This is a genomic window from Streptomyces sp. NPDC033165 (assembly GCF_055577965.1).
In genome coordinates this window covers 434,641-490,737 of sequence record NZ_JBVIPK010000001.1, presented here as the reverse complement: position 1 = coordinate 490,737, position 56,097 = coordinate 434,641, and the positions used below count along the sequence as shown (strand labels likewise).

The window sequence follows — 56,097 nt, the reverse complement described above, 5'->3', positions numbered from 1 at the left end:
ACTGGGCCCCACGTCGGCCCCTGCGCCGAATCCTTGGCCCGACACATCGGCGTCGGGCTCGGGCGTCGCTCCAGGCTTGCGGGCAGCCATGCCCGCATCCTCCCGCGATCGGCGCGGTTCCGCCCCTCGGCCCGCCCCGGGCCCCGTGGATCGCGACCGGCTTCACGGGGCCCGGCACGGCGTCGATAAAGTGAAGGAATGATATTCGGTAAGACCGGCTTCGGGGGCGCGGTCGCGGACTTCGAGGCCGCCGCGGTGGCCCGGGACGCGAAACGGTCCGGCAAAGCGTTCGTCCGGTTGCAGGAGACCTTCGGGCAGGCCAAGGAGGCGGACCTGCTGGACGGCGGGCCGCGGCTCGCCGGTGTACTGGAGCAGGTTCCGCCCGGGCCCCGCGCTGTCGTCGCCGTCCTCGTCGGGGCCTGCGTCGAACGTGGTGCGGATGCCGGGCGCTGCGCGCCGGGGGTGCTGTCCGGGCTGCGGGAGGCGCTGGAGCAGGCCGTGGCGTTCGCCGACGCGTGGGCAGCGACCGGGGGCGGGGCGTTCCCGGCGGCGGACGGCGACGCGCCCGGTGACGACATCGTCGAGCGGGTGGGCGCGGACGCGGCTGTCGGCTGGTGGACGCTGCACCAGTGGGAGACGGCCGCCGTCGCGATGCTGAACCACCCGGTGGTGCGGGTCGACGCGGCCGGTGCCCGGGGTGAGCTGCTGCGGCTGCTCACCTCGGTGGAGCGGGCCTCCGGGGCGGAGTTCAAGTGCCTCGCCTACGCGCTCCTGGTGCTGGACGACGAACCGCTCGTCGCCCTCCACCGGGCGAGCGGTACCGGCTATCTGCTCCGGTTCTCCGGTGTCGGGGACAACTTCCAGCTGCACACCCTGCTCGCCGACGCGCTCATAGGCGGCGGCCACGTGGAGGGCCGCGCGCCCTCGTCGCAGGAGGCCGCCGTCTGCCGGGAGACCCCGGGGCAGGTGGACACCGTGGGTTCCTTCGACCTGACCGCGCCGGACGGCGCCCGGCTCTGGAACGAGGGCGCTCCGGCGGACATCCCCGTCGTCGACGGCGTACGCCTGCTGGTGCTCGACGAGCCGTCGTACCGGCGGCAGTGGCCCGCGGGCCGCTTCTTCCCCGGCATGCGCGGAGACGTCCTGCTGGAGCGCACCCTCGAACCGGAGGAGACCGAGCGCTGGTTCGCCCATGTCTCCCCGGCCAAGGACGCCACCGGCTGAACCCGGGGCCCGCCCCCCGTCGCGCGGATCAGCCGATCCGGGTGCCCGTTCCGCTCACCCGGATGCGGGTGTCGCCCGTCCGCAGCTCGACGGTGAGGGCGCCGGGGCGGCCCATGTCAGCCCCCTGGTGCAGGGTCAGTACGGCCGCCTCCGGTACAAGGTCCAGCTCGCGCGCGTACGCGCCGAAGGCGGCCGCCGCCGCGCCCGTCGCCGGGTCCTCCACCACCCCGCCCACCGGGAACGGGTCCCGGACGTGGAAGACGTCCGGCCCCTCGCGCCAGACCAGTTGCAGGGTCGTCAGGTCGAGCCGGTGCATCAGCGCTTCGAGCCGCGCGAAGTCGTAGTCCAGGTCCGCGAGCCGCTCGCGGGTCCCGGCGGCCAGCACCAGATGCCGGGCCCCCGCGTAGGCGATCCGGGGCGGCAGGGCCGGGTCGAGGTCGGCGGCCGCCCAGCCCAGCGCTGCCAGCGCCTCCGCCAGGTCCGCCGCGTCGATCCGCGTGACATGGGGGGCCACGCTGGTCAGGGTGGCGCGCAGCTCACCGCCGTCCCGGACGACGGTGACCGGCACCGTACCGGCGGCCGTGGCGAACTCCAGCGCGCCCGGACCGTCCCGTTCCGCCAGGGCGATGGCGGTGGCGACCGTGGCGTGGCCGCAGAAGGGGACCTCGGCCTTGGGGCTGAAGTAGCGGATCGTGTAAGCGCCTTCGCCGGTCCGCTCCGTGAGGAACGCCGACTCGCTGTAGCCCAGTTCGGCCGCGACGGCGAGCATCCGTCCCTCGTCGAGACCTGAGGCGTCCAGAACGACGCCTGCGGGGTTTCCGCCCTCCGGGTCGGCGGAGAAGGCGGTGTAGCGCAGGATCTCGGGGGTGGAGGCGGAATCACGTGTCATGCACCACTCCAACTCCGCTGCCGCCCCCGGAATTCCCTGTACGCCGCCGCCCCGGCATCGGGGCTCAGGCCGGGCTCAGCCCCGTCCGACGTACGGCATGTTCGTCGCCAGGACCGTCACGAACGGGATGTTGGCCTCCAGGGGCAGTCCCGCCATGTGCAGCACCGTCCGTGCCACATCGGCCGCCGCCATCACCGGCTCCGTCGCCAGTTCCCCGTTGGCCTGGAGGATGCCGGCCTGCATCCGCTCGGTCATCTCCGTCGCCGCGTTGCCGATGTCGATCTGTCCGCAGGCGATCCGGTACGGACGGCCGTCCAGCGACAGCGACTTCGTCAGACCGGTCATCGCGTGCTTGGTCGCGGTGTACGCGATCGAGTGCGGGCGCGGTGCGTGCGCGGAGATCGAGCCGTTGTTGATGATCCGGCCGCCCTGCGGGTCCTGCTCCTTCATCAGCCGGTACGCCGCCTGTGCGCACAGGAACGCGCCCGTCAGGTTCACGTCGACCACCGCCCGCCAGTCCTCGGCGGCGAGGTCCTCCACCGGGACGCCGCCGGGGCCGAAGGTGCCCGCGTTGTTGAACAGCAGGTCCAGTCGGCCGAACCGTTCCCGTACGGCGGCGAAGAGGGCGCCGACCTCGTCGGCGTCGGTGACGTCCGTGGTGACGCACAGGGCCTCGGGGGCCCCCGCCGCGGCCGCCGTCTCCGCCAGCGGCTCCGCCCGCCGGCCGGCCAGTGCGAGCGACCAGCCCGCACCCGCGAGGGCGAGTGCGACGGCCCGGCCGATCCCCGAACCCGCACCCGTGACGACAGCGACCCTCTGTTCCGTCTGCTCAGTGTTCATGGCCCGGGAGCGTACGGGAGAGGTCGGTGCACGGGGCACGCGGTGCTCATCGACCCGCCATATGGATGTTGTGCACGCGACAACGGCGCGTCGTCGCGCCGGGCTGCCATGGGCTGACAGCATCCGGGTACAGGAGGGGCATATGTCACCCGCACAGACCAGCATGGCGCCCGACCGTCACCACCGGACCGCCGACCCCCATGGCCATTCCGCCGAACTCCGCGCTGCCGCCGCCGCGTTACCCCGGGCAGGCCTGGGCCGTCGGCGCTTCCTCACCGCCACCGGAGCCGCCGCCGCGCTCGCCTTCGCGGTGAACCTCCCCGCCGCCGGTACCGCGAGCGCCGCCGAGCTCGATGCCCGCCGCATCGCCGAGGACCCGTTCACCCTCGGCGTCGCCTCCGGCGATCCGCACCCCACGTCCGTCCTGATCTGGACCCGGCTGGCTCCCCGCCCGTACGAACCCGGCGGCGGCCTGCCCCGCGGCCGGGTCGAGGTGCGCTGGGAGCTGGCCCGCGACGAGCGCTTCCGCCGGATCGTGCGGCGCGGAACGCTCACCGCCCACCCCGAGTTCGCCCACAGCGTCCGCGCCGACGTCCGGGGCCTGGCCTCCGGCCGCGTCTACTACTACCGCTTCCGCGTCGGCGGCTGGACCAGCCCCACCGGCCGCACCCGCACCGCCCCCGCCACCGGGTCCCGCAACACCTCCCTGACCCTGGCCGCCGTCTCCTGCCAGGCCTACCACCACGGGTACTTCACCGCCCACCGCCACCTCGCCGCCGAGGACGTCGACGTCGTGTTCCACCTCGGCGACTACCTCTACGAGTACGCCGTCGACGCCACCGGCGGCGCCCGCGGCTACACCGACCGCCGCCTCCCCGACCACTACAACCGCGAGACGGCCACACTGGAGGACTACCGGCTGCGCTACGCCCTCTACAAGTCCGACCCGGACCTGCGCGCCGCCCACGCCGCCCACCCCTTCGTCGTCACCTGGGACGACCACGAGACCGAGAACAACTACGCGGGCGAGATCCCCGAGAACGACGTACCGCCCGAGGAGTTCCTGATCCGGCGGGCCGCCGCGTACCGCGCGTACTGGGAGAACCAGCCGCTGCGCCCGCCGCAGCGCCCCACCGGCCCCGACATGACGCTCTACCGCCGCCTCCGCTTCGGACGGCTCGCCCAGTTCGACATCCTCGACACCCGCCAGTACCGCGACGACCAGGCCTACGGCGACGGGTGGCGCACCCCGGGCCCCGAGTCCGAGGACCCCGCGCGCACGATGACCGGGGCCGCCCAGGAACGCTGGCTGACCGACGGCTGGCGCGCCTCGCACGCCACCTGGAACGTCGTCCCGCAGCAGGTCACCTTCGCCCGGCGGCGCAACGTTCCCACCGACGCCTACAAGCTCTCGATGGACTCCTGGGACGGCTACCCGGCCTCCCGGCAGCGGGTGCTGGCCGGCGCCGAGGCCGCCGGGGTCGACAATCTCATGGTCCTCACCGGGGACGTCCATGTCTCCTACGCCTTCGACCTGAAGAAGGACTTCGACGACCCGGCGTCGCGCACCGTCGGCACGGAGATCGTCACGACCTCGATCTCCAGCGGCATGGATGGCACGGACCGGCCCGCCAACTGGGACAACCAGACCCGCGCCAACCCGCACATGAAGCACTACAACGGGCGGCGCGGCTACGCGCTGGTCACGCTCACGGAGCAGGAGGCGCGCGCCGACTTCCGTACGGTGGCGGCCGTCACCACCCCCGGAGCGCCGCTCGCCACGGCGGCCTCCTTCGTCACCGAGGCGGGGAACCCGGGGCTCACGCCCGTGTAGCGCGGCGCAGGCGTCAGCGGTCCGCCGGGTAGCGGACGCCGATGCGGTCCCGTACCGCGTCGAGCGTCCGCATCACCGCGAGCGAACCCTCCAGCGGTACGAGCGGGGACTCGCTCTCGCCCGCCCGCACCGCGCGCATCACCTCGGCCGCCTCGTACTGCATGCCGGACAGGCCCTGCGGGCCCGGCCCCGAGGTGACCGTCTCCGCCTCCCGGCCCGGCCGGTGCAGCACGAAGTGGTCCGGGTGGAAGAAGTCGCGCGGAACGTCGATCCGGCCGGCCGTGCCGATGACGGTGGCCGCCGTCGGGTGGTGGCCGACGATCGAGCAGGAGAGCAGCGCGGTCGCGCCCGAATCCCAGCCCAGCAGCATCCCCGTGTTCAGGTCGACGCCCTCGGGCGAGAGCAGCGCGTCGGCCCGCACCCGGTCCGGCTCGCCCAGCAACAGGTGCGCGAAGGAGACCGGGTAGACCCCGAGGTCCAGCAGCGCCCCGCCGCCGAGGTCCGGGTCGCGCAGCCGGTGGCCCGGGGCGAAGCCGCCCGCGAAGCCGAAGTCCGCCTGTACGGTACGGATCTCGCCGATCGCCCCGTCCCGGACCAGCTCGGTCAGCCGGCGGACCACCGGGTTGAGGTAGGTCCACATGGCCTCCATCAGGAAGAGACCGCGCTCCCGGGCGAGCGCGACCAGCTCCTTCGCCTCCCGGCTGTTGAGCGTGAACGCCTTCTCGCACAGCACGTGCTTTCCCGCCCTCAGCGCGAGCGAGGCAGCCGCGTGGTGCGCCGAGTGCGGGGTGGCCACGTACACCACGTCCACCGTGTCGTCGGCGACCAGCTCCGCCCAGCTGCCGTAGGCCCGCCCGATCCCGTGGCGCTCGGCGAACGCCCGCGCCGAGGCCTCCGTACGCGAGGCGACCGCCACCACCTCGGCGCCCGGCAGCGCCTGCACGTCCGCCGTGAACGTCGCCGCTATGCCGCCCGTCGCCAGCACGCCCCAGCGCACCGTCCCGCTCATGTCCACGTTCATGTCCGCGCTCATGCCCGTCCCCACCGCCGCGACGAAAAGGTATCGACCACTCCGGCCGAGCTGAGAGCATAGATGCGGATTCAACGATGTGGAGACGAGAATGCCGGACAGCGGCGGCAGCCGGGCCCAGCGAGAACACATACCCACCCCCCGGAGCGAACAGGCCGGCGCAGGCGCCCCGCCCGTCTCTCCGAAGCAGACGAAGGCCGCCCGGCGCACCGGGCTCCTGGTCACCCTGGTCCTCGGCGGGCTCACGGCGCTGCCGCCGCTCTCCATGGACATGTACCTCCCGGCGCTCCCCGCCGTCACCGACTCGCTGAACGCCCCCGCCGCCACCATCCAGCTCACCCTGACCGCGTGCCTGGCGGGCATGGCGCTCGGGCAGCTCGTCGTCGGCCCGATGAGCGACCGGTGGGGCCGCCGCAGACCGCTGCTCCTCGGCATGGTCGTCTACGTCATCGCCACCGCGATCTGCGCGCTGGCGCCCACCGCCGGACTCCTCGTCGGCTTCCGGCTGCTCCAGGGCCTCGCGGGCGCCGCCGGGATCGTGATCGCCCGGGCGGTGGTGCGCGACCTCTACGAGGGCGTGGAGATGGCCCGGTTCTTCTCCACCCTGATGCTGATCTCCGGCGCCGCCCCGATCATCGCCCCGCTGATCGGCGGGCAGGTCCTGCGGGTCACCGACTGGCGCGGCGTCTTCGTCGTGCTCACCGGCGTCGGCGTCGTGCTCACCCTCGTCGTCTGGAAGTGGCTCCACGAGACACTGCCGCCCGGCAGCCGCCACACCGGCGGGGTCGGCGAGGCCCTGCGCACCATGCGCGGGCTGCTCGCGGACCGGGTCTTCACCGGCTACATGATCGCGGGCGGACTCGCCTTCGCCGTCCTGTTCGCCTACATCTCCGCCTCCCCGTTCGTCGTGCAGGAGATCTACGGGGCGTCCCCGCAGACCTTCAGCCTGCTGTTCGGGCTCAACTCGATCGGGCTCATCGCCGTCGGGCAGATCAACGGCAAGCTGCTGGTGGGCCGGTTCCGCCTGGACAAGGTCCTCGGGCTCGGTCTCGCGGTCATCGTGCTGGCCGCCGTCGCCCTGCTGCTCATGACGACCGGCGTCTTCGGCGAGGTGGGGCTCGCGCCGGTCGCGGCCGGGCTGTTCGTGCTGATGTCGGCGATGGGCCTCGCGATGCCGAACACCAACGCCCAGGCCCTGATGCGGACCAAGCACGCGGCGGGCTCCGCCTCCGCGCTGCTCGGCGCGTCCTCGTTCCTGATCGGCGCGATCGCCTCCCCGCTGGTGGGCATCGCGGGGGAGGACACGGCCGTCCCGATGGCCCTCGTGCAGGTGGTCTGCGCCCTCGCCGCGGTCGGCTGCTTCCTGGGGCTGTGCCGCCCGTGGCAGCGTACGGACCGCGAGGCCGGGGGACTGTAGGGGATCACCGGGGGACTGCTGGGGATCAGTCGGTGCGCGGGTAGCCGATCAGGTGCGTGCGCTCCTGCCGGTCCGTCCAGCGGAACACCCCGACCCCCGTCGTCTCGATGCCCGGCAGCCGCACGTTGCGGGCCAGCCGGTCCGTCGTCCAGGTCGCGAAGTCCATCGACACCGGGAGCCCGCCACCCGCCAGCGCCTCCGACGCGTCGCGCGCGTACTCGGCCCCGTAGGCGATGCCGTCGTCCGTCACCGTGGCCAGCGTCAGATGGCCGACGCCGCCCTCGTCCTCGAAGCAGCGGGCCCGCTGCGCCGCCAGGTCGAAGGCCAGGTTCCCGGCGATCAGATAGTCGCCCGAGGGGGAGAGCACCGCCTGCGGATGGCGCCCCGGCTGTATGGCGGGCCGGTGGCACTCCACCGAGGCCACCGCCTCGCCGGTCGCCGCGTCGTGCACCGCCCACAGCTCGTGGGTCGCCGCCCGCTTCGCCTTCTTCGCCAGGGCCCACTTCGCCAGCACCAGGTTCGAGGTCACCGAGGTCGGGACGCCGCTGGTCCGGTCGGTGCCCTTGGGCGCCACGTTCCTGCTGAACCAGCCGCCGTGCACCCAGAACTCCCGGGCCCCGCCGACCAGCAGCCCCCCGATGGTCTGCCCGTGCACCTCGGTCAGCTGCTTGCAGGCCGGGCAGCCCTTCGGGTACTTCAGTTCGTCCGCGCTCAGCTCCGACACCGTGCCGGTCACCGGGTCGACCAGCACACTGTTGGCCTTCCCGTCGCTGATCACGATGTCGGGCCCGCTCGTGCTGACATCCGGGGCGCCCTGCCACGGCACCTCCACACGCTGCCGGGACCCGTTCGTGACGTCGTACAGATCGAGCGAGAGGAAGGTGCTCGACGGTGACACTCCGTCGCCGACCTTGCCGTACGACCAGGTCACGAAGAACTGCCGGTCGCCCCGGGTGACGGTGGCGATCCTCGGGTAGTGCAGCGGGTCCGGCTGCCGCCAGGCCTGACCGCGCCAGCCCAGCCTGCCGGTCGCCGTGTCGACCGTGCGCAGCCGGTAGCGGTTCCCGGCGGAGCGCTCCAGGTAGGCCACCAGGCCCGTCGTGTGGGAGACCGCGATCTCGGGGGAGGAGCCGACGATCTCCCAGCCCCGGTCCGTCGTGTACTGCGGCGGAACGGTGAGCCGGGTCACCGGACCGGCACTCGCCGACGCGGGCCCCGCCGTGCCGGTGGCCGCGCCGCCCGCCCTGCCCTTCCCTTCGCCGGGGCTCCCGCCGCAGGTCGCGAGCAGCAGGAGCAGGGCGAGGAGGACCACCCCGCCGACCAGGGCCAGCCGTACGATCTTCTGTCTCATGGCTTCCCGGCTCCCCCGCTGAACAAGGCCGCTTGGACAAGGTCCTCCGGCCATGGCCGCATGGGCATGGCCGCCTCGATATGGCCGCTGGGGCCAGGCCGATCTCGCGCCGGTCAGCGTAGCAACAGGCCCAACGCGAAGAGGAGTTCACTTCCCGCCCTGTTCTGCGGCTGTTCCAGGGCTGTGCCGCGGCTGTTGCGGAGCCGCCGGGCCCGAATACGCCCGGCGCTCTCCCCGCGCCTACAATTCGGCGGTGAACGTCACCCTCCCCACCGCTCAGTCCCTGCGGGCGGCGCTGTCCGGACTGCTCGACGGGCTGCCGCCCAAGCAGGCCGCGCAGGCCGTCGACCGGCTGATCGCCAGCTACCGCGGGGAGACCCCGACCAGCGCCCCGATCCTGCGGGACCGCTCCGACGTCCTCGCGTACGCCGCGTACCGGATGCCCGCCACCTTCGAAGCCGTACGCTCCGCCCTCGACGCCCTCGTCGAGGCCGCGCCCGACTGGGCGCCCGCCACCCACACCGACGTCGGCGGCGGCACGGGCGCGGCGAGCTGGGCGGTGGCCGGGGCCTGGGACGGCCCGGCCACCACCGTCCTGGACTGGGCCGAGCCCGCCCTCGCGCTCGGCCGCGAACTGGCCGAGGCGTCCGGAGTGCCGGGGCTGCGGGCGGCCCGGTGGGAGCGGGCCAGGATCGGTGCGGCGCTGGAGCTGGCACCCGTGGACCTGGTCACCGTCAGCTACGTACTCAAGGAGCTGACCGCCCAGGCCAGGACCGAGCTGGTCGACGCGGCCGCCGCGGCCGGCCAGGCCGTCGTCATCGTGGAGCCGGGCACCCCCGACGGTTACGCCCGGATCATCGAGGCCCGCGACCGGCTGATCGCCGCCGGGCTGCGCATCGCGGCCCCCTGCCCGCACAGCGACGCCTGCCCGATCGCACCCGGCACCGACTGGTGCCACTTCTCTGCCCGGGTCAGCCGCTCCTCGCTGCACCGGCAGGTCAAGGGCGGCTCCCTGAGCCACGAGGACGAGAAGTTCAGCTACGTCGTCGCCACCCGCTTCCCCGCCGCCCCGGCCCCCGCCCGGGTCACCCGAAAGCCGCAGATCCGCAAGGGCCAGGTCCTGCTGGAGCTGTGCACCCGGGACGAGGGCCTGGCCCGCTCCACGGTCACCAAGCGCCACGGCGAGCTGTACCGGGCGGCCAGGGACATCGCCTGGGGCGCCCCCTGGCCGCCGCCGGACACTCCCTAGCCCGTCCCTAGCCCCGCAGCTCCTGCGTACAGCACTTCACGCTGCCGCCGCCCTTCAGCAGCTCGCCCAGGTCCATCGGAATCGGCTCGAAGCCCCTCTCCCGCAGCGGGTCGAGCAGCCCCGTCGCACCCTGCGGCAGCAGCACGTGACGGCCGTCGCTGACCGCGTTGAGGCCGAAGGCGGCCGCGTCCGCCTCCCGGGCGAGCAGCGCGTCCGGGAAGAGCCGGCGCAGCACGGCCCGGCTGCCGGGGGAGAACGCGTCCGGGTAGTACATGATCTCGTCGGCCGCCGCGTCCAGGACGCACAGTGCGGTGTCCAGGTGGTAGTAGCGCGGGTCCACCAGATCCAGCCCGATCACCGGCAGCCCGAAGAACTCCTGCGCCTCGGCGTGCGAGAGCGGGCTGGAGCGGAAGCCGCGCCCGGCCAGCAGATACGAGTCCGTGACGGCGAAGTCGCCCTCGCCCTCGTTGACGTGTTCCGGCTCGTGGACGTCGCTGAAGCCGTGCGCCCGGAACCAGTCCCGGTGGGCCCCGGCCTCCTCGAACCGCTCCCGGTAGGCGAACAGGGCGCCGAGCACCCGCCCGCCGATCACCGTGGCGCCGTTGGCGGCGAAGACCATGTCCGGCAGGTCGGGGCGGGGTGTGAGCAGCTCGACGGTGTGGCCGAGACCGCGGTAGCGGTCGCGCAGGTCCTCCCACTGGGTCTGGGCCAGCGGCAGGTCGACGGGTTTCGACGGGTCCATCCACGGGTTGATGGAGTAGGTGACCCGGAAGTGCGTGGGCGCGCACATCAGGTAGCGACGAGGGGTGGCGTCACGGTTCAACTGGGGCTCCTCGCGAACGGCGGCCGGGGCCGCGGAACGGTGGGATGCGCGCGGTCCGCGCGTGAGCCCATGGTGCGCCGTGCGCGCCCGATCCGCAGTGAACCGATCGGGTGGTTCACCGGACCGCCCGGCCGCGGTGGCCTCCCGGCCATCCAGCGGGACCGTGAACGCAACAAGACGATACGTATCGGCTCGTCGGCGGTAGATTGGCCGCATGGCACCCACCAGGTCTCCCGACTCCAGCCGCCGCAGCGACCGCTCCCGCCGTGCGATCTACGACGCCGCCCTCGCCCTCGTCGGCGAGGTGGGGTATCCCCGTACGACGGTCGAGGGTATCGCCGCCCGCGCCGGGGTCGGGAAGCAGACCATCTACCGCTGGTGGCCCTCCAAGGCGGCCGTCCTGATGGAAGCCTTCCTGGACCTGGCCGACCGGGCCGCCGAGGAGGCCGCTGCCCAGCCCGGCGGCGTCGCGCGGGGCCTCCCCGACACCGGCGACCTGGCCGCAGACCTCAAGCTGGTCCTGCGGGCCACCGTCGACGAGCTGAACGACCCGGCGCTGGACGGTCCCACCCGCGCGCTGACCGCCGAAGGCATCGTGGACGCGAAGCTGGGCGCCGAATTCATCGGGAAGCTGCTCGACCCGCAGCTCGCGCTGTACGTCACACGGCTCCGGGCCGCCCAGGAGGCCGGACAGCTCCGTGCCGACGCCGATCCGCGGATCGCCCTGGAGCTGCTCATCGGCCCGCTCTTCCACCGCTGGCTGCTCAGGACCCTGCCGCTCACCCACGCCTACGCCGACGAGGTCGTCGACTACGCCCTCGGCGGGCTGGGGGTGGCCCGCTGACCCGGCGCCCGTGATCCATATCCGTTATGTGGTGACATCGGGCGTGATGGTGCTCACTCGGCGCAGTGGTACGGGGCCCCGTAGGTGAACTCTGGCCACCCGAAGCGCAGGATGGTGCGACCATGGAGGGGCAACGCTGAGGTGAGGGGATAGATGGGCGCCGATTCCGGCCGCTGTCGCGGCACAGAGAGCAGGATCTCCCAGTGGTTGCGGCGACGCTCCAAACCACAGGGAGCCGAGGCCGCCGACACGGCCAGAGTGCAGCTGCTCCTGGCCGTCGCCGACGCGGGCATGCCCATCGCCCCCGCCGCCCATCCCCAGGGCTACCGATGTTCGTGCGAACGCATCGGATGCCCCACCCCCGCCCGGCACCCCATCTCCTTCGCCTGGCAGACGCAGTCGACCACCGACCGTGCCCAGATCGAGCGCTGGGCCGGCAGCCAGCCCCTGGCCAACTTCATCACCGCGACCGGCATGATCCACGACGTGCTGGACGTCCCGCTCACCGCCGGCCGCAGCGCCCTGGAGCGCCTTCTCGCCGCGGGCATCGACGTCGGCCCGGTCGCCCAGTCCGGCGACGACCGGATGCTCTTCTTCACCGCCACCCGCGGTACCCCCGAGGACGAGGACGAGTGGTGGCCCTGCGAGCTGGACTGCCACCCCGAGACCATGGACGCCCATCCGGGCCTGCGCTGGCACTGCCGGGGGAGCTACGTCCTCCTGCCGCCCGCCCGGCTCCCCGGTGAGCTCGATGTCCACTGGGTGCGCGGCCCCGAGCACGAGCTGCCCGACCCGCTGACGCTGCTGGAGACGCTCACCGACGCCTGCGCACGGTATGCGGGCAGTGCCGAGCAGAGCGAGCTGGACCACGACTCGATCGCCTGGCCGATGAGCCGCTGAGCCGCTGAGTTGCTGGGCTGACGGAGCCCGGCGGAGGGGCCCGGCGACCACCGGGGCCACGCCGACCCGCCGCTACTCGCCCTTCGCCGCGACCAGGCCCGGCAGCCGGTTCAGTATCCGCACCTCGCCGCCGCCGTCGGCGCCGCGTGCGGGCACGTGCGCCAGCTGGCTGGAGACCCGCTCCTTGGTGAGGCTGCTCTTCACCTCACCGGTGAGCAGCGCCTCCACATCCGCGTTGACCTCCGGCTTGAGCCCCTTCGCCGCGGTCTGCCGCTCGAAGTGCTTGCTGCTGAAGAAGACCAGCGCCCCGCCGTCCTCGGTGCGCAGCCCGAGCGGTGCGAACGTCGTCGCCGTCATCGGCTGGTCGATGTACTGATACGAGAACCCCGCCCGCCGCGTGGTGCGGCGCGCCTCGCGCCAGCCCGAGGTCGACGTGCCGGGTGCGAACACGTCCGGTGCGCCGTCCTTGAGATACGTGGTGTAGGTGCTGCTCAAGTCGGCCGGGGGGACGGCCAGTCCACCGTCGCGCGGCTCGACCGGTGTGGCCAGCCCGTCCCCGTCCAGAGTGAACTCCGGCACCTGGGACACCGGGACGACCCCGAGATAGGCCGCCTTCCACACCGCGTCGGGGGCCGTCCGTACGAACACCACCAGCCAGCGGGTGTCCAGCTTCCCGCCGTCCTGGTCCCGGTTGGAGTCGGTGTCCGCCAGGAACCAGCGCGGCCAGCCCGCCTTCTTCGGTACGACGTACGTCGCGTCGTCGAGGACCAGCGGCTTGTGCGCCTTGTTGCCGTCGGGGTTGTACGTCTGCCGCGCCTTCAGCCCGGCCTGGTTGATCGCGCCGAGCGAACCCGTCACCCGGTCCGCGTCCAGCGCCGGATCGAACGCCTTGTCCGCCGCGTTGTAGGCGGTGAGGAAGTCCGACAGCGCCTGCGCGGCCTCGGACTCCGTCGCCCCGGGCAGCACCGCCAGCTCCCCGTGCACCGTCATACAGCCGCTCGCCGTCATACACAGCACCGTCGCCGTGGCGAGCCCCGCCGTCAGTCGACCCAGCCTTGTCATCCGTTGCTTCTGCGCCTTCTGATCCGTCGCCCGCACTGACCGTCGAAACCCTACCGGGCGGCGAACGGCGCGCGGGCCGGGACCGGATACAGCGCCCACACCGTGACCTGACGGACCGGGCCCGCCCGCCGCTAGCGCGTGTCGCGCACCGGCACGACCAGCGGTGTGCCCGTGCGCGGATGCGGGAAGACCTCCACCGGCTGCCGGTACACCTCGCCGAGGAGTTCGCCGCTGAAGACCTGCTCCGGCGGGCCCAGTTCCGCGATCCGCCCGGCGTGCAGCACGGCGGCACGGTCCGCGTACGCGGCGGCGAGCCCCAGATCGTGGAGTACGACCACCACGGCGTCCCCGGCGGCGGCCCGCTCCCGGCAGATCCGCAGCACCAGCTCCTGGTGGCGCAGGTCCAGGGCGGCGGTCGGCTCGTCGAGCAGCACCAGCGGGGCCCGCTGCGCCAGCACCCGGGCGAGCGCCACCCGGGCCTTCTCACCCCCCGACAGCGCTTCGAAGGGGCGGGCGGCGAACCGGGTCACCTCGGTGGCCGCCATCGCCGCCGCCACCGCCGCGTCGTCCTCGTCCTCCCGCTCCGTACCGGACCAGGGCGCCCGTCCCATCCGTACGACGTCCTCCACCGGGAACGGGAAGGACAGCGCGGCGGACTGCGGCAGCACCGAGCGGCGCAGGGCCAGATCGGGCGCGGACCACTCGGCGGCCGGGCGCCCGCCGATCCTCACCTCGCCGCTCCCGGCGGGCAGATCGGCGGCCAGCGCCGCCAGCAGGGTCGACTTGCCCGCGCCGTTCGGCCCCACCAGGGCGACCACCTCGCCCGCGTGGGCGGTCAGGTCGACGGAGTCCAGCACCTGACGCTGCCCCAGCCGGACCGACACAGCGGCGGCCTCGACGGCGGGGGAGCCGGGGGCGAGAGGCGAGGGCAGCTCCCGGGTGCGTACCGCGAACAGATCTCTCAGCGTCCTCATGCCCAACCACCTTGCCTACGACGGGTCCTGCGCAGCAGCCAGAAGAAGAACGGGCTGCCGAAGAGCGCGGTCAGTACCCCGAGCGGCAGTTCGGCTGGAGCCGCCACGGTCCGGGCCGCGAGGTCGCCCGCCACCAGGACCAGCGCGCCGCCGAGCGCGCTGCCCGGGACGAGGAAGCGGTGACCCGGGCCGTTCGCCATCCGCAGCAGATGCGGGACGAGGAGACCGACGAAGGAGATGATCCCGGCGACGGCGACCGCGGCGGCCGTCAGCAGCGCCACGACCAGGACCAGGACGATCCGCAGCCGCTCCACGTCCACGCCCAGGTGGCGGGCGGGCCGCTCACCCAGGGCCAGCAGGTCCAGCTTGCGGGAGTAGAAGGGGGCCATGACGAGCCCGGCCAGCGCGCACGGCAGGACGGCGAGCACCTTGGGCCAGGTGGCCTGGGAGAGCGAGCCGAGCTGCCAGAAGGTGATCTGGGTGATCTGTGCGTTGTCCGCGAAGAAGATGAACAGACCGATCAGCGCGCCCGCGAAGGCGTTGACGGCGATGCCGGTGAGGATCAGCGTCACCACTTCGGTGCGGCCGCCGGACCGCGAGAGCGCGTAGACGAGCAGGACGGTCCCCAGTCCGGCGATGAACGCGAAGACGGTGATGGTCCAGTTGCCGAAGAAGCTCAGCCCGAGCGCGATCGAGGCGACCGCGCCGACCGCCGCACCCGCCGAGATCCCGATGACGCCGGGCTCGGCGAGCGGGTTGCCGAACACGCCCTGCATCAGGGCGCCCGCACAGCCGAGGGACGCGCCGACGAGCAGCGCCAGGGCGACCCGGGGGAACCGCACGTTCCACAGGACGCTCTCGCCGACCCGGTCCAGCTCATGGCCGCCGAGCCCCATCCGGTGCTGCACGGAGGACAGGACATCCCCGAGCGGGATGGAGTACGCGCCGATCGCGGCGGACAGCAGCGCACCGGCGAGCAGGGCGAGGGAGAGCCCCAGGGTGAGCACGAACGTCTTGCTCCGGGGGGACTCGGTGGCGGCGGCGGCCGCCTCGGTGGCGGATGCGGGTGCCTTCTCGGGGACCGGCGCGTCCTCGCCCGTACGTTCCTCGTACGAGGTCGTCACTTGTCCGTGCCGCCCTTCGCGTACAGCTGCTCGACGATGTCCGTGAGCACCTGGTCGGTGCGCGGGCCGTAGTTCAGCAGCACGCCGTCGTCGACCGTGACGACCCGGCGGTCCATTCCGGCCGGGGTCTCCGCGATGCCGGGGATCTTCACCAGGCCGTCCATGCCGCCGACCGACTCGAACCCCTTGGTCATCAGGAGGATCGCGTCCGGCGCGGCCTTGGCGAGGGCCTCGCTGGTGATGGCGGTGAAGTCCTTGTTCAGGCCGGACTCCTTCCCGGCGTCGACCGCGCCCGCCGCCTCCAGCAGCGAACTCGCCCCCGACTGCGCGCCGCCCAGCAGATAGACGGAGGCCGAACCGCGCAGATAGAGGAAGGCCACCCGGGGCTTCTCGCCGTCGGCGGGGTCCGGGACGGACTTCTGGACGGCGGCGATCCGGTCCTCGGTGCGCTTCTTCAGCTCGGTCCCGGCGGACGGTACGCCGAGCGTCTCGGCGACCGTGTCGATGCGGCGGCCGACGTCGCCGAGTCCCTTGGCGGGCTCGACGACGACCAGCGGGATGCCCGCGTCGCGGATCTGGTCGATCGCCTCGCTCGGGCCGGTGGTGGTGTCCGCGAGGACGACGGTCGGCTTCAGCGAGAGCACACTCTCCGCCGAGACGTCGTGAGCACGGGTCACCACCGGGAGCTTCTCGGCCTGTTCGAAGGTGGCGGTGATGTCGCGGGCCACGACCTGCTTGCCGAAGCCGAGGGTGAAGACGATCTCGCTCAGCGATCCGGTCAGCGGCACGATCCGGTCGGTGGAGTCGACCGTGACCTTCTCGCCGTCCGCCGAGTCCACCGTCACCGGCAGCTTCGGGGCGGGCGCGGCAGCCAGCGGCTCCACCCGGTCCGGGGCGGCGGCGCCCCTGGCGGACCCGGGCGCGGGCTCGTCCCCTCCGCCGCAGCCGGTCAGGACCAGGGCGAAGGCCACCGCGGCGGTGAGGGCGGCGGCCGCCCTGCCCCGGGCCGGGCGACGGCGGTCCGTTCGCCCGGCGTCCGGGCCCTCGGGCTCAGGGCCTCTCGGGGCGAAGTCCTGCGAGATGCGCACGGGGCACCGTCCTGTCGTTCTGCGGTCCGCGGTGGGTGGTTCGGATGTTGCGGGAGGGCGGAGGCGCCGGCGGGGTTCCGACACCGGATGGGAATACCTTAGGTTAGCCTTACCTACGTATCCAGTCCCTGGAGGGTCCCTCATGCCGTCGTCCACATCCGCCCGCGCGCTCGCCGTCGCGCTCCTCGCGGTGCTGCTGGCGGCCCTGCTCCCCGCCGCCACCGCGCAAGCGGCAAGCCGTACGGTGCAGGGCGGCCGGCTGGACTGGGGCATCAAGTCCTCCTTCCAGAGCTACGTCACCGGGCCCATCGCGAACGGCAGCTGGAGCCTGACCGGCGGTGCCGCAACGGTCGGCGGCAGCCAGTTCCGCTTCCACTCCGCGACCGGCTCCTACGACCCGGACACCGGGGCGTTCAGCTCCGGCTTCTCCGGCGGGGTGCACTTCACCGGCCACCGGAAGGCCGACGGCGGCAACGAGCTCGACCTCAGGATCAGCCGTCCCACGGTCCGGATCAACGGCGGCAGCGGCACGCTCCACGCGGACATGGTCAGCAAGGAGCGGGGGACCGGCAAGGTCTCCAACCGCTCGCAGGTCCCGCTCGCCGCGCTCAACCTGTCCGGGATCAGCATGAAGGGCGGTTCCACCCCCGTCGCCCTCAGCAACATCCCGGCGACGCTGACCGCCCAGGGCGCCTCCGCCTTCGCGGGCTACTACACCGCGGGCACCCCGCTCGACCCGATCAGCCTCTCCGTCGACACCAAGGGCGCGGCCGAACCGAAGCCGTCCCCCTCGGAGAAGAATGACGACGCGGACGCCGAGCAGGACGAGAAGAAGGACAAGGCCGGCAAGGAGAAGGCGGGCCGCTTCGAGGACGCCGCCGTCGACTGGGGAGTGCGCCGCACCTTCCGCGAGTACGTCACCGGCTCCATCGGCCAGGGCAAGTGGACGCTCGCCGACGGTGCCCAGGACGGCGGGGCCCTGTTCCGCTTCCCGCAGGGCAAGGGCACGTACGACGCGAAGAAGCAGACCCTGGACGCGGACTTCAGCGGCAGCCTCCGCTTCACCGGCGCCCACGAGCTCGACCTGAAGTTCGCCGCAGTCACCGTCGCCGTCGCCAAGGGCGAGGGGACCCTGTCGGCGGACGTCACCAGCGAGGGCAAGACCACCAAGAGCGTGCCGCTCATCACCTTCGCCGCCAAGGACTTCGCGCCGAAGGAGGGCCTGGCCGTCCTCACCGAGGTCCCGGCGACCCTCACCGCCGACGGCGCCGAGGCGTTCGGCTCCATGTACAAGGCGGGCACCGCGATGGACCCGGTCTCGCTCGCCGTGGCCGTGGACGAGAAGGCCCAGCTGCCCGCGCTGCCCGACCTCGGCAGCGAGCCGACGGCGGCCGCCGAGCCCACGAAGAAGCCCTCGGCCGAGCCCTCCGCCCAACCGGCGGCAGCCGTCTCGGACTCGGGCGCCGGCACCGGCACGTACGCCGCGATCGGCGGCGGAGTGCTGCTGCTCGTCGCGGCCGGAGCGGCGTTCTTCGTCCTGCGTCGACGCTCCGCGCAGGCGGCCCCCGAGTCCCCTGACTCCCCCCGGACTTCCTGACCTCCCCCCCCAGGCGCGCCTTATGGACCATCGCGCCGCCCCCCCCGCTTCTCTTCCGCCTCTGTCCCCATAGGAGACCCACCGACATGGCAGCAACTCGCCGCCCGATAGCCCTCGCCGCAGCCGTCGCCACGGCGGCCGCCCTGGGCGCGACCTTCGCCCTCCCGGCCCTCGCGGCCGACGGCCCCTCCCCGAAGGGCGCCGCCGCCGGCGCCCCTTCGGTGACCTACCAGCTGGAGTCGGGCACCTTCGACTGGGGTCTCAAGGAGTCCTTCCGCGCCATGATCGACCGGTTCGGCGGCACCGCCACGCTGGCCGACGGAGCCACGCGGAACGAGGACGGCTCGTACAAGTTCCCCCTGGACAAGGGCGAGTACGCACTCGGCACCCACGCCGTGACGTCCTCCTTCAAGGGCAGCGTCCACTACGAGGCGCACGGCGGCGTCCTGGACATCAAGCTGTCCGACGTCAAGGTCCTCACGGTCGGCAAGAGCGGCAGGATCACCGTCGACGTGACCACCAAGTCCCCGGGCAAGGACGCCGTCGTCACCGACGACCTGGCGATGGCCGATCTCGACCTCACCGACGTCAAGGCCTCGAACGGCGCGGACGGCATGAAGTTCGCGAACATCCCCGTCACCTTCACCAAGGAAGGCGCGGCGGTCTTCGGTCCGTCCTACGAGGAGGGCGAGCCGATCGACCCGGCCACCCTGACGGTCAAGCCCCTCGCCACGACGCCGACCGAGCAGCCCACCGGCAAGCCGACCGAGCAGCCCACGGGCGAGCCGACGGGTCAGCCGACCGGCAAGCCGACGGGTCAGCCCACGGGACGGCCGACGACTGAGCCGAGCACCGACCCCACCCCGTCCGCCTCCGAGACCGCCGAGCCCACCAGCGGCCCGGTCGTCGACGGCACCCTGGACTGGGGTGTCAAGGAGTCCTTCCGCTCCTACGTCGTCGGCCCGATCGCGCACGGCAAGGTCGAGACGAGCGGCGGCGCCGCCACCGTCACCGACGGCTACCGCTTCAGCAAGGCCACCGGGCACCTCGACGCCGACAAGAACACGCTCAACGCCGCGTTCAAGGGCAAGGTGCGCTTCCTGGGCCACGAGACGAACGGCGAGTACGTCCTCGACCTCTCCCTCAGCAACCTGAAGGTCGACATCGAGGGCACCTCCGGCAAGCTCCTGGCCGACGTCTCCGCCAAGAACCGCGGCACCGGCAAGGTCGCCGAGCACACCGGCCTGGCTCTCGCGGACCTGAAGGTGCCCGCGGGCGCGCTCGCCGCCAAGGACGGCATCGTGTACCTCAAGGGCATCCCGGCGACCCTCACCGAGGCCGGTTCGCAGGCGTTCGAGGGCATGTACAAGAAGGGCGACGAGCTCGACGCCCTGAACGTGGCGGTCTCCCTCGACGAGGACGCGCAGCTTCCGGGCGGTTCGACGGGCTACGAGAACTGCGCCGCGGCCGAGGCGGCCGGAGCGGCTCCCATCAAGAAGGGCGAGGCGGGCTACTCGACCGACCTCGACGCGGACGGTGACGGCATCGCCTGCGAGTCCGGCGAATCCACCGGCGGTTCCACCGCGGGCGGTTCGACCACCGGCGGCGGCACGGTCGGCGGCTCCACCACCGGCGGTTCGGTCGGCGGCTCCGGCGCGCTGGCCGCCACCGGCTCCGACGTCCCGACCGGCGCCCTGATCGCCGCCTCGGGCGTCGTCGTGGCGGCCGGTGCCGGTGTCGTGATCGCGGCGCGCCGTCGCCGTAACGCCACCGCCTGACCGACCGGCACCCCCGCACCACCTGATCGACCCGCAGGGCCGTACCGGCAGCAGCAGTGCTCCCGGCGCGGCCCTGCGGCCGTAACCACTCGGTTCCCGTGCCGCCGTCCGGCAGTGCTTGAATGCCCCCGTGAACGACTACGACGTACCCCCGGGCATCGACGTCCTGCGGGTGTTCTGCGGGCCCGACGGACGCCACGGCAATGCCCTCGGGGTCGTACGCGACGGAAGCAGCCACCCCGACGAGCCCTCCCGGCAGCGGCTCGCCCGGCAACTCGGCTTCAGTGAGACCGTGTTCGTCGACGACCCGGAGCGCGGGCGGGTGGACATCCACACGCCGGGGCTGCGGCTGCCGTTCGCCGGGCACCCGCTGGTCGGCACCGCGTGGCTGCTGGACCTGGAGATCCTGGAGCTGGACGTCGGGGAGGTGTTCGCGCGCCAGGACGGGGAGTTCACCTGGATCACCGCCCGCCCCGAGTGGGCCCCGCCGCGCACGCTCCAGCAGTACGCGACGGCGGAAGTGGTGGAGGCGCTGCCCGGGCCGCCGCCCGGCGAGGGCTGGCTCTACGCCTGGGCCTGGGAGGACGAGGCGGCCGGGCGGGTGCGTGCGCGGGCCTTTCCCCGGCGCGGCGGGGGCATCGTCGAGGACGAGGCGACCGGGGCGGCGGCCATGCTGCTGAGCGCGCACCTCGGCCGGGCCCTGAACATCAGACAGGGACGCGGCTCCCAGATCCTCACCGCTCCCGCGCCGGACGGCACGGTGGAGGTCGGGGGCCGCGTCCTGATGGCCGCCCGGGGCTGAACCCCGGACGGCCGTTGTTCCGGCGTCGGTCAGTGACCGCCTACTGGATCGCGCTGCCGAACGCCTCGCCGGCGGCCGGGAGACCGCCCTTGCCCGGCTCGTAGCTGGTCACGGGCTGGACCGGGCCGCCGGTGACGTTGGACCACGGCATCAGATGCGCGGCGCCACGGGCACCCGGACCGTCGGGCATGCCGATGTACAGGTGCGTCGGGGTGGCCGTGATGCTGCTGCCGACGAACTGGTTGGTGCCGGGGGTGCCCGGCAGACCGGGAGCGCCGCCCGGGGAGATCCAGCGGTCCGCGGTGCCGGGGGCGCCGAGCAGCGAGAACTTCTGGATGGCGCCGGAGTCCACGACCGCGCCCTCGTTCTCGCCCGGAATGCCGACGGCCAGCAGCATCGTCGCGGTCGTACCGACGTTCCTGGGACGGGTGTTGACGACGGAGACCTGCTCGCCGAACCGGTCGCCCGCCTCGGCGGCCCCGGTGACGTCCGCCTTCTCCTGGTGGATGTCCTGGAGCTCGCTGACCGTGCCGCCCGCCGTGATGCGCAGGGTGACCACCCGGCCCGCGTTCGTCTTGTTCACGTCCGAGACCTTGAGGCCCTCGCCCGGGGAGCCGACGGCGAGGATCGAGTCGCTGTCGGTGGCGGCCCCTTCCGGCCGGTACGAGGTCATCGACAGGGCCTTGCCGAACAGGTCGTTCGCCTCGCTCACGCCGCTGATGCCCGCGGTGTCCTGGTGGAGCGCCTTGACCGGGGTGGGGATCTTGTTGGCGCTGAGGTCGTGCTTCAGGATCTGGATGGCGCCGGTCTTCGCGATGGTGCCGATGGCCTCGTTGGGGACGCCGATCGCCAGGTGGTTCGGCGAGCCCGCGACGGAGTAGCCGAACTGGTCGCCCTTCTCCGCGGCCCCCGGGACGGACGAGTTGTTCTGGTTGATCGCGACGTTCGTGTCGCCCCGCAGGTAGATCGCGCTGCCCGCGTCGGCGACGCTGCCCAGGTCCTCACCGGGCACGCCGATCAGGATGTACGGCTCACCTGCCGCGGTCTTCCCGGCGGCGACGGAGAAGCCCATGTGGTCCTTGGTCTCGGAGGCCGAGCCGAGGAGCGCTCCGGCTCCCCTGCCCTGCTCGAACCAGGTCCCGGCGCGGCCCTTGCCGAGCCCCGCGGGCGAACCGTAGACGATCTGGACCGCCCCGGCGTCGGCGACCTTGCCGATGTCCTCCTTGGGCACGCCGACCACCAGGTCGGTGTAGCCGTCGGCGTTGTAGTCCACCGTGGCCAGCGCGGTACCGAAGCCGTCGCCCGCCTCGGGTCCGCCGTTGACGCCGGGAGCGCCCTGGACCAGCTCGGAGACGCCCGCGCCGTTGCCGTACACCACGCGGACCAGTCCGGCACCGGCCGCGCCGGCCACCGCGGCCTTCGGGTCGGCGACGGCCACGTCGCGGTGGCCGTCCCCGTTGAAGTCGACGAACGGGGCGGCCGTCACGGTCTCGGTGACCCATGCGTGCAGATCGTCGACCCGGCTCTCCACCGCGCCGGTACGGGTCTCCTCCTCCGCAGTGCCGAAGCAACCACCCTGCCAGGAGCGGCTGTTGACGGCGACGAGCTCGACGTTCCCGCCCTGCTCGCGCAGCATCGGGCCACCGGTGTCACCGGCGCACACGGCGGCGCCGTCCAGGCCGGTGACGTTCACGCTGGTCGCGTCGGCCTGGTCGACCGAGAAGCGGCCCTGGTGCATCTTCACCGGGGCCCACTCGTCCGCGGTCCGGCCGAAGCCGGTCCCGGTGAGGGTCTCGCCCGGGGCGGGCGGCGTCGCGGTGAGAGCCGCCGGGGCGATGGTGGTGACCGGCCTGGCCAGCCGGGCGAGCACCAGGTCCCGGTCGGCGCGGGGTACCAGCTCGACCACCGTGCGGACCTGGCCCGCGGTGGTGGTGGTGTCGGTGCGGCCGATGACGGCCGTGGTGGCGTCCTTCGGCGCTCCCGGCGGGAGCTGGAGGGCCCCGGCCGGGTTGTCCACGAAGCAACTGGCCGCCGTCAGGATCCAGTCGCGGTCGACCAGCGTGCCGGAGCACGCGCGCTTGCCGTCGCCTATGTCCAGACGGGCGGTGAACGCGTACGCGTTGTTCGCGGACGGGGTTCCCACGATGGCATGGGCCGCGGGGGCGAGGAGGGTACCGGAGACGAGAGCCGCTGCCAGCAGGCCGCTCGTCACAGCCGCACGGGGGCGGAGGTGGGGCACGGTGGTATTTCCTGTCGGTAGGTGTGGTCGGTACGGGAAACACCCCGGAAGCCCGAAGCCCGAAAAGGAGCGATCGGGCCCGGGTGGTGGTGTCGCCCGCGCTGGACATGACCCGGCGGCGGAATACCCCTTTCAGGCATGGCACCCACGCATAAGAAGGCCCCCCGCCCGGATGTCATGTGAAAGTGAAGTGAAGACGGTGTCGGAATCTACCCGCAGGTCGATGGGGCGTCAAACCTCTGGCGGCAACACTGTATTGCTCTTTTAGGAGGGCGAAAAAAGGGAAAATGGGGAAAAGAGGGAAAGGGGACGGCTCCACCGGAACCTCCGGTGGAGCCGTACGTTTCACGCCGTATGGATTTACGCGCCGGTGCTCAAGTGCCGTTCCCTCACGCGATATTCACGCGCTGCGCGGGAAGGCCTCGCCTAGCTCGCGGAAGACCGCGGTGTTCAGCGCGAAGGCCCGCTTGCACTCCTCGATGATGCGCTGCTTCTCCAGGTCGTCCGCGTTCACCGCGTCCAGCAGTTCGCGGTAACTCCGCTTGAAGGCGGCCGGGTTGGTGATCTGTTCGAAGACGTAGAAGCGCACGCCGTCGCCCTTGCGCTCGAAGCCCCAGGTCTTCTCCGCCTTGTCGCGGATGATCTGACCGCCCGAGAGGTCCCCGAGGTAGCGGGTGTAGTGGTGGGCGATGTATCCGGCGGGCCAGGTGCGCGCGCACTCGGCGACCCGGGCGGCGTACGCGGCGGTGGCGGGCAGCGCCTCCAGGCCCTCGCGCCAGTTCTCTCCGCGCAGGTGCGCCAGGTCGCGTTCCAGCTGGGTGGAGCGCATCAGCTCGGGCTGTATGAACGGGCCCGCGACCGGGTCGTCGCGCAGGGCCTCCGCGCCCTCCTCCAGTGCCCGGTACACGAACCACAGCTGCTCGGTGTAGCGCGTGTACGCGTCCACTCCCAGCCGCCCGCCCAGCAGGTCACCCATGAAGGTCGAGGTCTCGGCCTCGGTGTGCTGCTCGTGCGACGCGGTGCGGATGAGCGTCGAGAAGGGAGTGACGGTGGCGGTTGCGTCCAAGGCGGGCCTCCGGGGACCGAGGGGGACGGGAAGTCCAGAAAGAGACGGAAATATCGGCAGGCGACCGCCGCGACGGTGCGGCGGTGCGGCCGATACGCCCGATCCTCCTACTTAGGCTTACCTAAGTCAACTGGTTCCCGACTGCTTGTCGGTAAAAAACTACGCCCCGAAGGTCGGAAATGGGTGCTTAAAGGTTTTTTTGGGTGATTACGGGAGGGTGAGGATCTCCGCTCCGGTCTCCGTGACGACCAGCGTGTGCTCGAACTGGGCCGTCCGCTTCCGGTCCTTCGTCACCACGGTCCAGCCGTCCTCCCACATGTCGTACTCGTGGGTGCCCAGCGTCAGCATCGGCTCGATGGTGAACGTCATCCCGGGCTGCATCACCGTGGTCGCGTGCGGGCTGTCGTAGTGCGGGATGATCAGACCGGAGTGGAACGAGGAGTTGATCCCGTGCCCGGTGAAGTCGCGCACCACTCCGTACCCGAACCGCTTCGCGTACGACTCGATGACCCGGCCGATGACGTTGATCTGCCGCCCCGGCCTGACCGCCTTGATGGCCCGGTTGAGCGACTCCCGGGTGCGCTCGACGAGCAGCCGGGACTCCTCGTCGACCTCGCCGCAGAGGTAGGTGGCGTTGTTGTCGCCGTGCACCCCGTTGATGTACGCGGTGACGTCCAGGTTCACGATGTCCCCGTCGCGCAGCACGGTGGAGTCGGGGATGCCGTGGCAGATGACCTCGTTGAGGGAGCTGCACAGCGACTTCGGGAAGCCCCGGTAGCCGAGCGTCGAGGGGTACGCGCCATGATCGATCATGAACTGGTGCGCGACCCGGTCGAGCTCGTCCGTGGCGACGCCCGGGGCGATGTGCTTGGCGGCCTCCTCCATGGCCTGCGCGGCGATACGGCCCGCGACGCGCATCCGCTCCACGGTATCGGCGTCCTGGATCTCCGGGCCGGTGTACGGCGTCGGGGCCGGCTTCCCCACGTACTCGGGGCGCCGGATGTTTCCGGGTACGGAACGGACGGGAGTGATCTCCCCTGGTACGAGAAGCGACTGGCCAGACATGCCAGCGAGTCTAACCAGCGGCTCCGGGGCACCATGGCGATAAGGAAAGGAGCCGTCGATGGCCCTGTTCAAGAAGCGCACGGTCGGCAAGCCGGGCGAGTGGTACTACTGCCTCCAGCACAAGAAGGTCGAGGAAGGCCCGGAGTGCCCGGCGCTGAACCGGTTCGGCCCCTACACCTCCCGCGAGGCGGCCCAGCACGCGATGGACACGGCGCGCGAACGGAACCTCCAGTGGGAGACGGACCCGAAGTGGCACGACGAGGACAAGGGCACATCAGGCCCGTCCGGCGAGAACCCCAGCACGTCCGGCGACTGAGGAGCGGGGTGCGGAGCCCCGGGTCACCCCTCCACCCGGGCCTCCCGCCTCCGTATGGCGTCCTCGTCCGTCTCCGAGTCGTACCGCACCAGCTTCGGCAGCGCGGCGGTCAGCAGCGCCACCGACGCCACGCACGCCACCCCGCCCGTCCAGATCGCCGACCGGGTCCCGGTCCAGCCCGCCATCGCCCCGGCCCGCACCTGCCCCAGCTGCGGGCCGATGCTGTACGAGAGCACCTCGATGCCCGCGAGACGGCCCCGCAGCTCCTCCGGGATCGTCTGGTTCCAGATCGTCGCGCGCCCCAGCCCGCTCAGCATGTCGCCCGCCCCCGCCACCGTGAGGCACAGCAGCACCACCCACACGCTGGAGAACCAGCCCGCCGCCGCGATCGCCAGCCCCCACGCCGCCGCCCCGAACACCACGAACAGCCCGTGCCTGCGCACCCGGGACGTCCAGCCGCTGGTCAGCCCCAGCGCCAGCGAGCCGACCGAGCCCGCCGCGTACATCAGGCCCAGCGACCACTCGGCGTCCAGCTCGTCGGCCAGGAACGGGAAGATCGTGTTCGGGAAGGCGAAGAACATCGCCGCCAGGTCGATCGCGTACGTCCCCAGCAGCACCGGCCGGCTCCAGGCGTACCGCGCCCCCTCCACGATCCCGCGCAGCGACGGCTTCGCCGCGTCGCCGGCGGGCGGCGCCGGGGCCAGGCGCAGACAGAGCACGACCGAGACGGCGAACGTGCCCACCGTCACCGCGTACGCCGTGCCGTGACCGGCGTACGCCACCACCAGACCGGCCAGCGCCGGGCCCGCGATCGCCCCGATCTGCCAGCGCAGCGAGTTCAGCGCGGCCGCCGCCGTCTGCTGGGCGTGCGGCACGATCCGGGCCATCAGCGAGTCCAGCGCGGGCCGCTGGAGCCCGGCCAGCGCCGACACCCCGCCCGCCACCACGTACAGCGGCCACAGCAACGGCTCCGGCAGCAGGGCGTTCACCAGCAGGACCACCGCGAGCACACCGAGTCCTGCCTCGGTCAGCAGGATCACCCGGCGCCGGTCCACCGAGTCCGCGAGCGCCCCGCCGTACAGCCCGAAGACCACCAGCGGCACCAGTTCCACCGCGCCCATCGCCCCGACCGCGAGCGGCGAGCCGGTGAGGTCCTTGATCTGGAGCGGCAGCGCGATCAGCGCCATGAAGCTGCCGAAGTACGTGATCAGCCCCTGGACCCACAGCAGCCGGAAGTCCGCCGAGGACCGCCACGGCGAGAGGTCCGGCAGCAGCGCGCGGAGCCGCGCCGACGGCGGCGAAGAGGCGGAGTCCGGCGAGGAGGGGGAAGGCGGTGCTGAGGTCACGAGGGGCCATGCTCGGTACTGCTGGGTGCCCAAAGCAACCGGATTTCGGGGCGAGCGGCCCGACCGCCCCGGAATCCGGGCAGCCGCGGCGCGCGCTACCAGCCGGCGGGCGGCGGCTGGGTCAGCTGGTCGGCGAGCCGGGCGAGCCGGTCCCGGAAGGTGCGGCGGCCGCGCGCCGGAGGCGCCCCGTTCTCCCCGGCGGCCGCGCTGACCAGGTGCTGCACGAGGTCCAGGTCCACATCGTCGGTCCCGCCGACCGCCAGCGACTCGTGCGCCAGGGAGCCGACCTCCGGATCGCCGCCGTCCAGGGTGAGCACCCGCGCCCCCGCCCGCCGCGCGTCGTGCACCCGCTCCAGCAGCCCGCTCTCCGGCCGTTCCGGCGCGACCAGCAACAGCGTCTCGCGCCGGCCCGCCGCCTCGATCCGGCCGAGGCCCACGGCCAGATGCGCCGGATCGCCGGGCGCCACCCGGTGCCGTACGAGCGTGGGCACCAGTTCCGGCAGCCCCGACCACGCGGACTCGTCGGTCAGATGGGCCGCCAGATGCCACGGCTCGTACCGCTCCGTCCCCACCAGGAGCAGCCCGCCGCCCTGCGGGAGGACGGACGCGCGCAGGGCCAGCGCGAACCGGCGGGCGGAGTCCGGCCACCCGGTCCCGGCCAGTACGTCACGGAGCAGGGCGACACGTACGGCATCCATGGCCCGGCATCCTGCCCCGCGCCCAGCCCCGGCCGGGCCCGTCGCCCTCCCCCTCACCCGAACGGGGGACCGGGCGGTGAGCGGGACCGCGTGCCCGGGGGCGGCCGCACGGCCGCTACCTGGCAGTAGGGTCGGCCCCATGACTACACAGGACAGCGGCAGCGCGCCCAAGCCCCCCGTCAAGGACCCCTGGGACCTTCCCGACGTCTCCGGCCTGAGCGTCGGCGTGCTCGGCGGGACCGGCCCGCAGGGACGCGGTCTCGCCTACCGGCTCGCCCGCGCCGGACAGCGGGTCACCCTCGGCTCCCGGGACGCGGCGCGGGCCGAACAGGCGGCGGCCGAGCTGGGCTTCGGCGTCGAGGGCGCGGACAACGCGGAGTGCGCCCGGCGCAGCGACATCGTGATCGTCGCGGTGCCGTGGGACGGTCACGCCAAGACGCTGGAGTCCCTGCGCGGGGAGCTCGCGGGCAAGCTCGTGATCGACTGCGTCAACCCCCTCGGCTTCGACAAGAAGGGCGCCTACGCCCTCAAGCCGGAGGAGGGCAGCGCCGCCGAGCAGGCCGCCGCCCTGCTGCCGGACTCCCGGGTCACCGCGGCCTTCCACCACCTCTCCGCGGTGCTGCTCCAGGACGAGTCCATCGAGGAGATCGACACCGACGTGCTGGTCCTGGGCGAGGCGCGTGCCGACACGGACATCGTGCAGGCGCTGGCGGGCCGCATCCCCGGGATGCGCGGCATCTTCGCGGGCCGGCTGCGCAACGCCCACCAGGTCGAGTCGCTGGTGGCCAACCTGATCTCGGTCAACCGCCGCTACAAGGCGCACGCCGGGCTCCGCACCACCGACGTCTGACGTCACCCGCACCCCGGCATCCGGAGGCCCGGGCCCGAGGCGGGGCACAACGGGGCATGGGGGACACTGGACGGGACCGCGACCGTTCCCGACAGGAGCCGCCCCCATGCCCCGTCTCGCTCTCCTCGCCCTCGCCGTCTGCGTCCTCGCCGTCGCAGCGGCCGTGATCTCCTTCGTCCAGGGCAGCCTGCTCGGGATCATCTGGGTGCTGATCGCGGGGCTGTCGTCGAACATGGTCTGGTTCTACGTGCGCAAGCACCGCATGACCGCTTCCGAAGCCGCTCGCTGACCCGTCACCCCACCGCGCAGGCCGGGTCCTGCTCGTCGAAGAACGCCTTCCAGAATCGGTAGGTGTCCAGGCCGCAGTAGCGCTGGACCTCGTCGACCCCCAGGGCCCGCAGCAACGCGTCGATCCCGTCGAAGAACGCGATGTTCACGCCGGGAATCCACAGGACGGCGAACACCGCGATCAGCCCGAACGGCGCGATCGGCTCCACCTGGCGGCGGATCCGGTACGAGAGCCAGGGCTCGATCACCCCGTAGCCGTCCAGCCCCGGGATCGGCAGGAAATTCAGGATCGCCGCCGTCACCTGGAGCATGGCCAGGAACGCCAGCGCGTACTGGAAGGCGAGCGGCACCCCGTCGAGCGCGTCCAGCCAGAACGGGGCGGTGCACACGATCGCGAACGCCACGTTCGTCAGCGGACCCGCCGCCGAGATCAGGCTGTGCCTCCACCGGCCGCGGATGCGGGCCCGCTCGATGTAGACCGCGCCGCCCGGCAGCCCGATCCCACCCATGATCACGAAGAGGACGGGCAGCACGATGCTGAGCAGCGCGTGCGTGTACGTGAGCGGGTTGAGCGTCAGATAGCCCTTCGACCCGACCGAGAGATCCCCGCTGTGCAGCGCGGTGCGGGCGTGCGCGTACTCGTGCAGGCAGAGCGAGACGATCCAGGCTCCGGTGACGAACAGGAAGACCGCGAAGCCCGTGGCGTCCGCGAAACCCGTCCACACCGCCCAGCCCGCGACGGCGGTGACGGCGACGATGCCGAGGAAGACCGGGCTGATCCTCCGGTCGCCACGGGTGGCTGCGGTGGTCATCGGCACACACTCCTGGAACGGGGGACTGGAGGGCTGGGGCTGGGCGGCGACGGCGGCCACGGCAGTGGCCGACAGGGCGGGAACGTCGGGAACCGGTGCCGGAGTTCCACCCTGTCAACGCCGCGCCGCGGTTGGTCACGGACAATGGGCCCGTGCGCTACTGCATCCTCGGCACCACCCGGGCACTCCGCGACGACGGTACGGCCGTCGCCCTCGGCGGGGCGCGGCTGCGCGCCCTGCTGACCGTCCTCGCGCTGCGCCCCGGGCGTGCCGTCCCCGCCGGGGTCCTGGTCGACGAGGTGTGGGACGGCGACCCGCCCGCCGATGCGACCGGCGCCCTCCAGGCCCTGGTCGGGCGGCTCAGGCGGGTGCTCGGCCGGAGCGCCGTCGAGTCCGTGGAGAGCGGATACCGGCTCGCCGCCGAGCCGGACGCTGTGGACCTGCACCGCTTCGAGCGGCTGGCGGGGGAGGGGAGCCGGGCGCTGGAGCAGGGCGACCCGGCCAAGGCCGTCACCGTCCTCGACCAGGCTCTCGCGCTCTGGGCCGGGCCCCCGCTCGCCGACCTGCCCGACCGTACGGCGCCCGCCTCCCGCCTGGAGTCCCGCAGGCTCGGCGCCCGTCGGGCCCGGCTGGAGGCGCTGCGCGTGCTCGGGCGGGCGGACGAGGCCCTGTGGGAGCTGACCGCGCTCTGCGCCGCCCACCCGCTCGACGAACCGCTCCAGGCACAGCGCGTCAGGGCCCTGCGGGACGCCGGACGCACGGCCGAGGCGCTGGCGGCGTACGACGAGGTGCGCACCGCGATCGCCGAGCGCCTCGGCACCGACCCCGGGCCCGAACTGCGCGGCCTGTACGGAGAACTCCTCCACCAGGGACCGGCCGCGCCCGCCCCGGAGCCCGCGTCGGCCTCCGGGGGGACGCCCGAGGCCGGGCAACGGCCCGCCCCCGCGAGCCCGTCGCCCCCGCATGGGAACCTCCGCGCCCGGCTCACCAGCTTCGTCGGGCGCGCCCCCGACATCGCCGCCCTCCGTGAGGACCTCACCCGTACCCGGCTCGTCACCCTCCTCGGCCCCGGCGGCGCGGGCAAGACCCGGCTGTCCCAGGAGACCGCGGAGGCGGCCGCCGAGGCCTGGCCCGACGGTGTCTGGCTCGCGGAGCTGGCCCCCGTGGACGATCCGGACGCCGTGCCCGAGGCCGTACTCGGTGCGCTCGGGGCCCGCGAGACCGTGCTGCGCGGGGCCGGGGCCGGGGAGTTGCGCGCCGTCGACCGAACCGGCGACGACCCCCTCGTACGCCTCACCGAGCACTGCGCTCCGCGCCGGATGCTGCTGCTCCTGGACAACTGTGAGCACGTCATCGGCGCGGCGGCCGCCCTCGCCGACCATCTGCTGGCCCACTGCCCCCGGCTCACCGTCCTCGCGACCAGCCGCGAACCCCTCGGCGTACCGGGCGAGTTCGTGCGCCCCGTGGAACCGCTGCCCGACCCGATGGCGCTGCGCCTGCTCGCCGAGCGCGGGGCCGCCGCCCGCCCCGGCTTCCGCACCGACGCGGACGAGGCGACCGCGGCCGCCTGCGCCGAGATCTGCCGGCGGCTCGACGGGCTGCCGCTCGCCATCGAACTGGCCGCGGCCCGCCTGCGGATGCTCACCCCGCGCCAGATCGCCGACCGGCTGGACGACCGCTTCCGCCTCCTCACCAACGGCAGCCGGACCGTGCTGCCCCGCCAGCAGACCCTGCGCGCGGTCGTCGACTGGTCCTGGGAGCTGCTGGACGGGGCCGAACGGGCCGTCCTGCGCCGCCTCGCCGTCTTCGCGGGCGGCTGCTCGCTCGCCGCCGCCGAGGAGGTCTGCTCCCTGCCCGCCCCGGACGACGGTGTCGCCGTCGACTCCCTCGACGTCGCCGCCCTGCTCGGCTCCCTGGTCGACAAGTCCCTCGTCGTCGCCGCGCCCGGCCAGGACGCGGAGATGCGCTACCGGCTGCTGGAGACCGTCGGGGAGTACGCCGCCGAGCGGCTGGCGGAGGCGGGCGAGCGGGACGCCGTCGAGCGGCGCCACCTGGTCCACTACCGGGAGTTCGCCCGCACCACCGGGCCGAAGCTGCGCGGCGCCGGCCAGCGGGAGGCCACCGGGCTCTTCCGTCGCGAGTACGAGAACCTGCGCACCGCCCTCCGGCACGCGGTCGCGGCCCGTGAGGAGGAGGAAGGACTCTGCATCGTCCTCTCGATGGCCTGGTACTGGCTGATGCACGAACTGAACGCCGACGCCCGTCAGTGGTCCGGGGCGGTGACCGCTCTCGGCCCTGACCCGTTCGCCCCGCCCGGCGTCCAGGCCCCCTCCCTGCTGGAGCGGACCACCGACCGGCCGCCGCCCTGGGAGCCGGAGCAGGTCGAGGAGGCTCGGCGCGGGGCGGGGCTGATCCGGATGGTCAGCATGGACCGCGCGATGGACGAGTGGCTCACCCCGCAGGGCCAGGAGCGGATGCGGATCATCGCCCGCACCTACCGGGCCGGGCAGCCCCAGGCCTGCCGTACACCCGGTGCGCTCTGGATGTTCGCGGTCCTGCTCACCGGCGAGGCCGACGAGATGCGGGAGGTGATGGACGAGACGGTCCGGTCCTCCCGGGAGTTCGCCCACGAATGGGAGCTGGGCGCCGCGCTGGACATCCGCGCCAAGGTACTGGCCAACCGCCCCGACTGGGCGGGCGAGGCGCTGGCCGACGCCGAAGAGAGCCTGGAGATCTTCGTCCGGCTCGGCGACGACTGGGGTGCGGCCGAATCGCTGTCCTCCCGGGGGGAGGCGAACGAGGGCAAGGGCCGGTTCGCCGAGGCCGCCGCCGACTATCTGGCCGCGATCGACTACGCACGGGCGCTCGGCGCCCACGCCCAGGTGGCCGTGTTGCGAGCCCGGTACGCCGGGGCCCTCACCGAACTCGACCGCTTCGACGAGGCCGAGGCCGTCCTGCGCGATGTCGTCGACGGCGGCCGGTTCGCCGGGCACCAGGCGATGCCGACCGCCCGGCTGCATCTGGGGTTCCTGTACGGCCGCGTGGGCCGGGTGGCCGAGGCACGGGAGCAGATCGTCCTGCTGCGTGATGAGTTCAGCTCCCGCACGATCGGGGTCTTCGACGGGTACGTGCTCGGGGTGCTGGCCTGGCTGGACAACCTGGTGGGTGATCATGCCTCCGCACTCGCCACCGGGCTGGACGCGCTGGCCCGCGCCCAGGACCGGCTCGCCAGGATGATGGCCCCGCAGATGGCGTCCAGACAGCTGATGACCATCGCCCGCGCCATCGCCGGACTCGACGCCCCCGGCGCCCCGGCCGCCGCGGCCCGGCTGCTCGGCCTCCAGGCGACCCTGGTGCCGGCCGGGCACGTGCCGACCGCCCTGGAGCGCCAGGGCCTCATCGAGGCCGAGGAAGCCGTGCGGGCCCGGCTCGACGACGACGCCTACACGGTGGCGTACGAGCAGGGCGGTGGCCTCACGATCGAGGAGGCCACCGCCCTGGCGGAGACGTACCGGAGGGACCCGCCGGCGTAGCCCCGGCCAGGGGCGCGGGTGCCCTGCCGGCGGCGAGCCCGCCCCTGCTTCAGGCCTTCCTGCGGAACCTGGCCACCGCCAGCGGCGCCATCACCACCGTGATCCCGGCGGCCCAGGCGAGCGTCCACCAGACCGAGTTCCCCGTCGGGCCGCCCAGCATGAGCCCGCGCGCCGCGTCCGCGAGGTTGGACAGCGGGTTGTAGTCGGTGAACGCCTGGAGCCAGCCCGGCATGGTCTGCGTCGGTGCGAAGATCGAGGAACCGAACTGAAGTGGCATCAGCACCAGCATTCCCATCCCCTGGACGGCCTGGGGCGTCTTCACGCTCAGCCCGAGCAGGATGAAGATCCACATGATGGCGGCGCCGAACGCCCCGGTCAGCGCGACCGCTCCGAGGAGTCCGTACACCGAGCCCTTCAGCTCCATGCCGAGGGCGAAGCCCATGGCGAGCAGGATGAGGATGGCGACCATCATCCGGCCCAGCTCGACCACGATCTTGGCGATGAGCACCGAGGAGCGCGCGATCGGCATCGTCCGGAACCGGTCCATGACGCCCTTGCGGAAGTCGTCGTTGACGCCGGTGCCGACGGCCATGGCGATGTTCACGCCCATCATCGCCATCAGTCCCGGGACCAGGTAGTTCAGATAGTCCTGCCTGTCCCCGCCGAGGCTGGCGCCGACCGAGCCGCCGAAGACGTACACGAACAGCAGCGTGAAGACGACCGGCATCAGAAGGACGTCGAACATCGACTCCGGGTCCTTCTTGATCTGGAGGAGATTGCGCCGGACCAGGGCGCCGACGTGCCGCAGGTTGGCCCTCAGCCCGATCCGGCCCTCCCCGGCCACCGCCGCCTTCGACGGTGCGGGGCCCGCGGGCCCCGCGGGCGCGGGGGTCAGGGTCGTGGTGGTGCTGCTCATGCGGCGACCTCCTGGGGAGCGGCGTCGGAGAAGGTGGATGCCTTGTCGCCGGTGATCGCGAGGAACACCTCGTCCAGGCTGGGCAAGGCGGTCGCGACATGGGCGAGGGGGAAGCCCCGGGCGCCCAGCAGCCCGATCACGGCGGTCAGCTGCTCGTCGCTGAGGATGGGCACGTACAGCAGCCCCTCGTCCGGTACGGCCTGCGCACCGGCGATCCCGTCGAGGCCGGCCTCCCGGATCGCCTGGGCCATCGCGGGCAGCTCCGCCGGGTCCGAGGGCCGGATGTGCAGTGTGCGGCCGCCGACCCTCGCCTTCAGCTCGTCCACCCCGCCCCGGGCGATGATCTTCCCCTTGTCGATGACCGTCAGCTCCTCGGCGAGCTGCTCGGCCTCTTCCATGTACTGGGTCGTCAGCAGTACGGTCGCGCCTTCGGCGACCATCCGCCGCACCTCGTCCCAGACCTCGTTGCGGGTCCGGGGGTCGAGCCCGGTCGTCGGTTCGTCCAGGTAGAGCACGGCGGGGCTGCCGATCATCGAGGCGGCCAGGTCGAGCCGCCGCCGCATGCCGCCGCTGTACTCCATACAGGCTCGCCTGGCGGCCTCGGTGAGCGAGAACCGCTCAAGGAGCTCGTCGGCCCGGGCCCGCGCCTGCTTGCGGGGCAGATCGAGCAGCCGCCCGATCATGTAGAGGTTCTCCCAGCCGGACAGCTTCTCGTCGACCGAGGCGTACTGCCCGGTCAGACCGATGGCGCGGCGCAGCCGGCGGGGCTGCTTGACCACGTCGAAGCCCGCGACGAGGGCGTGACCGGCGTCGGGGGTGACCAGCGTGGACAGGCAGCGTACGAGGGTGGTCTTGCCCGCGCCGTTGGGGCCGAGCACACCGAGCACGGTGCCCGCGCGGACATCGAGGTCCACACCGTCCAGTGCCTTGGTCTCGCCGTAGTGCTTGACCAGCCCCCGTACCTCGACGGCGTTCCGGCCGCGCTCGGGGTTCTTGTCGATTCGTTCCATGCCCACCATGGGACCAGGGCTCACCGACAGTTCACCGACAGGCCGCCGACAGGGGGCGGCCGGGCCGGAGAACGCGCGACAGCCCGCCGATGGGGGATGTCGGCGGGCTGTCGGTGGTGCGGGAAATGGTTCAGCGCGGGCCGGCGGGGCGGGCCTGCCCGTCAGCGGGAGGCGTGCCCGAGCGCGCCGGGCACCTCACCACCTCAGTGGAAGGTGTGCTCCGGCGCCGGGAACGTGCCGCCGACGACCTCGTCGGCGAACTCCTTCGCCGCGTCCCCGAGGACCTGGCGCAGATTGGCGTACTGCTTGGTGAAGCGCGGCACCTTGCCGCCGGTCAGCCCGACCATGTCGGTGTAGACCAGCACCTGCGCGTCGGTCCCGGAGCCGGCGCCGATGCCGACGGTCGGGATGTGCAGCGTACGGGTGACCTCGGCGGCCAGCTCGGCGGGTACGAGCTCCAGCACGACGGCGAACGCGCCCGCGTCCTGGACCGCCTTCGCGTCGCGCAGCAGCTGCTGGGCGGCCTCCTCGCCGCGGCCCTGGACCCGGTAGCCCATCGCGTTGACCGACTGCGGGGTCAGGCCGATGTGGCCCATGACCGGGATGCCCGCCTCGACCAGCAGGCGGATCTGCTCGTGGGACCGCTCGCCGCCCTCCAGCTTGACCGCGCCGACGCCCGACTCCTTGATCAGCCGGGTGGCGTTGCGCAGCGCCTGGACGGGGCCCTCCTGATACGAGCCGAAGGGCAGGTCGCCGACGATGAGGGCGCGCTTGGTGCCCCGTACGACGGCGGCGGACAGCATGGCGATCTCGTCCATCGTGACGGGCACGGTGGTCTCGTAGCCGAGGTGGCAGTTGCCCATGGAGTCCCCGACGAGCATGACCGGGATTCCGGCCTCGTCGAAGACGGACGCGGTCATCGCGTCGTAGGCGGTGAGCATGGGCCACTTCTCGCCGCGCTCGGTGGCGGCGGCGATGTCGTGGACGGTGATGCGGCGGGTGGACTTTCCTCCGTACAGCGCCTTGCTGCTGTCGGGGGAAGCACCTGCGCGGGAGGGCTGATTCTGCGCAGCCTGAAGCGACATGGCCAACGGCTCCTTCGTCATCTCGAGGCGCCCTGACGGCGTCCCCGGATCCCTTCCATGGTGGCATCCCGCCCGGGCGGACGGGAAGTGGGCCCGCACACGTCCGTCCGACGGCCGTTCGGCAAAGATTTAACAATACGAGACGGTCTCGTATCGAAATGAGGTTAGGCTCGTCCGCATGTCCCAACCGTCTCCCTCCTCCTCGCTGCCTCCCGCCGCGCCCCGCATACCCGAGGCGATCCACCGCCGCCGCTGGTGGATCCTCACCGTCCTCATGTTCAGCCTGCTCATCGTGGTGCTGGACAACTCGATCCTGAACGTCGCGGTCAAGACGATCGCGAGCCCCGCACCCACCGGCATCGGCGCCACCCAGAGCGAGCTGGAGTGGGCGATCAACTCCTACACGCTGGTCTTCGCCGGGCTCCTGTTCACCGCGGGCCTGCTCGGCGACCGCATCGGCCGCAAGAAGGTCCTCCTCGCGGGCATCCTGGTCTTCGGCATCGGCTCCGCGCTGGCCGCGCTCTCCGCCTCGCCCGGCGAACTCATCACCTGGCGCGCCCTGATGGGCTTCGGCGCGGCCTTCGTGATGCCCGCCACCCTCGCCGTCCTGATGAACGTCTTCGAACGCGACGAACAGCCCAAGGCCATCGGCATCTGGGCGGGCAGCGTGGGCCTCGGCATCGCCATCGGCCCGATCACCGGGGGGCTGCTCCTGGAGCACTTCTGGTGGGGCTCGATCTTCCTGGTGAACGTCCCCGTGGTGGTGATCGCCCTCGTCGCGATGGCGGTCCTGGTCCCCGACTCCCGCGACCCGGCCCCCGGCAAGGTCGACCCGCTGGGCGTCGTGCTCTCCATCGTCGGCCTGGTCCTGCTGGTGTACGGGATCATCCGGGGCGGCGAGCTGGCCGACTTCACCGACGCCACAGCGCTCCTCGCGATCGTCGGCGGGCTGCTGGTTCTGGCCGGATTCATCTGGCACGAGAAGCGCAGCAGCCACCCGGCCATCGACATCACGTACTTCCGCGAGCCCGCGTTCTCCGCCGCGGTCGCCGCCATAGCGCTGGTCTTCTTCGCGCTGATGGGCGTGACCTTCTTCTCGGCGTTCTACCTCCAGAGCGTGCGCGGCTACAGCGCCCTCCAGTCGGGCCTGCTGATCGTTCCGCTCGCGGCCGCACAGATGATCTTCGCGCCCCGGGCCCGGCTGGTCGTCGACCGCTTCGGCGCCCGTGCCGTCTGCACGGCGGGCATGCTGCTCGTCGCCGCCGGACTCGCGTCGTTCGCCCTGTTCGACGCCGGTACGCCGGTGTGGGTGCTGTGCCTCGTCTTCTTCGTCCAGGGCGCCGGGATGGCGCACATCATGCCGCCCGTCACCGTGGCCGTGATGCAGGCGCTGCCCCGCGAGAAGGCCGGTTCCGGTTCGGCCGTCAACAACACCTTCCGCCAGGTCGGCGGAGCCCTCGGCATCGCCGTCCTGGGCTCGGTGCTCTCCACCGTCTACCGGGGCGACATCGAGGGCCACCTCGGCGCGGTCCCGGCCGGGGCCAGGGAGCTGGCCGGCGAGTCCATCGAGGCCACGCTCGGGGTCGCCGAGAAGCTCGGCCCGGTGGCCGGAAAGCCTCTGGTCGCCGCCGCCCACGACGCGTTCATCAGCGCCATGCAGGTGACCGCGCTCGGCTCGGCGGCCGTCGCCCTGATCGGCGCGGTGGTCGTCGGCCTGTACCTGCCGGGGCGGACCCCCGCGGCCCCGGCGGAGCCGGCGCCCCGCGCCGCGGAGGAACCGGTGGGCCGCTGACCGCCGGGCAGATCCGCCGTGCCGCGCGCGGGTCGTCATCCACCGCCTTCCCGGTCGGCGAGAATCGGGCCGAAGGGCGGAGCCGTACGGCGGCGCCGGAGGGCGTACGCGTACGACAGCACGGAGAGAGGCGGCTTCAGGTGCGGGACCAGGACGACGGGCAGGACCGGGGCACGCCGCGGGACGGGGGCGAGCCGCCGGCCGGGGCGGCCGACCCGGAACCCCGCCGCGGCCGCCCCCGCTCCGCCGCGGCGGAACGCGCGATCCTGGACGCCGTCATCGCCCTCCTGGAGGCGGGCGAACCCCTGGCGGGCCTCTCCATCGAGCGCATCGCCCGTACGGCGGGCGTCGGCAAGGCCACCATCTACCGGCGCTGGTCCGGCAAGGAGGAGCTCTTCGTCGACGTCGTACGGGACATGGAACCCGACGACCCGCCCGTCTCCGGCACCGCAGGCCTCGCCGACCTGCGCGTCATGCTGGAATCCCTGCGCACCCGGGGTCTCGCCCAGCGCTCCTCGGTGCTGCTGCACAACATGTTCGCCCAGATGAAGAGCCACCCGAAGCTGTGGGACGAGTACTTCGGCACGGTGATCGCCCCCCGGCGCGTCGCGATGCTGGCGGCGGTGCGGCGCGCGGTCGCGGCGGGGGAGCTGCGCGACGACCTCGACGTGGAGCTGATCGACGACCTCTTCGTCGGCCCCATGCTCGTGCGCACGGTGCACCGCCCCTACGCGCCGCTCCCCGACGACCTCGCGGACCGCATCATCTCCGCCCTGCTCCAGGGCCTGGCGCCGGCGGGCGCCCGCGGCTGACACCCCGGCACTCCTCCGCCGCCCCCGCCCCGCCCCCGCTCCGGGCGAGTGTGATCGTTCTGTCACAGGCCCGTCCGCCCGGCCCGGACCGGGAACCCGCCGTCGCCGGTTCGTCGTCCTGCTCTCCGTACGGTCGCCGGTCGCCCGGGACGTCGGCGGCGGGAAAGACGCCGCCCATCACCTAGGGTCGAGAGCGCGGCGATGTGTAGGGCAAGGCAGTGAGGACAGCGCGATGGTGCAGGCGTACGGAGCGGACACGGGCAACGGCAGCGCGGAGCAGCCGCAGGCCGGGGAATCCCGCTTCGGGGGCCTGTGGACCAGACTGAAGCAGGACCGCGGCGTCTGGCGGCGCGGGATCGTCCTGGCCCTCTGCTCGGTGCTGCTGACCCTGCCGATGGTCGTCCACGCGCGGATCCCGAACCGCTTCGGCAACCTCGGCAGCCTCACCGAGACCTTCCTGCCGTGGATCGCCCTCTTCATCCCCCTCCTGCTGGTCCTGGCCCTGCTGCGGCGCTCCGCCACCGCGATCGTCGCGCTGCTGCTGCCCGCCGTGGTCTGGCTCAACGTGTTCGGCGGCCTCCTCACCGACAAGTCCGGCGCGGGCGGCGACCTCACCGTCGCCACCCACAACGTCAACGCCGACAACCCCGACCCCGGCGGCACCGCCGAGCAGGTCGCCGGTTCCGGGGCGGACGTCGTGGCCCTCCAGGAGCTCCCGGGCGGGCAGGTCTCCACGTACGAGAAGTCACTGGCCGACCGCTACCCGCACCACTCGGTCCAGGGCACCGTCGGGCTGTGGAGCAAGTACCCCCTCGCCGACACCAGGCCGGTCGACATCAAGATGGGCTGGACCCGGGCCATGCGCTCCACGGTCAAGGCCCCGCAGGGCGAGGTCGCGGTGTACGTGGCCCACCTGCCGTCCGTCCGCGTGAAGCTGCACGCCGGGTTCACCGCCAACCAGCGCGACGACAGCGCCGACGCGCTCGGCGAGGCCATCGCCGACGAACCCGTCAAGCGCGTCGTCCTGCTCGGCGACCTGAACGGCACGATGAACGACCGCTCGCTGAACGCGGTCACCTCGCAGATGCGCTCCACCCAGGGCGCGGCGGGCGACGGCTTCGGGTTCAGCTGGCCCGCCTCGTTCCCGATGGCCCGGATCGACCAGATCATGGTCAAGGGCGTCGAGCCGCGGGCCTCCTGGACCCTGGCGGCGACCGACAGCGACCACCTGCCGATCGCGGCCCGCGTGGAGCTGTGACGCACCCCGCCGAACGTCTGCGAGAATTTGTTCCAGTAACTTACATATAGCGGTGCCAGCCGCCGCCCGGTGACCCTCACCGAGGCGGCGGCTCGCTGTTCCGCGCGTGGCGGCTTCCCCGTTCCCGCCGCACGGGCTCGGCCGCACCGCTTTCCGCCGCACCGCTTCCGGCCGCACCGCTCACCGCTTCACCGTGAAAGGTCCCTCCCCATGCCTCTGGCCCTGCTCGCCCTGGCCGTGAGCGCCTTCGGCATAGGCACGACGGAGTTCGTCATGATGGGGCTGCTGCCCAACGTGGCGGACGACCTCGGCACGTCCGTGCCCACCGCCGGACACCTCGTGTCGGCATACGCGATCGGTGTCGTCCTGGGCGCGCCCCTGCTCACCGGACTCGGCTCCCGGGTCCCGCGCAAGCGGATGCTGCTGCTCCTGATGGCGCTGTTCACCGTGGGCAACCTGGCCTCGGCGCTCGCCCCCGACTTCGGCTGGCTGGTCGCGGGGCGCTTCCTCGCCGGACTCCCGCACGGCGCGTTCTTCGGCGTCGGCGCGGTGGTCGCCGCCCGGCTGGTCTCCGAGGGCCGTCAGGCGCGGGCCGTCGCGACGATGTTCCTCGGCCTGACGGTCGCCAACATCGTCGGCGTCCCCGCGGCCACCCTGCTCGGCCAGCACCTCGGCTGGCGGGCGACCTTCCTCGTCGTCGCCGCGATCGGCCTCGCCGCGATGGCCGCGCTGGCCCGCCTGGTGCCGCGTATCCCGGTCGAGGCACACCAGGACGTCCGCCGCGAACTGCGCGCCCTCGGTAACCGCCAGGTGCTCCTGGGTCTGCTCACCGCGGTCTTCGGCTTCGCCGGGGTCTTCGCGGTGTACTCCTACCTCTCGGCGATGACCACGAAGGCGATGGGCTTCGGCGAATCCTCCGTCACCGTCGTCCTGGCCCTCTTCGGCACCGGCATGACCCTGGGCGCCCTGGCCGCGGGCCCCCTCACGGACCGGGCCCTGCGCCCGACCCTGTACGGCTCGCTCGGCGCGCTCGCGGTGGTCCTGGCGGTGTTCCCGTTCACGGTGCACGTGCAGTGGGCGGCGCTGGTGATGGTAGTGCTGCTGGGCGGAGTCGGGTTCATGACGACGACCCCGCTCCAGATGCTGGTGATGAACAAGGCGAAGGACGCCCCGACCCTGGCCTCCGCCTCCAACCACTCCGCGTTCAACCTGGCCAACGCGGGCGGCGCCTGGCTCGGCGGCATGGCCATCGCGGCGGGCTGGGGCTGGACGTCCCCGGCACTCGTGGGCGCGGTGCTGGCGCTGGCGGGCCTGGCGATAGCGGCGACGGCGGGCCTCCTGGACCGGGCCCCGGGGAAGGCGTCCCGGGTGGTCGCGGGAGCCAGTGAGACCGGTCCGGCACCTCAGGCCCGTCCGGCGCATGGGGACAAGGCGGTCACCGGGCGCCCCCGGTGACCGCCGACCCGCCGAGACGACCCGCTGGTGGGTGTCCGGACAATCCCGGCGGGCGGCACCCCTAGGACGACTCCCGCCACCGGTTCGTGATCGGCAGCCGCCGGTCCTTCCCGAATCCCTTGGGCGAGATCTTCGTCCCCGGCGGGTACTGCCGCCGCTTGTACTCCGCCGTGTCCACCATCCGCAGCGTCTTCGCCACCAGCTCCGCGTCGAACCCGGCGGCCACGATCGCGTCCAGGCCCTGGTCCCGGTCCACGTACAGCTCCAGGATCGCGTCGAGCACGTCGTAGTCCGGCAGCGAGTCCGTGTCGACCTGGCCCGGCCGCAGCTCCGCGCTCGGCGGCTTGGTGATCGAGGCCTCCGGGATCGGCGGGGTCTGGCCCCGCTCCTCCGCGGCCCGGTTGCGCCACTTCGCCAGCCGGAAGACCGACGACTTGTAGACGTCCTTGATCGGCCCGTACGCGCCGACCGCGTCCCCGTACAGCGTGGAGTAACCGACCGCCAGCTCCGACTTGTTGCCGGGTGCGAGCACGATCTGCCCCTCCTGGTTGGAGATGGCCATCAGCGTCGTGCCGCGCAGCCGCGCCTGGAGGTTCTCCTCCGCGAGCCCGGTGAGCTCCAGTGACCCCATGTACGCGTCGAACATCGGGGCGATCGGCACCGTACGGAAGTTGAGCCCGGTCCGCCGGGCCAGCTCCGCCGCGTCGTCCTTGGAGTGCTCCGAGGAGTACTTCGACGGCATGGACACGCCGTACACGTTCTGCGCGCCGAGCGCGTCGCACGCGATGGCCGCGCAGAGGGCGGAGTCGATCCCGCCGGAGAGCCCGATCAGCACACTGCTGAAACCGTTCTTCGCAGCGTATGCACGGAGCCCGACGACCAGCGCGGAGTAGATCTCCTCATCGTCGTCCAGCCGCTGCGCGTACCCGCCCGCGAGCTCGGGTTCGTACGTGCCGACGGGCCGGTCGGACAGCACGACATGGTCGATGCGCAGCCCGTCGTCCACGACCCCCGAGGGCGCCGCGGCTTCGGCGGCGGGCAGCTCCAGATCCAGGATCACGCTGCCCTCGGCGAACTGCGGGGCGCGCGCGATGACCTCGCCCTCCTTGTCGACGACGATCGAGTCACCGTCGAAGACCAGCTCGTCCTGCCCGCCGATCATCGCCAGATAGGCCGTCGTGCAACCGGCCTCCTGGGCCCGCTTGCGGACCAGGTCCAGCCGGGTGTCGTCCTTGTCCCGCTCGTACGGCGAGGCGTTGATCGACAGCAGCAGCCCGGCCCCGGCGGACCGGGCGGCGGGGACGCGCCCGCCGTCCTGCCACAGGTCCTCGCAGATCGCGAGGGCCACGTCGATGCCGTGGACGCGGACGACGGGCATCGAGTCGCCCGGCACGAAGTACCGGAACTCGTCGAACACCCCGTAGTTCGGCAGGTGGTGCTTGGCGAAGTTCAGCGCGATCCGGCCGCGGTGCAGCACGGCCGCCGCGTTCCGCGGGGAACCGGCCGGCTGCCCGTAACGCGCCGCGGCGTGTTCGGAGCGGTCCAGGTAGCCGACGACGACCGGTAGCTCGCCGAAGCCCTCCGCGTCGAGCCGGGCGGCGAGCGCACGCAGCGCCTGACGCGAGGCCTCGACGAAGGACGACCGCAGGGCCAGGTCCTCGACGGGATATCCGGTCAGCACCATCTCGGGGAACGCCACCAGGTGGGCGCCCTGCTCGGCGGAGTGCCGGGTCCAGTGGACGATCGCCTCGGAGTTGCCGGCGAGGTCGCCGACGGTCGAGTCGATCTGATTCAGTGCGAGGCGTAGTTGAGGCACGTCGGCCAGTGTAATCGTCTTTCTGACGCGATGTCCCGGCGGGCCGGGCAGAATCCTCCCGGGCCCGCCGGAACCGCAGGTCAGCCCCGGTAGCCCAGGACCGTCATCATCCCCGCCTCGGCGTGGTAGACGTTGTGGCAGTGGACCATCCACAGCCCCGGGTTGTCGGCGTCGAACTCCACGGTCAGCGACCGGTGCGGCAGCACGATCGCGGTGTCCTTACGGGCCCCGGCGGCGTTCCCCGCCAGCGCGAACGTGTGCCCGTGCAGATGCAGCGGGTGCCACATGGCCGTCCCGTTGTCGAAGACGATCCGCACCCGCTCGCCCGCCTCCACGGGCCGCCGCTGCTTCGCGGTGTACGGCTGCCCGTCGAAGGCCCAGTCGTACTTCGCCATCCCGCCGGTGAGCCGCATCCGGATCGTCCGGTCCGGCGCCCGGCCCGGAAGCGCCACCGCCTCGTCCGGTACCAGCCGCCCGGCCTCCACCGGCTTCCCGTCCAGCTCCTTCGGCCGTACGGAGGCGGCGGGCGCCGCCCCGCTCCCGGTCCGCAGCAGGGCGAGGGCCGACGCCTTCTTCCCCTCGGCCACCGCGGTGAGCGGGAAGACCCCGTCCCCGGCGGTGACGAGAACGTCGTACCGTTCGCCCATCCCCAGCAGCAGCGCGTCGCCGGTGGTGTGCCGGACCGGGAAGCCGTCGGTGTGCGTCACGGTCATCCGGTGCCCGCCGAGCGCCACCCGGAAGGCGGTGTCTCCACCGGCGTTGATGATCCGCAGCCGGACACGCTCACCGGGCCGGGCGCGGAACGTCTCCGGATCCCGCGCCACGCGCCCGTTGACCAGGTAGTGCGGGTAGGCCACATCACCGGCGTCCCCGCCGAGCAGCTCACTGGCGGCGCCCATCATCATCCGCGAGGGCCCGCCGCCGTCCGGCTCGTCCTCGTCCTTGCCCTCGCCGTTGCCGTCGCCTTCGCCTTCGCCGGACATGGTGTGCGCGCCGTGATCCATCCCGCCGCCCATGCCCCCGGACAGCTCCTTGAGCACGGCGTCCGGCGTGGACCCCGCCACCCCGTCGACCCAGTCGTCGAGGACGATCACCCACTCCTTGTCGTACGCGAGGGGCTCCTTCGGGTCCTCGACGATCAGCGGCGCGTACAGCCCCCGGTCCTGCTGGACGCCGGAGTGCGGATGGAACCAGTACGTGCCCGGGTGCGGCACGGCGAACCGGTAGCCGAAGTCGGCCCCGGGCGCGATCTCCCGCTGGGTCAGCCCGGGGACCCCGTCCATGTCGTTGCGCAGGGCGAGGCCGTGCCAGTGCATCGAGGTGGACCGCGGAAGGTGGTTGGCGAGGGTGAGGTCGAGCGTGTCCCCGGCCGTCACCCGCACCTCGCGCCCGGGCAGCCGGTCCCCGTAGGCCCAGGAGGGGACGGTGATGCCGCCGCCCAGATCGAGCCGGGTACGGGTGGCGGTGAGGGAGACCTTGCGTACGGGCCCGGAGCCGCGCGCCGCCTCGGCCGCCCGGACCTCCTTGCCGCCGGGGGAGACGTACGTACCGGAGTCCTCGGCTCCAGCGGCGGAGTGGGCGCCGCCGTGGCCGCCGCCGTCGGAACAGGCGGCGAGGGCTCCCGTACCGGCGACGGCGAGAGCGGCGCCGAGCAGGGCGCGTCGAGTGGGTTGGGTGGGCATGCTGAATACACCTCTGAAGAACTGTTGGTCCGGTGGATCTCTGAGGGGGCGGAGGTGAGTCACCCACTCCTAAATACGCAGCACCGAGACGGTGGCGAGCACCGATATGCGGGGCGGCGGCTTCGCCCGCAGGGCCCGCGGACACCCGGCCCCGGCATGCGTGCCCGCAGGCCGCCCGTCGGTACGTGCCCGGAGCAGCAGCCAGGAACCGGCGAGAGCGAGTCCCCAGACGCCGAGGACGGCGAGACAGACGGAGAGCGGATCCATGCCGCTCATGGGGGCGTCGGGATGGTGACCGGAGGGGGCCGTGTGGGCCGCACGCACAGCCGCCTCGGCGGCCTCGGCGGTCGTGATGGCCCCGACGGTCTCGATGGTCTCGACGGCTGACGGCGGAGTGCTGTGCTCCGCCGGATGGCCGACCGTGTGCATGGTGAAGATGCCGAACAGCAGGGCGGCGAACAGCAGGAACCGCCGGTAGGAACCGCTCCCGGCTCCCTTCCCGCTCCCGCTCCGCGCCCTGGCCGCCATGCGGGTCACCCTACCCCCGGCGGGTATCCGGACGGGCGGCGGCCCGGCGCCCCGGGACCCATCGCCGGAGCGGTCCGGGGCGCCGGGCCGTGGGGTACCGGCCCCTCGGGCGCCGGGCACGGGGGCGCGCGGTGGTCAGCCGCGGGCGTACACCTTCTCCGCCCAGCCCGCGATCTGCTCCTCGGTGAGGTGCTGGGCGAGGTCGGCCTCGCTGATCATGCCGACCAGTTTCTTGTTCTCGACGACGGGCAGCCGGCGGATGCGGTGGGTCTGCATCTCCTCCAGGACCGCGTTCACATCCGCCTCCGCCTCGATCCAGCGCGGGGTCCCCTGGGCGAGGTCACCCGCCGTGACCTTCGACGGATCGTGCCCCTTCGCCACACAGCCGACCACGATGTCGCGGTCCGTGATGATCCCGACCATCCGGTCCTGACCACCGTTGGCGGAGACGGGCAGGGCACCGACGTTGTGCTCGCGCATCAGCTGCGCCGCACGGTCGAGGGTCTCGTGGGCCGGAATCCAGTGGGCCCCGCTGTGCATGATGTCTTTGGCGGTCGTCATGGGCGATTTCCTCCTGCGTGCCGATGGCACTGCCGTACGGCCCCGAGCGCACCCATCGTCATCGGCCGGGCGGCCGCGCGCGACCGTAATCACCCGTTCGGGTGCGCCGGTGCGGGGACGCGGGCTGACGCACGGTGGCCCGGGACCGATGCTCAGGGGCGCGGCTTCGCCCCGCGCTCGGTGAGCATGTCGCGCATGAGCCCCAGCTCGGACTGCTGCCCCTCGACCATGCCCCGGGCGAGCCGCCGCTCGGCCGGGACCGAGCACCGCGACGCACAGGCCTCGGCCATGGTGACGCCGCCCTTGTGGTGATCCGTCATCAACTGGAGGAAGAGGACCTCGGCCCGCTCGCCGTCGAGCCGCCCCAGGCGCTCCAGTTCGGAGCGCCGGACCATACCGGGCATGAGCACACCGTCGTCGCCACCGTCCAGACGGTGCCCGCCGTGTGCGTGTCCGTCCCCGCCGTCGTCCCCCATCCACGCCATGGGTTTCCCGTCGCCGGGTGCGACCTTCGGCAGCTCCCACAGATCGAGCCGGCCGAGCAGCATGCCGCGCTGGTTGGCCTGGGTGTTGGCGATGTCGTAGGCGAGACGCCGCACGTCCTCGTCGTCGGTGCGGTCGCGGACGATGAACGACATCTCGACGGCCTGCTGATGGTGGACGGCCATGTCCCGGGCGAACCCGGCGTCGGCGGAGTCCGCGGCGGGCGCACTCGGCACGCCGGGCGCACCGGCCCCACCGGGCTCCCCGTCGCCGAGCGCGGAGGCGACGGTGGCCGCCCCCGCGAAGAGCAGGGCGAGGGCCACGGCGGCCCCGGCCGCCCACCGCACGCGCGCGGTCTTCTGCCGCTCGGCGAGGGCGTGGGACTCCTCGGCCTCGTCCTCCGCTGCGCGCTCCGCCGTCACTGCGGCACCGCCGCCAGCCCGCCGGTGCAGGGGGCGCCCGGCTCGGGCGTCTGCGCGCCCTGGACGTACTGGGCGAGGAACTGGTCCACCCGCTTGTCGTCGGCGGAGTCCACGGTGACCTGCTTGCCCCAGGCGCTGAGCACGATCGTGCCCTCCTGCTCGGCGTACGGGCTCATCAGCGTGAACGGGGTCTTCCTGACGCGCTCGGCGAGCTCGGCGACGTCCGCGTCGGCGGCCTTGCCGTTGTACGTGACCCAGACCGCGCCGTGCTCCAGGGAGTGCACGGCGTTGACGTCGGGGAGGGCCTTTTCGTATACGTCGCCGTCGCAGTTCATCCAGGCCTGGTTGTGGTCGCCGCCGACCGGAGGCCTCATCGGATAGTCGACCGTGCCCGCCACGTGGTTACGGCCCAGCTTCGCGGCGTCCCAGGACTTCAGCCCGTCGATGGTCCCGCCGGCGCGGTCGCCCTGGGAGTCGCCGTGCCCGCCGGGGTGCTTGCCGTCCTGGGCCGCGGCGGTGCCGTCGGACTTCTCGTTCTTGTCGTTCGCCTCGGAGTTCTCCAGCAGCAGATACGAGCCGAAGGTGACCAGACCGGCCACGACGGCGGCGCTCACCCCTATGGCGATGGCCCGGTTGCGGGTGCCGCGCGCACGGGTGTCGGGGGCCTGCGGCTGGGGGTGGCGGGGGTCGAAGCTCATGTCGTGGAGTCCTTCTGCGAAGGGGCCGGGAAGGGGGGAGAACGGTCCGTGGAGCGACGCGCGTGGAGGGGCGGGAACAACGGGCGGAAAGCCGGTCACCGCTCGGCCGCCGCCCCCGTGCGCCACGGTCGCCGATCGTAGTGGGTGGCCGAGTGCTCTCTCTCACACCGAGTGCGTAATGTGGGTGAAATCCCGGGTCGTGATACTGGCAGTGTCCCCCCTACCCCGGGCGGTGGTGCACAGACCGTCTGAACTGCAAGGATGTGGCAATGGACAAGCAGCAGGAATTCGTCCTCAGGACCCTTGAGGAGCGCGACATCCGCTTCGTGCGACTGTGGTTCACCGACGTCCTCGGGTTCCTCAAGTCCGTCGCCGTCGCCCCGGCCGAGCTGGAGCAGGCCTTCGACGAGGGCATCGGCTTCGACGGCTCGGCGATCGAGGGCTTCGCCCGGGTCTACGAGTCGGACATGATCGCCAAGCCGGACCCGGCCACCTTCCAGATCCTTCCCTGGCGCGCGGAAGCCCCGGGCACGGCGCGGATGTTCTGCGACATCCTGATGCCGGACGGCTCACCGTCCTTCGCCGACCCCCGCTACGTACTGAAGCGCATCCTCGCCAAGACCTCGGACCTCGGCTTCACCTTCTACACCCACCCCGAGATCGAGTTCTTCCTGCTGAAGAACAAGCCGGTCGACGGCGCCCGCCCGACCCCGGCGGACAGCTCCGGCTACTTCGACCACACCCCGCAGAACGTCGGCATGGACTTCCGCCGCCAGGCGATCACGATGCTCGAATCCATGGGCATCTCGGTGGAGTTCAGCCACCACGAGGGTGCCCCCGGCCAGCAGGAGATCGACCTGCGCTACGCGGACGCGCTCTCCACGGCGGACAACATCATGACGTTCCGTCTGGTGATGAAGCAGGTGGCGCTGGAGCAGGGCGTGCAGGCCACGTTCATGCCGAAGCCGTTCTCGGAGTACCCCGGTTCGGGCATGCACACCCACCTCTCCCTCTTCGAGGGCGACCGCAACGCGTTCTACGAGTCGGGCGCGGAGTACCAGCTCTCCAAGGTCGGCCGCTCGTTCATCGCGGGCCTGCTGACGCACGCCGCGGAGATCTCGGCCGTCACCAATCAGTGGGTCAACTCCTACAAGCGCATCTGGGGCGGCTCCTCCCGAGCGGCCGGCGCGGGCGGCGAGGCCCCCTCGTACATCTGCTGGGGCCACAACAACCGCTCCGCCCTCATCCGCGTCCCGATGTACAAGCCCGGCAAGACCGGCTCGGCCCGCGTGGAGGTCCGCTCCATCGACTCCGGCGCCAACCCGTACCTCACCTACGCGGTCCTCCTGGCCGCGGGCCTCAAGGGCATCGAGGAGGGCTACGAACTCCCCGCCGGTGCCGACGACGACGTCTGGGCCCTCTCCGACGCCGAACGCCGCGCGATGGGCATCGAACCGCTCCCGCAGAACCTGGGCGAGGCGATCTCGCTGATGGAGAAGAGCGAGTTGGTCGCCGAGACCCTGGGCGAGCACGTCTTCGACTTCTTCCTCCGCAACAAGAAGCAGGAGTGGGAGGAGTACCGCAGCGAGGTCACGGCCTTCGAGCTGAAGAACCTGCTGCCGGTGCTGTAGGAGCCGGTCGGCGGTCTGGAAGGCGCCATGCGGGCGGGGCCGGGCCCCGGCGGCTGCCGGGCCCCGCCGGCTCAGAGTCGTTGCACGGCCTTGTCCAAGGCCCTGGCGTAGTCGGCCAGCGACTCGCGATGCTTGTCGGCGAGGGGCTGTTCGACTGTGCGCCGGGCGTCGGAGACCGCCTTCCGCAGGCAGTTCTCCCGCTGGCAGCGGGCGTCGTTCCGCGCCACGGCGAGTTCGTACTGGGCCGCCGCCCGCAGCGCTTCGGTTTCGTCGGTGCCCTCGCCCTTCGCGGCCCGGGCCTTCGCGGTCCCCGTCCTCTTCTCGACCGGTTCCCGGGCGGAGGAGTCGGCGGGGACCGGGTGACCGGCATCCGCCGTGCACGAGGCCCACCGGCTCCTGGCCCGCTTGACCTCCGCGGCCCGCTCCACGTCCTCGACCACGTGGTTCGCGAGGAACTCGTACGCGTACATCAGCCGGTCCCAGCCCCGGCCGTTCAGTTCCTCCCCGGCCCGGAACTGGCATCCGTCGGTGTTGACGGTGAACGATTCGCCCGTCGGCAGCCGGAGGTCGGCGGCGGGCGAAAGTCCGGGTGCGGCCCCGCCGCCCGACTGCGACGGCGATCCCGCCGAAGTGCTGGACGTACCGGACGTACCGGAGAAGATGGATTTACCCGGTCGTGGACACCGGAAGAGAACAACACTGGTGTCCATTGCTTCCGCATTCCTGGCGCTGGTCGCCGGAATGCCGCTCGGCGTCTGGATGTTCGGCGGGAATGGCGCGGAGCGGACGGGCCGGCAAAACGCTGGAATGGACCCCGGATGCATTGAGTGCGAATGCCGTGACAAGGACTCACAACGCGTGGGGTGCCACTTGGGGGCATGGACCGCCGCGGCCGCCTGGTCGGGCCGTACCTATGTCGAACTGCGCTACAGCCCGCGGTGCCGGGCCGCATGGGCCCGCATCACGGAGGCCGCAGTCGGTGACACCGCCAGGGTGGAGGGCCCCAGGGGGGTGCACAGCCAGCGCGCGGTGACCTACGAGAACGACGTCTACTCGCCCATGGTCGAGGCGCCCTACCCCGCTGCCGCGCGGGCCTGCGCGGTGGTGGGCGGCAAGGAGGTCTGCACCCCGTCGGGCGGGTCCTCGCCCCTGCCGCCCGCGATCACCGACGAACGCGAACCGGCCCGGAAGGCCGCGCCGACGGGCAGCGGGGAGGTGGCAGGGGCGAGCGGCCGGTGGACCGCGGGCCCGCGCCGGCCCTACACCGGGGGTGTACCCGGCGGTGACGGGGCCGGAGGCGGGTTGGGCAGGGGCGGGCCCGGGTTGGGCGGGAGCTTCGGGGGGCCGCTGCCGTGTCTGCCGTCGTCCATGACCCTGCGCGCCGTCAGGCCGTAGATGCCGTACGGCGGGAAGAGGTCGACGCGGCGGGGGTAGTCGCCCTCCGCGCACTCCTCGCAGAGCAGGTCACGGCCGGTGGGCGTGTGCCGGGCGGCGGTGACCGGGGCGTTCCAGCACGCCTCGCAGACGCGGACGTCCGTCGTGGAGAGGGTGATCATCGGGGCCTCCCGGGCGGTGCGGGCAAGGCCCGGCGGGTGGTACGCATGAGGTGCCTCCGTCGCTCGTGGAGTGGATGGGTGGTGAACCCGGCCCGGCCGCGCTGCCCTGCCGAGGAATGAGCGGCCGGGACGGGGGTTCAGGGGGTCCGGCCGGAGTTCAGGAAGTCCCGCCGGGTTTCAGGGAGTCCTGCGGTTCGGGGACCCTGTCGGGGCTCAAAAGGCCCTTGCCGGGTTCGGGAGTCCTTGCCGGGGTTCAGGTGGCCCTTGCCGGTTCAGGGGGCCTGCCGGACCTCGTACCGCTTCTCGCCCCCGGGTTTCCCTCTCATCCGCGGGTCTCCCGCCACACGCGGACGAGCTTCGTGGCGTCGGGGCAGACGGCCCCCGTGCGGCAGGCGTCGCACGTCGTCGTGTGGCCGAGCAGGGCGCGGTACGCCGCGTCGGGGGAGTCGGTCGTGGTCATGGTCGCCTCTCTGCTGATCTCGGCCCAGACGAACTCGCTGGTGCGGGTGAGGGTGTGCCCGAAGCGGTCGGCCGTGGCGAGGGCGGCGAGGACCGCCGCGTGTTCGGCTTCGGTGAGCTCGGCGGGGAGGTCCGCCTCGATGCGGATACCGGCCGCGGTGTCGGCGACGCGCGGCCCGGTACCGATGGCGGCGGTGAGCATGCCGGTCAGGGCCACTGCCCGCGCTTGAGCTGAGCGCACACTTCTCCCCTGGTGAAGCTGATGTCACTCCATGTAATGCTGAGTATTCAGCTTCAACCTGATGGGTTAGCTTTGTCAATGTCGAGCCCGGAACGCCGCACCCCTCACGGAGCCGCTGAAATGCCTCGCGATACGCCGTACTTGCAGGTGGCCGACGCTCTCCGTGCCCGGGTACAGGCGGGCGAATGGGCGGTGGGTGACAAGCTGCCCTCCCGGGCCCGGTTCGCCGAGGAGTACGGCGTCGGCCAGTCCGTCGCCCAGCGCGCGATGGAGCGCCTGATCATCGAGGGCATCCTCGAAGGCCGCGCCGGTTCGGGCACGTACGTCCGCAAGGCCCGCGAGCGCCGCAGGATGGTCCGCTCACGCCACCGCGAGCAGCGCAACGGAAGCCCGTTCCGCGCCAACATGCGGGACCAGGGTGCCGCGGGCGTCTGGGAGTGCAACAGCGCCGCGCGGGTCCCGGCCACCGAGGACATCGCCGAACGGCTGGCGATCGAGCCCGGTGACCTGTGCGTCGTGACCGACTACGAGTTCCTCGCGGACGGGCAGCCGGTTCAGCTCGCCAAGAGCTGGGAGCCGATGGCCATCACCGGCGGCACGCCCGTCCTGCTCCCCGAGATGGGCCCCAAGGGCAAGGCCGGAGTCGTCGAGCGCATGAGCTCCATCGGCGTGCACATCGTCACCGCCCTCGAAGTGCCCCGCCCGGCCCGCGCCACCCGCGAGCACGCCAATCTGCTCGGCATCTCCGTGGGCGACCTGATCACCCAGCTGGAGCGTACGTACTACGACGACGAGGGACGCCCGGTGGAGACCGCCGACATCATCGTCCCGGACATCCGCTGGGAGATCGCGTACGAGATCGACGTCGACCGGTCCCGGTTCTGACAGTCCCCGCACTGACGGCCCCGGTTCGGGGGCCGGACGAAGGAGTTCGCATGGCCGCCATTCATCGCACCACGATGTCGCCCACCAAGCTGGAGTTGCTCGCCGACTGGCTTCCGAAGCAGAGCTGGTACGCGGGCGACGCGGAAACGCCGGAACTGGTCAAGGCCGGTGGGTTCCGGCTGGACGATCCGGACGGCGAGGTCGGGATCGAGTTCATGATCGTGGCGCACGCCACCGAGCGGGAGCCGGTGGCGTACGTGGTGCCGCTGGGCTATCGCGGCGCCGCGCTGGAGGACGTTTCCGACGAGGCGTTGATCGGGACGTCCGAGCACGGGGTGCTCGGCACCCGGTGGATCTACGACGGCGTCCACGACCCGGTGGTGATGGCGCAGTTGCGCGCGCTCATGCGCGGCGAAGCGGTGCCGCAGCACCAGGACGAGAGCGACACCCCCGACCCGACCGTCACTGTGCACGGGGCGGAACCCGAGGGCGGGCTCGACGTTCTGGTCAACCGTGTCCTGCGGGCGGAGGAGGCCGCCAAGAGGCCGTCCGGGTGCCTGGTCGCCGGGTGGGCCTGGCCGGACGGAACGGCCGCGAGGGGTGTGCTCGCGGCCGTTGCGCCCCGGTAGCCGGGGCCGCCCCGGCCGGTGACGGTGTGACCGCCGCGCTGTTCCTGACGCCGACGGAGCCGCGCGACAGCGTGGACCTGTGAACCACCCGCTGTTGTAGTGTTGCGACCAGTGTTGAGACCCCCGTGCACCGGCACGGGGACGGACCGAGGAGGTGAGACCCATTACCGCTGGATCAGGCTGGGTGCTCACCTCGCACGATCGCGTCGAACGGACGGCAGACGTCGGACGGACGGCTTAGCCGATCGCGGAGCGCCCATCGGATTTCCCGAAAGGCTTCGCTCGTATGTCCGTTCACCCCGTGAGTTCCCTCTCCACCACTGTTGCCACCCTGCGCCACGCCGGCTGCGTCTTCGCCGAGGACGAGGCCGCGCTCCTGAACGAGGCGGCCCGGTCCCCGCAGGAACTCGCCGCCCTCGTCGAACGCCGCGCCGCCGGGCTCCCGCTCGAACACGTCGTGGGCTGGGCCGAGTTCTGCGGCCGCCGCTTCGGCGTCGACACCGGCGTCTTCGTACCCCGCCGCCGTACGGAATTCCTCGTCGCGCAGGCCGTCGCCCTCGCCCCCCGGCGCGCCGTCGTCGTCGACCTCTGCTGCGGCTCCGGCGCGCTCGGCGTCGCCCTCGCCACCGAAGCCGCGGCGGCCGAACTGCACGCCTGCGATGTCGAACCGGCCGCCGTGCGCTGCGCCCGGCGCAACGTCGGCGCCCTCGGGCAGGTCTACGAGGGCGACCTGTTCGGCCCCCTGCCCGCCACCCTGCGCGGCCGCGTCGATGTGCTGCTGGCCAATGTTCCGTACGTGCCGACCGACGACGTCGAACTCCTTCCCGCCGAGGCCCGCGTCCACGAACCGCGCGTCGCCCTGGACGGGGGCGGCGACGGGCTCGACGTGATGCGCCGGGTCGCCGCCGAAGCCCCCGGTTGGCTCGCGCCCGGCGCGAGCCTGCTGGTCGAGACGAGCGAGCGGCAGCGGGACGCGGCGGTGGAGGTCATCGGCGGCGCCGGGCTGGTCCCGCGCGTGGTGGTCTGCGAGGAGCTGTACGCCACCGTCGTCATCGGCACCGCGGGGCAGTAGTCGTCAGCCGGGCCGTGGCCGCGTCCCGAATCCACCCCCACAGCCCTTAGGCTCGAAGCGCTGTGGCGCGGCCAACGGGCAGCGAGCAGTTACGCAGATCGGTTCGGACGGCAGGAGAGCGTGCGATGACGACGGTGCCGGGGCGCAGAAGCAGTACGTTCACCAGGCTGCTGCGGCACGGATTCACCGACCCGTCCGCCGCCGAACGGCTCCTGGAGGTGGCCGACCTCGCCCCCGTACGGTCCGACCCCGTCCTCCTGGAGGCGCTCGGCGCCACCGCCGACCCGGATCTGGCCCTGCGCGGTCTCGTACGGCTCGTGGAGGCCGAGGCGGACGAGGGGCGGCAGACGCTGCTCGACACCCTCGTCACCGCCAAGCCGCTGCGCGACCGGCTCCTCGGGGTGCTCGGGGCGTCCGAGGCGCTCGGGGACCACCTGGCCCGGCATCCGCGCGACTGGCAGGCGCTCGTCACGTACGAGGCGGTCGACCTGCATCCGGGGGTCGCCGAGTTCGAGCGCGGCCTCGCCGACGCCGTCGACCCGGACTCGCTGCGGGTCGCCTACCGCCGGTGTCTGCTGACCCTCGCCGCCCGCGACGTCTGCGGGACCACCGGCCTCGCCCAGACCGCCGCCGAACTGGCCGACCTCGCCACCGCCACCCTGCGTGCCGCCCTCGCCATCGCCCGGACGTCCGCGCCCGAGGACGCCGCGCGGTGCCGGCTCGCCGTCATCGCGATGGGCAAGTGCGGCGGCCAGGAGCTGAACTACGTCTCCGACGTCGACGTGATCTTCGTCGGGGAGGCCCGGGACGGGGTCGACGAGACCAAGGCCATGCAGGCCGCCGCCCGGCTGGCCGCCCACATGATGCGGATCTGCTCCGAGAACACCGTCGAGGGCACGATCTGGGAGGTCGACGCCAACCTCCGCCCCGAGGGCCGCAACGGGCCGCTGGTGCGCACGCTCAGCTCCCACCTCGCCTACTACCAGCGGTGGGCCAAGACCTGGGAGTTCCAGGCGCTGCTGAAAGCGCGTGCGGTGGCCGGGGACCCCGAGCTGGGCGCGGAGTACGTCGAGGCGGTCTCCCCGCTCGTCTGGCAGGCCGCCGACCGGGAGAACTTCGTCCCCGACGTCCAGCAGATGCGCCGCCGCGTCGTCGACAACATCCCCGCCGACCGGATCGAGCGCGAGCTGAAGCTGGGGCCCGGAGGGCTGCGGGACGTGGAGTTCGCCGTCCAGCTCCTCCAGCTGGTGCACGGGCGCAGCGACGGCTCGCTGCGCAGCGGCACCACGCTGGAGGCCCTGCGGGCGCTCGCCGAGGGCGGATACGTGGGGCGCGCGGACGCCGCCCAGCTGGACGAGGCGTACCGCTTCCTGCGCTCCATGGAGCACCGCATCCAGCTCTACCGGCTGCGCCGCACCCACCTGGTCCCCGAGGACGAGGCGGACCTGCGGCGGCTCGGGCGGTCGCTCGGGATGCGCACCGATCCGGTCGCCGAACTCAACAAGGCGTGGCGGCGGCACGCCTCCGTCGTACGGCGGCTGCACGAGAAGATCTTCTACCGGCCGCTGCTGGACGCCGTCGCCCAGCTGGCCCCCGCCGAGTCCCGGCTCAGCGCGAAGGCCGCCGCGATCCGGCTGGAGGCGCTGGGGTACGCGGACCCGGCGGCCGCCCTGCGGCATCTGGAGGCCCTGTCCTCCGGGGTGTCCCGCAAGGCGGCGATCCAGCGCACGCTGCTGCCGGTGCTGCTCGGCTGGTTCGCGGACTCCGCCGACCCGGACGCCGGGCTCCTCGGCTTCCGCAAGGTGTCCGACGCGCTCGGCAAGACCCCGTGGTACCTGCGGCTGCTGCGCGACGAGGGAGCGGCCGCGGAGAACCTCGCCCGGGTCCTCTCCGCGGGCCGCCTCGCCCCGGACCTGCTGCTGCGGGCCCCGGAGGCGGTGGCGATCCTCGGCGACCCGGAGGGGCTGCGGCCGCGCACCCGGGACCACCTGGAGCAGGAGGTGGTGGCCGCGGTGGGGCGTGCGGACGGCGCGGAAGCGGCGATCGCGGTGGTGCGCGGGGTGCGGC

General features: G+C 72.6%; 48 protein-coding genes and 2 pseudogenes (1 of these 50 only partly in view). 23 read left to right on the top strand and 27 right to left on the bottom strand.

Translation table 11 applies throughout. The features are described from left to right. Window positions 1–198 precede the first annotated feature (198 nt). Window positions 199–1,224: a hypothetical protein gene (locus ACZ5WC_RS02225; protein ID WP_468539039.1), complete on the top strand. Its 1,026-nt coding sequence runs from the start codon at window positions 199–201 to the stop codon at window positions 1,222–1,224. Window positions 1,225–1,252: 28 nt separating this feature from the next. Here ACZ5WC_RS02225 and ACZ5WC_RS02220 read toward each other — a convergent pair whose 3' ends face one another. Together ACZ5WC_RS02220 and ACZ5WC_RS02215 are read right to left on the bottom strand one after the other, a co-directional pair. After that, the gene (locus ACZ5WC_RS02220; protein WP_468539038.1) at window positions 1,253–2,113 is read right to left on the bottom strand and encodes a PhzF family phenazine biosynthesis protein; all 861 of its coding nucleotides are present in this window, start codon (window positions 2,111–2,113) and stop codon (window positions 1,253–1,255) included. Between the two features lie 75 nt (window positions 2,114–2,188). Next, complete coding sequence (locus ACZ5WC_RS02215; protein ID WP_468539037.1) at window positions 2,189–2,953, bottom strand: SDR family oxidoreductase; 765 nt, start codon at window positions 2,951–2,953, stop codon at window positions 2,189–2,191. Window positions 2,954–3,095: 142 nt separating this feature from the next. Here ACZ5WC_RS02215 and ACZ5WC_RS02210 point away from each other — a divergent pair, with 142 nt between their 5' ends. Further along, the gene (locus ACZ5WC_RS02210) at window positions 3,096–4,787 is read left to right on the top strand and encodes an alkaline phosphatase D family protein (RefSeq protein WP_468539036.1); all 1,692 of its coding nucleotides are present in this window, start codon (window positions 3,096–3,098) and stop codon (window positions 4,785–4,787) included. Window positions 4,788–4,800: 13 nt separating this feature from the next. On the opposite strand, the gene ACZ5WC_RS02205 is transcribed toward ACZ5WC_RS02210, so the two are convergent. Next, on the bottom strand, window positions 4,801–5,796 hold the full coding sequence (locus ACZ5WC_RS02205) for a Gfo/Idh/MocA family protein (RefSeq protein ID WP_468539396.1): 996 nt from the start codon (window positions 5,794–5,796) through the stop codon (window positions 4,801–4,803). A gap of 112 nt (window positions 5,797–5,908) precedes the next feature. Between ACZ5WC_RS02205 and ACZ5WC_RS02200 the strand changes: the two genes are divergently transcribed. Beyond that, window positions 5,909–7,234: a multidrug effflux MFS transporter gene (locus ACZ5WC_RS02200; RefSeq protein WP_468539035.1), complete on the top strand. Its 1,326-nt coding sequence runs from the start codon at window positions 5,909–5,911 to the stop codon at window positions 7,232–7,234. A gap of 25 nt (window positions 7,235–7,259) precedes the next feature. On the opposite strand, the gene ACZ5WC_RS02195 is transcribed toward ACZ5WC_RS02200, so the two are convergent. Then, entirely contained in the window at window positions 7,260–8,585 is a 1,326-nt protein-coding gene (locus tag ACZ5WC_RS02195) for a hypothetical protein (protein ID WP_468539034.1), read from the bottom strand. Window positions 8,586–8,838: 253 nt separating this feature from the next. Between ACZ5WC_RS02195 and ACZ5WC_RS02190 the strand changes: the two genes are divergently transcribed. Beyond that, the gene (locus tag ACZ5WC_RS02190) at window positions 8,839–9,834 is read left to right on the top strand and encodes a small ribosomal subunit Rsm22 family protein (protein ID WP_468539033.1); all 996 of its coding nucleotides are present in this window, start codon (window positions 8,839–8,841) and stop codon (window positions 9,832–9,834) included. Window positions 9,835–9,841: 7 nt separating this feature from the next. On the opposite strand, the pseudogene ddaH reads toward ACZ5WC_RS02190, so the two are convergent. Next, window positions 9,842–10,678: pseudogene (ddaH, locus tag ACZ5WC_RS02185) on the bottom strand (dimethylargininase); the annotation flags it as partial. A 193-nt stretch (window positions 10,679–10,871) separates the two neighbouring features. Here ddaH and ACZ5WC_RS02180 point away from each other — a divergent pair. Together ACZ5WC_RS02180 and ACZ5WC_RS02175 are read left to right on the top strand one after the other, a co-directional pair. Further along, the gene (locus tag ACZ5WC_RS02180; protein WP_468539032.1) at window positions 10,872–11,501 is read left to right on the top strand and encodes a TetR/AcrR family transcriptional regulator; all 630 of its coding nucleotides are present in this window, start codon (window positions 10,872–10,874) and stop codon (window positions 11,499–11,501) included. A 153-nt stretch (window positions 11,502–11,654) separates the two neighbouring features. After that, window positions 11,655–12,401, top strand: coding sequence for a bifunctional DNA primase/polymerase (locus tag ACZ5WC_RS02175; RefSeq protein ID WP_468539031.1), 747 nt, complete (start codon window positions 11,655–11,657; stop codon window positions 12,399–12,401). Window positions 12,402–12,473: 72 nt separating this feature from the next. On the opposite strand, the gene ACZ5WC_RS02170 is transcribed toward ACZ5WC_RS02175, so the two are convergent. From ACZ5WC_RS02170 to ACZ5WC_RS02155, 4 genes are all read right to left on the bottom strand, one after another. Continuing rightward, window positions 12,474–13,463: an SCO2278 family lipoprotein gene (locus ACZ5WC_RS02170; protein ID WP_468539030.1), complete on the bottom strand. Its 990-nt coding sequence runs from the start codon at window positions 13,461–13,463 to the stop codon at window positions 12,474–12,476. A gap of 131 nt (window positions 13,464–13,594) precedes the next feature. Next, a complete protein-coding gene (locus ACZ5WC_RS02165; RefSeq protein WP_468539029.1) occupies window positions 13,595–14,437 on the bottom strand; it encodes a heme ABC transporter ATP-binding protein in 843 nt (280 codons plus the stop codon). Beyond that, complete coding sequence (locus tag ACZ5WC_RS02160) at window positions 14,434–15,561, bottom strand: FecCD family ABC transporter permease (protein ID WP_468539028.1); 1,128 nt, start codon at window positions 15,559–15,561, stop codon at window positions 14,434–14,436. Before ACZ5WC_RS02160 ends, ACZ5WC_RS02165 begins: the two co-directional genes overlap by 4 nt. Further along, window positions 15,558–16,649, bottom strand: coding sequence for a heme/hemin ABC transporter substrate-binding protein (locus tag ACZ5WC_RS02155; protein WP_468539026.1), 1,092 nt, complete (start codon window positions 16,647–16,649; stop codon window positions 15,558–15,560). The genes ACZ5WC_RS02160 and ACZ5WC_RS02155 overlap by 4 nt, the downstream gene beginning before the upstream one ends. 142 nt (window positions 16,650–16,791) lie before the next feature. Between ACZ5WC_RS02155 and ACZ5WC_RS02150 the strand changes: the two genes are divergently transcribed. The 3 genes from ACZ5WC_RS02150 (at window position 16,792) to ACZ5WC_RS02140 (ending at window position 20,826) form a co-directional block, all read left to right on the top strand. Next, window positions 16,792–18,246 carry an HtaA domain-containing protein gene (locus ACZ5WC_RS02150; protein ID WP_468539024.1) on the top strand — a complete coding sequence of 485 codons (1,455 nt, stop codon included), beginning with the start codon at window positions 16,792–16,794 and terminating at the stop codon, window positions 18,244–18,246. Window positions 18,247–18,332: 86 nt separating this feature from the next. Further along, window positions 18,333–20,024 (top strand): HtaA domain-containing protein, encoded by a 1,692-nt coding sequence (locus ACZ5WC_RS02145; protein WP_468539023.1) that lies wholly within the window; start codon window positions 18,333–18,335, stop codon window positions 20,022–20,024. 130 nt (window positions 20,025–20,154) lie between these two features. Next, window positions 20,155–20,826, top strand: a complete 672-nt coding sequence (locus ACZ5WC_RS02140; RefSeq protein WP_468539021.1) for a PhzF family phenazine biosynthesis protein — start codon at window positions 20,155–20,157, stop codon at window positions 20,824–20,826. Between the two features lie 40 nt (window positions 20,827–20,866). On the opposite strand, the gene ACZ5WC_RS02135 is transcribed toward ACZ5WC_RS02140, so the two are convergent. From ACZ5WC_RS02135 to map, 3 genes are all read right to left on the bottom strand, one after another. Beyond that, on the bottom strand, window positions 20,867–23,065 hold the full coding sequence (locus tag ACZ5WC_RS02135) for a trypsin-like serine protease (RefSeq protein ID WP_468539020.1): 2,199 nt from the start codon (window positions 23,063–23,065) through the stop codon (window positions 20,867–20,869). A gap of 400 nt (window positions 23,066–23,465) precedes the next feature. Beyond that, window positions 23,466–24,131 carry a biliverdin-producing heme oxygenase gene (locus tag ACZ5WC_RS02130; protein WP_468539018.1) on the bottom strand — a complete coding sequence of 222 codons (666 nt, stop codon included), beginning with the start codon at window positions 24,129–24,131 and terminating at the stop codon, window positions 23,466–23,468. Window positions 24,132–24,338: 207 nt separating this feature from the next. Continuing rightward, window positions 24,339–25,196: a type I methionyl aminopeptidase gene (gene map / locus ACZ5WC_RS02125; protein WP_468539017.1), complete on the bottom strand. Its 858-nt coding sequence runs from the start codon at window positions 25,194–25,196 to the stop codon at window positions 24,339–24,341. A gap of 58 nt (window positions 25,197–25,254) precedes the next feature. Here map and ACZ5WC_RS02120 point away from each other — a divergent pair, with 58 nt between their 5' ends. Further along, entirely contained in the window at window positions 25,255–25,512 is a 258-nt protein-coding gene (locus tag ACZ5WC_RS02120; protein WP_468539016.1) for a hypothetical protein, read from the top strand. A gap of 23 nt (window positions 25,513–25,535) precedes the next feature. On the opposite strand, the gene ACZ5WC_RS02115 is transcribed toward ACZ5WC_RS02120, so the two are convergent. Both ACZ5WC_RS02115 and ACZ5WC_RS02110 read right to left on the bottom strand, forming a co-directional pair. Next, on the bottom strand, window positions 25,536–26,858 hold the full coding sequence (locus ACZ5WC_RS02115; protein ID WP_468539014.1) for an MFS transporter: 1,323 nt from the start codon (window positions 26,856–26,858) through the stop codon (window positions 25,536–25,538). Window positions 26,859–26,953: 95 nt separating this feature from the next. Continuing rightward, complete coding sequence (locus ACZ5WC_RS02110; RefSeq protein WP_468539013.1) at window positions 26,954–27,556, bottom strand: hypothetical protein; 603 nt, start codon at window positions 27,554–27,556, stop codon at window positions 26,954–26,956. 139 nt (window positions 27,557–27,695) lie between these two features. Between ACZ5WC_RS02110 and npdG the strand changes: the two genes are divergently transcribed. Next, window positions 27,696–28,406: an NADPH-dependent F420 reductase gene (npdG, locus tag ACZ5WC_RS02105; RefSeq protein WP_468539011.1), complete on the top strand. Its 711-nt coding sequence runs from the start codon at window positions 27,696–27,698 to the stop codon at window positions 28,404–28,406. A 106-nt stretch (window positions 28,407–28,512) separates the two neighbouring features. Continuing rightward, on the top strand, window positions 28,513–28,695 hold the full coding sequence (locus ACZ5WC_RS02100; RefSeq protein WP_096627608.1) for a hypothetical protein: 183 nt from the start codon (window positions 28,513–28,515) through the stop codon (window positions 28,693–28,695). Window positions 28,696–28,699: 4 nt separating this feature from the next. Here the strand turns inward: ACZ5WC_RS02100 and ACZ5WC_RS02095 are convergent, their stop codons facing one another. Continuing rightward, window positions 28,700–29,506 carry a site-2 protease family protein gene (locus ACZ5WC_RS02095; RefSeq protein ID WP_468539009.1) on the bottom strand — a complete coding sequence of 269 codons (807 nt, stop codon included), beginning with the start codon at window positions 29,504–29,506 and terminating at the stop codon, window positions 28,700–28,702. Window positions 29,507–29,658: 152 nt separating this feature from the next. On the opposite strand from ACZ5WC_RS02095, the gene ACZ5WC_RS02090 reads away from it, so the two are divergent. After that, complete coding sequence (locus tag ACZ5WC_RS02090; RefSeq protein ID WP_468539007.1) at window positions 29,659–33,039, top strand: AfsR/SARP family transcriptional regulator; 3,381 nt, start codon at window positions 29,659–29,661, stop codon at window positions 33,037–33,039. Between the two features lie 49 nt (window positions 33,040–33,088). On the opposite strand, the gene ACZ5WC_RS02085 is transcribed toward ACZ5WC_RS02090, so the two are convergent. The 3 genes from ACZ5WC_RS02085 to panB form a co-directional block, all read right to left on the bottom strand. Further along, complete coding sequence (locus ACZ5WC_RS02085; protein ID WP_468539005.1) at window positions 33,089–33,955, bottom strand: ABC transporter permease; 867 nt, start codon at window positions 33,953–33,955, stop codon at window positions 33,089–33,091. Next, window positions 33,952–34,974 (bottom strand): ATP-binding cassette domain-containing protein, encoded by a 1,023-nt coding sequence (locus ACZ5WC_RS02080; RefSeq protein WP_468539003.1) that lies wholly within the window; start codon window positions 34,972–34,974, stop codon window positions 33,952–33,954. Before ACZ5WC_RS02080 ends, ACZ5WC_RS02085 begins: the two co-directional genes overlap by 4 nt. Window positions 34,975–35,168: 194 nt before the next feature. Further along, window positions 35,169–36,050: a 3-methyl-2-oxobutanoate hydroxymethyltransferase gene (gene panB, locus ACZ5WC_RS02075; RefSeq protein ID WP_096627611.1), complete on the bottom strand. Its 882-nt coding sequence runs from the start codon at window positions 36,048–36,050 to the stop codon at window positions 35,169–35,171. A gap of 178 nt (window positions 36,051–36,228) precedes the next feature. Between panB and ACZ5WC_RS02070 the strand changes: the two genes are divergently transcribed. The 4 genes from ACZ5WC_RS02070 (at window position 36,229) to ACZ5WC_RS02055 (ending at window position 41,367) form a co-directional block, all read left to right on the top strand. Beyond that, window positions 36,229–37,842 (top strand): DHA2 family efflux MFS transporter permease subunit, encoded by a 1,614-nt coding sequence (locus ACZ5WC_RS02070; RefSeq protein WP_468539001.1) that lies wholly within the window; start codon window positions 36,229–36,231, stop codon window positions 37,840–37,842. Window positions 37,843–37,982: 140 nt separating this feature from the next. Further along, on the top strand, window positions 37,983–38,654 hold the full coding sequence (locus ACZ5WC_RS02065) for a TetR/AcrR family transcriptional regulator (RefSeq protein ID WP_468538999.1): 672 nt from the start codon (window positions 37,983–37,985) through the stop codon (window positions 38,652–38,654). A gap of 232 nt (window positions 38,655–38,886) precedes the next feature. Beyond that, on the top strand, window positions 38,887–39,912 hold the full coding sequence (locus tag ACZ5WC_RS02060; protein ID WP_468538998.1) for an endonuclease/exonuclease/phosphatase family protein: 1,026 nt from the start codon (window positions 38,887–38,889) through the stop codon (window positions 39,910–39,912). 210 nt (window positions 39,913–40,122) lie between these two features. Further along, window positions 40,123–41,367 carry an MFS transporter gene (locus ACZ5WC_RS02055; protein ID WP_468538996.1) on the top strand — a complete coding sequence of 415 codons (1,245 nt, stop codon included), beginning with the start codon at window positions 40,123–40,125 and terminating at the stop codon, window positions 41,365–41,367. Window positions 41,368–41,428: 61 nt separating this feature from the next. Here the strand turns inward: ACZ5WC_RS02055 and ACZ5WC_RS02050 are convergent, their stop codons facing one another. The 6 genes from ACZ5WC_RS02050 to ACZ5WC_RS02025 all read right to left on the bottom strand — a co-directional run bounded on the left by ACZ5WC_RS02050 (window position 41,429) and on the right by ACZ5WC_RS02025 (window position 47,557). Further along, window positions 41,429–43,183 carry an NAD+ synthase gene (locus tag ACZ5WC_RS02050; protein WP_468538994.1) on the bottom strand — a complete coding sequence of 585 codons (1,755 nt, stop codon included), beginning with the start codon at window positions 43,181–43,183 and terminating at the stop codon, window positions 41,429–41,431. Between the two features lie 80 nt (window positions 43,184–43,263). Beyond that, window positions 43,264–44,865, bottom strand: a complete 1,602-nt coding sequence (locus tag ACZ5WC_RS02045) for a multicopper oxidase family protein (protein WP_468538992.1) — start codon at window positions 44,863–44,865, stop codon at window positions 43,264–43,266. Between the two features lie 69 nt (window positions 44,866–44,934). Further along, window positions 44,935–45,393 (bottom strand): hypothetical protein, encoded by a 459-nt coding sequence (locus ACZ5WC_RS02040; RefSeq protein ID WP_468538990.1) that lies wholly within the window; start codon window positions 45,391–45,393, stop codon window positions 44,935–44,937. A 135-nt stretch (window positions 45,394–45,528) separates the two neighbouring features. Beyond that, window positions 45,529–45,954, bottom strand: coding sequence for a CBS domain-containing protein (locus ACZ5WC_RS02035; protein WP_096627618.1), 426 nt, complete (start codon window positions 45,952–45,954; stop codon window positions 45,529–45,531). 152 nt (window positions 45,955–46,106) lie between these two features. Continuing rightward, complete coding sequence (locus ACZ5WC_RS02030) at window positions 46,107–46,859, bottom strand: DUF305 domain-containing protein (RefSeq protein WP_468538988.1); 753 nt, start codon at window positions 46,857–46,859, stop codon at window positions 46,107–46,109. Continuing rightward, window positions 46,856–47,557, bottom strand: coding sequence for a DUF3105 domain-containing protein (locus tag ACZ5WC_RS02025; RefSeq protein WP_468538986.1), 702 nt, complete (start codon window positions 47,555–47,557; stop codon window positions 46,856–46,858). The genes ACZ5WC_RS02030 and ACZ5WC_RS02025 overlap by 4 nt, the downstream gene beginning before the upstream one ends. 269 nt (window positions 47,558–47,826) lie before the next feature. On the opposite strand from ACZ5WC_RS02025, the gene glnA reads away from it, so the two are divergent. Continuing rightward, a complete protein-coding gene (gene glnA, locus ACZ5WC_RS02020) occupies window positions 47,827–49,188 on the top strand; it encodes a type I glutamate--ammonia ligase (protein ID WP_096627621.1) in 1,362 nt (453 codons plus the stop codon). Window positions 49,189–49,259: 71 nt separating this feature from the next. Here glnA and ACZ5WC_RS02015 read toward each other — a convergent pair whose 3' ends face one another. After that, a complete protein-coding gene (locus tag ACZ5WC_RS02015; RefSeq protein ID WP_468539414.1) occupies window positions 49,260–49,898 on the bottom strand; it encodes a hypothetical protein in 639 nt (212 codons plus the stop codon). Here ACZ5WC_RS02015 and ACZ5WC_RS02010 point away from each other — a divergent pair. Beyond that, window positions 49,849–50,274 (top strand): annotated as a pseudogene (locus ACZ5WC_RS02010) (DUF2690 domain-containing protein); the annotation flags it as partial. The gene ACZ5WC_RS02015 and the pseudogene ACZ5WC_RS02010 sit on opposite strands and share 50 nt — an antisense overlap. Before the next feature lie 173 nt (window positions 50,275–50,447). Here ACZ5WC_RS02010 and ACZ5WC_RS02005 read toward each other — a convergent pair. Further along, window positions 50,448–50,744 carry a hypothetical protein gene (locus ACZ5WC_RS02005; protein ID WP_468538984.1) on the bottom strand — a complete coding sequence of 99 codons (297 nt, stop codon included), beginning with the start codon at window positions 50,742–50,744 and terminating at the stop codon, window positions 50,448–50,450. A gap of 322 nt (window positions 50,745–51,066) precedes the next feature. After that, entirely contained in the window at window positions 51,067–51,405 is a 339-nt protein-coding gene (locus tag ACZ5WC_RS02000) for a hypothetical protein (protein WP_468539395.1), read from the bottom strand. Window positions 51,406–51,564: 159 nt separating this feature from the next. On the opposite strand from ACZ5WC_RS02000, the gene ACZ5WC_RS01995 reads away from it, so the two are divergent. The 4 genes from ACZ5WC_RS01995 to ACZ5WC_RS01980 all read left to right on the top strand — a co-directional run. Continuing rightward, window positions 51,565–52,329 (top strand): GntR family transcriptional regulator, encoded by a 765-nt coding sequence (locus ACZ5WC_RS01995; protein ID WP_468538982.1) that lies wholly within the window; start codon window positions 51,565–51,567, stop codon window positions 52,327–52,329. 50 nt (window positions 52,330–52,379) lie between these two features. After that, a complete protein-coding gene (locus ACZ5WC_RS01990; RefSeq protein WP_468538980.1) occupies window positions 52,380–52,958 on the top strand; it encodes a maltokinase N-terminal cap-like domain-containing protein in 579 nt (192 codons plus the stop codon). Between the two features lie 286 nt (window positions 52,959–53,244). After that, window positions 53,245–54,030 carry a putative protein N(5)-glutamine methyltransferase gene (locus tag ACZ5WC_RS01985; protein ID WP_468538979.1) on the top strand — a complete coding sequence of 262 codons (786 nt, stop codon included), beginning with the start codon at window positions 53,245–53,247 and terminating at the stop codon, window positions 54,028–54,030. A 125-nt stretch (window positions 54,031–54,155) separates the two neighbouring features. Beyond that, window positions 54,156–56,097 carry the 5' portion of a bifunctional [glutamine synthetase] adenylyltransferase/[glutamine synthetase]-adenylyl-L-tyrosine phosphorylase gene (locus tag ACZ5WC_RS01980; protein ID WP_468538977.1) on the top strand. 1,052 nt of this gene lie beyond the right edge of the window, so only the first 1,942 of its 2,994 coding nucleotides appear in the window; it begins with the start codon at window positions 54,156–54,158; its stop codon lies off the right edge, out of view.

Bases quoted from the DNA above. Each gene is read 5' to 3' on its own strand.
- ACZ5WC_RS02045 (WP_468538992.1), bottom strand. From the start codon at position 44,865: ATGCCCACCCAACCCACTCGACGCGCCCTGCTCGGCGCCGCTCTCGCC.
- map (WP_468539017.1), bottom strand. From the start codon at position 25,196: ATGTCTGGCCAGTCGCTTCTCGTACCAGGGGAGATCACTCCCGTCCGT.
- ACZ5WC_RS02120 (WP_468539016.1), top strand. From the start codon at position 25,255: ATGGCCCTGTTCAAGAAGCGCACGGTCGGCAAGCCGGGCGAGTGGTAC.
- ACZ5WC_RS02165 (WP_468539029.1), bottom strand. From the start codon at position 14,437: ATGAGGACGCTGAGAGATCTGTTCGCGGTACGCACCCGGGAGCTGCCC.
- ACZ5WC_RS02175 (WP_468539031.1), top strand. From the start codon at position 11,655: ATGGGCGCCGATTCCGGCCGCTGTCGCGGCACAGAGAGCAGGATCTCC.
- ACZ5WC_RS02095 (WP_468539009.1), bottom strand. From the start codon at position 29,506: ATGACCACCGCAGCCACCCGTGGCGACCGGAGGATCAGCCCGGTCTTC.
- ACZ5WC_RS02195 (WP_468539034.1), bottom strand. From the start codon at position 8,585: ATGAGACAGAAGATCGTACGGCTGGCCCTGGTCGGCGGGGTGGTCCTC.
- ACZ5WC_RS02210 (WP_468539036.1), top strand. From the start codon at position 3,096: ATGTCACCCGCACAGACCAGCATGGCGCCCGACCGTCACCACCGGACC.
- ACZ5WC_RS02025 (WP_468538986.1), bottom strand. From the start codon at position 47,557: ATGAGCTTCGACCCCCGCCACCCCCAGCCGCAGGCCCCCGACACCCGT.
- ACZ5WC_RS02005 (WP_468538984.1), bottom strand. From the start codon at position 50,744: ATGATCACCCTCTCCACGACGGACGTCCGCGTCTGCGAGGCGTGCTGG.
- ACZ5WC_RS02040 (WP_468538990.1), bottom strand. From the start codon at position 45,393: ATGGCGGCCAGGGCGCGGAGCGGGAGCGGGAAGGGAGCCGGGAGCGGT.
- ACZ5WC_RS01995 (WP_468538982.1), top strand. From the start codon at position 51,565: ATGCCTCGCGATACGCCGTACTTGCAGGTGGCCGACGCTCTCCGTGCC.
- ACZ5WC_RS02085 (WP_468539005.1), bottom strand. From the start codon at position 33,955: ATGAGCAGCACCACCACGACCCTGACCCCCGCGCCCGCGGGGCCCGCG.
- ACZ5WC_RS02100 (WP_096627608.1), top strand. From the start codon at position 28,513: ATGCCCCGTCTCGCTCTCCTCGCCCTCGCCGTCTGCGTCCTCGCCGTC.
- ACZ5WC_RS02180 (WP_468539032.1), top strand. From the start codon at position 10,872: ATGGCACCCACCAGGTCTCCCGACTCCAGCCGCCGCAGCGACCGCTCC.
- ACZ5WC_RS02110 (WP_468539013.1), bottom strand. From the start codon at position 27,556: ATGGATGCCGTACGTGTCGCCCTGCTCCGTGACGTACTGGCCGGGACC.
- panB (WP_096627611.1), bottom strand. From the start codon at position 36,050: ATGTCGCTTCAGGCTGCGCAGAATCAGCCCTCCCGCGCAGGTGCTTCC.
- ACZ5WC_RS02205 (WP_468539396.1), bottom strand. From the start codon at position 5,796: ATGAGCGGGACGGTGCGCTGGGGCGTGCTGGCGACGGGCGGCATAGCG.
- ACZ5WC_RS02015 (WP_468539414.1), bottom strand. From the start codon at position 49,898: ATGGACACCAGTGTTGTTCTCTTCCGGTGTCCACGACCGGGTAAATCC.
- ACZ5WC_RS02225 (WP_468539039.1), top strand. From the start codon at position 199: ATGATATTCGGTAAGACCGGCTTCGGGGGCGCGGTCGCGGACTTCGAG.
- ACZ5WC_RS02035 (WP_096627618.1), bottom strand. From the start codon at position 45,954: ATGACGACCGCCAAAGACATCATGCACAGCGGGGCCCACTGGATTCCG.
- ACZ5WC_RS02215 (WP_468539037.1), bottom strand. From the start codon at position 2,953: ATGAACACTGAGCAGACGGAACAGAGGGTCGCTGTCGTCACGGGTGCG.
- ACZ5WC_RS02200 (WP_468539035.1), top strand. From the start codon at position 5,909: ATGCCGGACAGCGGCGGCAGCCGGGCCCAGCGAGAACACATACCCACC.
- ACZ5WC_RS02060 (WP_468538998.1), top strand. From the start codon at position 38,887: ATGGTGCAGGCGTACGGAGCGGACACGGGCAACGGCAGCGCGGAGCAG.
- ACZ5WC_RS02150 (WP_468539024.1), top strand. From the start codon at position 16,792: ATGCCGTCGTCCACATCCGCCCGCGCGCTCGCCGTCGCGCTCCTCGCG.
- ACZ5WC_RS02055 (WP_468538996.1), top strand. From the start codon at position 40,123: ATGCCTCTGGCCCTGCTCGCCCTGGCCGTGAGCGCCTTCGGCATAGGC.
- ACZ5WC_RS02220 (WP_468539038.1), bottom strand. From the start codon at position 2,113: ATGACACGTGATTCCGCCTCCACCCCCGAGATCCTGCGCTACACCGCC.
- ACZ5WC_RS02170 (WP_468539030.1), bottom strand. From the start codon at position 13,463: ATGACAAGGCTGGGTCGACTGACGGCGGGGCTCGCCACGGCGACGGTG.
- ACZ5WC_RS02080 (WP_468539003.1), bottom strand. From the start codon at position 34,974: ATGGTGGGCATGGAACGAATCGACAAGAACCCCGAGCGCGGCCGGAAC.
- glnA (WP_096627621.1), top strand. From the start codon at position 47,827: ATGGACAAGCAGCAGGAATTCGTCCTCAGGACCCTTGAGGAGCGCGAC.
- ACZ5WC_RS02000 (WP_468539395.1), bottom strand. From the start codon at position 51,405: ATGCTCACCGCCGCCATCGGTACCGGGCCGCGCGTCGCCGACACCGCG.
- ACZ5WC_RS01990 (WP_468538980.1), top strand. From the start codon at position 52,380: ATGGCCGCCATTCATCGCACCACGATGTCGCCCACCAAGCTGGAGTTG.
- npdG (WP_468539011.1), top strand. From the start codon at position 27,696: ATGACTACACAGGACAGCGGCAGCGCGCCCAAGCCCCCCGTCAAGGAC.
- ACZ5WC_RS02070 (WP_468539001.1), top strand. From the start codon at position 36,229: ATGTCCCAACCGTCTCCCTCCTCCTCGCTGCCTCCCGCCGCGCCCCGC.
- ACZ5WC_RS01985 (WP_468538979.1), top strand. From the start codon at position 53,245: ATGTCCGTTCACCCCGTGAGTTCCCTCTCCACCACTGTTGCCACCCTG.
- ACZ5WC_RS02145 (WP_468539023.1), top strand. From the start codon at position 18,333: ATGGCAGCAACTCGCCGCCCGATAGCCCTCGCCGCAGCCGTCGCCACG.